Origin of the sequence: Gilvimarinus gilvus, from assembly GCF_030518155.1 — a bacterium.
GTDB lineage: Bacteria > Pseudomonadota > Gammaproteobacteria > Pseudomonadales > Cellvibrionaceae > Gilvimarinus > Gilvimarinus gilvus.
In genome coordinates this window covers 1-53,733 of the sequence record NZ_JAULRU010000172.1, presented here as the reverse complement: position 1 = coordinate 53,733, position 53,733 = coordinate 1, and the positions used below count along the sequence as shown (strand labels likewise).

At 49.5% G+C, this 53,733-nt stretch carries 39 protein-coding genes; 29 read left to right on the top strand and 10 right to left on the bottom strand.

Annotated elements, in window-relative coordinates; genetic code table 11:
• Positions 1 to 657: 657 nt before the first annotated feature.
• The 3 genes from QWI17_RS01500 to QWI17_RS01490 all read right to left on the bottom strand — a co-directional run bounded on the left by QWI17_RS01500 (position 658) and on the right by QWI17_RS01490 (position 7,682).
• Positions 658 to 3,708 (bottom strand): TonB-dependent receptor, encoded by a 3,051-nt coding sequence (locus tag QWI17_RS01500; RefSeq protein WP_302720721.1) that lies wholly within the window; start codon positions 3,706 to 3,708, stop codon positions 658 to 660.
• Positions 3,709 to 4,158: 450 nt separating this feature from the next.
• Positions 4,159 to 5,598 (bottom strand): polysaccharide lyase family 7 protein, encoded by a 1,440-nt coding sequence (locus tag QWI17_RS01495; protein ID WP_302720720.1) that lies wholly within the window; start codon positions 5,596 to 5,598, stop codon positions 4,159 to 4,161.
• 878 nt (positions 5,599 to 6,476) lie between these two features.
• Positions 6,477 to 7,682, bottom strand: coding sequence for a helix-turn-helix domain-containing protein (locus QWI17_RS01490; protein ID WP_302720719.1), 1,206 nt, complete (start codon positions 7,680 to 7,682; stop codon positions 6,477 to 6,479).
• A 451-nt stretch (positions 7,683 to 8,133) separates the two neighbouring features.
• Here QWI17_RS01490 and QWI17_RS01485 point away from each other — a divergent pair, with 451 nt between their 5' ends.
• From QWI17_RS01485 to QWI17_RS01475, 3 genes are all read left to right on the top strand, one after another.
• On the top strand, positions 8,134 to 10,539 hold the full coding sequence (locus QWI17_RS01485; RefSeq protein ID WP_302720718.1) for a TonB-dependent receptor: 2,406 nt from the start codon (positions 8,134 to 8,136) through the stop codon (positions 10,537 to 10,539).
• An 85-nt stretch (positions 10,540 to 10,624) separates the two neighbouring features.
• Complete coding sequence (locus QWI17_RS01480; RefSeq protein ID WP_302720717.1) at positions 10,625 to 13,192, top strand: carbohydrate-binding protein; 2,568 nt, start codon at positions 10,625 to 10,627, stop codon at positions 13,190 to 13,192.
• Positions 13,193 to 13,475: 283 nt separating this feature from the next.
• Complete coding sequence (locus QWI17_RS01475; RefSeq protein ID WP_302720716.1) at positions 13,476 to 15,932, top strand: carbohydrate-binding protein; 2,457 nt, start codon at positions 13,476 to 13,478, stop codon at positions 15,930 to 15,932.
• A gap of 447 nt (positions 15,933 to 16,379) precedes the next feature.
• On the opposite strand, the gene bglX is transcribed toward QWI17_RS01475, so the two are convergent.
• A complete protein-coding gene (gene bglX, locus QWI17_RS01470; protein WP_302720715.1) occupies positions 16,380 to 18,635 on the bottom strand; it encodes a beta-glucosidase BglX in 2,256 nt (751 codons plus the stop codon).
• Positions 18,636 to 18,941: 306 nt separating this feature from the next.
• Here bglX and QWI17_RS01465 point away from each other — a divergent pair, with 306 nt between their 5' ends.
• Entirely contained in the window at positions 18,942 to 20,651 is a 1,710-nt protein-coding gene (locus tag QWI17_RS01465; protein ID WP_302720714.1) for a CRTAC1 family protein, read from the top strand.
• A gap of 9 nt (positions 20,652 to 20,660) precedes the next feature.
• On the top strand, positions 20,661 to 22,652 hold the full coding sequence (locus QWI17_RS01460; RefSeq protein ID WP_302720713.1) for a vanadium-dependent haloperoxidase: 1,992 nt from the start codon (positions 20,661 to 20,663) through the stop codon (positions 22,650 to 22,652).
• A 47-nt stretch (positions 22,653 to 22,699) separates the two neighbouring features.
• On the opposite strand, the gene QWI17_RS01455 is transcribed toward QWI17_RS01460, so the two are convergent.
• A complete protein-coding gene (locus QWI17_RS01455) occupies positions 22,700 to 24,649 on the bottom strand; it encodes a S9 family peptidase (RefSeq protein WP_302720712.1) in 1,950 nt (649 codons plus the stop codon).
• Between the two features lie 129 nt (positions 24,650 to 24,778).
• Here QWI17_RS01455 and tilS point away from each other — a divergent pair, with 129 nt between their 5' ends.
• From tilS to QWI17_RS01415, 8 genes are all read left to right on the top strand, one after another.
• Positions 24,779 to 26,179, top strand: coding sequence for a tRNA lysidine(34) synthetase TilS (tilS, locus tag QWI17_RS01450; protein WP_302720711.1), 1,401 nt, complete (start codon positions 24,779 to 24,781; stop codon positions 26,177 to 26,179).
• A gap of 213 nt (positions 26,180 to 26,392) precedes the next feature.
• Complete coding sequence (gene pyrG, locus QWI17_RS01445) at positions 26,393 to 28,015, top strand: CTP synthase (protein ID WP_302720710.1); 1,623 nt, start codon at positions 26,393 to 26,395, stop codon at positions 28,013 to 28,015.
• A 55-nt stretch (positions 28,016 to 28,070) separates the two neighbouring features.
• On the top strand, positions 28,071 to 28,922 hold the full coding sequence (gene kdsA, locus QWI17_RS01440; RefSeq protein WP_302720709.1) for a 3-deoxy-8-phosphooctulonate synthase: 852 nt from the start codon (positions 28,071 to 28,073) through the stop codon (positions 28,920 to 28,922).
• A 67-nt stretch (positions 28,923 to 28,989) separates the two neighbouring features.
• Positions 28,990 to 30,279, top strand: a complete 1,290-nt coding sequence (gene eno, locus QWI17_RS01435; protein ID WP_302720708.1) for a phosphopyruvate hydratase — start codon at positions 28,990 to 28,992, stop codon at positions 30,277 to 30,279.
• Positions 30,280 to 30,764: 485 nt separating this feature from the next.
• Complete coding sequence (locus QWI17_RS01430) at positions 30,765 to 31,247, top strand: hypothetical protein (RefSeq protein WP_302720707.1); 483 nt, start codon at positions 30,765 to 30,767, stop codon at positions 31,245 to 31,247.
• A 589-nt stretch (positions 31,248 to 31,836) separates the two neighbouring features.
• On the top strand, positions 31,837 to 32,214 hold the full coding sequence (locus tag QWI17_RS01425) for a nuclear transport factor 2 family protein (RefSeq protein WP_302720706.1): 378 nt from the start codon (positions 31,837 to 31,839) through the stop codon (positions 32,212 to 32,214).
• A 159-nt stretch (positions 32,215 to 32,373) separates the two neighbouring features.
• On the top strand, positions 32,374 to 32,802 hold the full coding sequence (locus QWI17_RS01420; RefSeq protein WP_302720705.1) for a DUF3010 family protein: 429 nt from the start codon (positions 32,374 to 32,376) through the stop codon (positions 32,800 to 32,802).
• A gap of 17 nt (positions 32,803 to 32,819) precedes the next feature.
• A complete protein-coding gene (locus tag QWI17_RS01415; protein WP_302720704.1) occupies positions 32,820 to 33,041 on the top strand; it encodes a VF530 family protein in 222 nt (73 codons plus the stop codon).
• A gap of 145 nt (positions 33,042 to 33,186) precedes the next feature.
• Here the strand turns inward: QWI17_RS01415 and QWI17_RS01410 are convergent, their stop codons facing one another.
• Positions 33,187 to 33,804: a peroxiredoxin family protein gene (locus QWI17_RS01410; RefSeq protein ID WP_302720703.1), complete on the bottom strand. Its 618-nt coding sequence runs from the start codon at positions 33,802 to 33,804 to the stop codon at positions 33,187 to 33,189.
• 807 nt (positions 33,805 to 34,611) lie between these two features.
• Here QWI17_RS01410 and QWI17_RS01405 point away from each other — a divergent pair.
• The 5 genes from QWI17_RS01405 (at position 34,612) to QWI17_RS01385 (ending at position 39,151) form a co-directional block, all read left to right on the top strand.
• Positions 34,612 to 35,361 carry a phytanoyl-CoA dioxygenase family protein gene (locus QWI17_RS01405; RefSeq protein WP_302720702.1) on the top strand — a complete coding sequence of 250 codons (750 nt, stop codon included), beginning with the start codon at positions 34,612 to 34,614 and terminating at the stop codon, positions 35,359 to 35,361.
• A gap of 60 nt (positions 35,362 to 35,421) precedes the next feature.
• On the top strand, positions 35,422 to 35,886 hold the full coding sequence (locus QWI17_RS01400) for a hypothetical protein (protein ID WP_302720701.1): 465 nt from the start codon (positions 35,422 to 35,424) through the stop codon (positions 35,884 to 35,886).
• Positions 35,887 to 36,030: 144 nt separating this feature from the next.
• On the top strand, positions 36,031 to 36,789 hold the full coding sequence (locus QWI17_RS01395; RefSeq protein ID WP_302720700.1) for a hypothetical protein: 759 nt from the start codon (positions 36,031 to 36,033) through the stop codon (positions 36,787 to 36,789).
• Between the two features lie 284 nt (positions 36,790 to 37,073).
• A complete protein-coding gene (locus QWI17_RS01390) occupies positions 37,074 to 38,411 on the top strand; it encodes a DUF2130 domain-containing protein (RefSeq protein ID WP_302720699.1) in 1,338 nt (445 codons plus the stop codon).
• Positions 38,412 to 38,431: 20 nt separating this feature from the next.
• Positions 38,432 to 39,151 (top strand): pseudouridine synthase, encoded by a 720-nt coding sequence (locus QWI17_RS01385; RefSeq protein WP_302720698.1) that lies wholly within the window; start codon positions 38,432 to 38,434, stop codon positions 39,149 to 39,151.
• A gap of 59 nt (positions 39,152 to 39,210) precedes the next feature.
• On the opposite strand, the gene QWI17_RS01380 is transcribed toward QWI17_RS01385, so the two are convergent.
• Complete coding sequence (locus QWI17_RS01380) at positions 39,211 to 39,609, bottom strand: DUF3859 domain-containing protein (RefSeq protein ID WP_302720697.1); 399 nt, start codon at positions 39,607 to 39,609, stop codon at positions 39,211 to 39,213.
• A 90-nt stretch (positions 39,610 to 39,699) separates the two neighbouring features.
• Here QWI17_RS01380 and ftsB point away from each other — a divergent pair, with 90 nt between their 5' ends.
• The 8 genes from ftsB (at position 39,700) to rpoS (ending at position 45,973) form a co-directional block, all read left to right on the top strand.
• Positions 39,700 to 39,975, top strand: coding sequence for a cell division protein FtsB (ftsB, locus tag QWI17_RS01375; protein ID WP_302720696.1), 276 nt, complete (start codon positions 39,700 to 39,702; stop codon positions 39,973 to 39,975).
• A 7-nt stretch (positions 39,976 to 39,982) separates the two neighbouring features.
• Positions 39,983 to 40,681 carry a 2-C-methyl-D-erythritol 4-phosphate cytidylyltransferase gene (gene ispD, locus QWI17_RS01370; RefSeq protein ID WP_302720695.1) on the top strand — a complete coding sequence of 233 codons (699 nt, stop codon included), beginning with the start codon at positions 39,983 to 39,985 and terminating at the stop codon, positions 40,679 to 40,681.
• Between the two features lie 3 nt (positions 40,682 to 40,684).
• Complete coding sequence (gene ispF / locus QWI17_RS01365; protein WP_302720694.1) at positions 40,685 to 41,164, top strand: 2-C-methyl-D-erythritol 2,4-cyclodiphosphate synthase; 480 nt, start codon at positions 40,685 to 40,687, stop codon at positions 41,162 to 41,164.
• A 3-nt stretch (positions 41,165 to 41,167) separates the two neighbouring features.
• Positions 41,168 to 42,121, top strand: a complete 954-nt coding sequence (truD, locus tag QWI17_RS01360; protein WP_302720693.1) for a tRNA pseudouridine(13) synthase TruD — start codon at positions 41,168 to 41,170, stop codon at positions 42,119 to 42,121.
• A gap of 138 nt (positions 42,122 to 42,259) precedes the next feature.
• The gene (locus QWI17_RS01355; RefSeq protein ID WP_302720722.1) at positions 42,260 to 42,904 is read left to right on the top strand and encodes a protein-L-isoaspartate(D-aspartate) O-methyltransferase; all 645 of its coding nucleotides are present in this window, start codon (positions 42,260 to 42,262) and stop codon (positions 42,902 to 42,904) included.
• On the top strand, positions 42,904 to 43,851 hold the full coding sequence (locus QWI17_RS01350) for a DUF368 domain-containing protein (RefSeq protein ID WP_302720692.1): 948 nt from the start codon (positions 42,904 to 42,906) through the stop codon (positions 43,849 to 43,851). The genes QWI17_RS01355 and QWI17_RS01350 overlap by 1 nt, the downstream gene beginning before the upstream one ends.
• A 133-nt stretch (positions 43,852 to 43,984) precedes the next feature.
• Positions 43,985 to 44,824, top strand: coding sequence for a peptidoglycan DD-metalloendopeptidase family protein (locus QWI17_RS01345; protein ID WP_302720691.1), 840 nt, complete (start codon positions 43,985 to 43,987; stop codon positions 44,822 to 44,824).
• Positions 44,825 to 44,959: 135 nt separating this feature from the next.
• Positions 44,960 to 45,973 (top strand): RNA polymerase sigma factor RpoS, encoded by a 1,014-nt coding sequence (rpoS, locus tag QWI17_RS01340; RefSeq protein WP_302720690.1) that lies wholly within the window; start codon positions 44,960 to 44,962, stop codon positions 45,971 to 45,973.
• Between the two features lie 92 nt (positions 45,974 to 46,065).
• On the opposite strand, the gene fdxA is transcribed toward rpoS, so the two are convergent.
• Both fdxA and mutS read right to left on the bottom strand, forming a co-directional pair.
• Positions 46,066 to 46,389, bottom strand: a complete 324-nt coding sequence (gene fdxA, locus QWI17_RS01335; RefSeq protein WP_302720689.1) for a ferredoxin FdxA — start codon at positions 46,387 to 46,389, stop codon at positions 46,066 to 46,068.
• 216 nt (positions 46,390 to 46,605) lie between these two features.
• On the bottom strand, positions 46,606 to 49,188 hold the full coding sequence (gene mutS / locus QWI17_RS01330; RefSeq protein WP_302720688.1) for a DNA mismatch repair protein MutS: 2,583 nt from the start codon (positions 49,186 to 49,188) through the stop codon (positions 46,606 to 46,608).
• A gap of 563 nt (positions 49,189 to 49,751) precedes the next feature.
• Between mutS and QWI17_RS01325 the strand changes: the two genes are divergently transcribed.
• Both QWI17_RS01325 and QWI17_RS01320 read left to right on the top strand, forming a co-directional pair.
• Entirely contained in the window at positions 49,752 to 50,120 is a 369-nt protein-coding gene (locus tag QWI17_RS01325; protein ID WP_302720687.1) for a hypothetical protein, read from the top strand.
• Positions 50,121 to 50,286: 166 nt separating this feature from the next.
• Positions 50,287 to 50,964 (top strand): hypothetical protein, encoded by a 678-nt coding sequence (locus QWI17_RS01320; RefSeq protein ID WP_302720686.1) that lies wholly within the window; start codon positions 50,287 to 50,289, stop codon positions 50,962 to 50,964.
• Between the two features lie 52 nt (positions 50,965 to 51,016).
• On the opposite strand, the gene QWI17_RS01315 is transcribed toward QWI17_RS01320, so the two are convergent.
• Positions 51,017 to 52,291 carry a reverse transcriptase domain-containing protein gene (locus QWI17_RS01315; RefSeq protein WP_302720685.1) on the bottom strand — a complete coding sequence of 425 codons (1,275 nt, stop codon included), beginning with the start codon at positions 52,289 to 52,291 and terminating at the stop codon, positions 51,017 to 51,019.
• Positions 52,292 to 53,073: 782 nt separating this feature from the next.
• On the opposite strand from QWI17_RS01315, the gene QWI17_RS01310 reads away from it, so the two are divergent.
• Positions 53,074 to 53,586: an antirestriction protein ArdA gene (locus tag QWI17_RS01310; RefSeq protein ID WP_302720684.1), complete on the top strand. Its 513-nt coding sequence runs from the start codon at positions 53,074 to 53,076 to the stop codon at positions 53,584 to 53,586.
• Positions 53,587 to 53,733 lie beyond the last annotated feature (147 nt).

Below are 53,733 nucleotides of genomic sequence, written 5' to 3'. Positions count from 1 at the left end.
GTAATCGACCTAGGCGTATAGAGCCCCGAGCCGTCAAGAGAAGGCCAAAACCGTTCCCACTACTGTTAAAACCAAGAGATCAAGCACGCGAAGAAGTCAGAAAGAGTGGTCATCCGAAAAAGCTTAAGTAAGTGCCATTCTACTCAGAATAAAATATTCTACTTAAACGGTACGAGTTACAAACCCCATTATTTTGCGGGCTATAGACCTAATATTGGTTGTTCAATGATCTCGGGTAATGGTGTAACGGACGTTGATGTGAAGCGGCACAAAGCGACTTTTCTAGATCGCAATGTTTCTCTAGGAAATGTTGCCTGCTAACAATCAGTGTCACTTGCAGCGCTTTAGCGGAAGAGGAGTGCGAATGTGTTGTCTTAGGCGAAACCGTAACGGGGCGCTTATGAGGGGGCAGTGTGAACCGGCTATACGTTGCTCCGCATGTATTTAGTCAGTTCAAATGCGGCGTAGGACTACTGCTATGGTCCGCTTCGTTCGCCACAATTAACTGGAAACCTGGCTATTCCTGGTAAAGGAACGGAGTATTGACTCAGCAATAAGTACAGATAATGGAGAGTAAGACGGATGGGGATAAAAAGAGCCCGCGAGTATCGCGGGCCAAAAATATAGCCGCCCCTTAAGGACGGCGGGGAAGACGGCTTATAGAAACTTGGCTTTTACGCCAAAGAACACGCGAGGACCGTAGCTATTCACTTCACCCAAATTGTCACGGGTGTAGTGGTATTGACGCTTAGGTTCGTCGAATAAGTTAATACCTTCAAGACTCAAGCGAACATTGTCCGTAATGTAGTAGGACAGACGTGTTTCCCATACGCCGGTATCACCCACAAAGCGAAGACGAGTACCATTGCTGGTGTAAGGCTGGAAGTATTCACTGCGGTATTTGTAAATTAGGCTGGCATCAAACTCACCCACTGAGTAATAAAGTTGGCCCGAAAACACGTGATCTGAGAAGCCAGGAACGTTTCCTGGCTCTACAATGCCGTCAGTTTCATAAACGACATTTCCTTCGTCATCACGCACAGTTAGATCGCCGTAGTTACTGTCCTCAAATTCGAAGTCAGAGTCTGCATAGTTATAGCTGGCCTTGAAACCGAATCCACTTAAGAAGCCGGGTAAATAAGAAAAGTTGTGGGTTGCAGTCACTTCGAAGCCTGTCAGGCTACTGGCGTCTTCATTGGTTTTCGTTAGATCAAAATCCGCCGGCACCACCTGACCATCAATCAAGAACTCTTCGGTGGTTCGTGTCGTTTCAAAACCACCTTGGAATTCTTTATGGTAAAGACCGAAGGCGAGCATGGTGTCTTGGTTTGGATACCATTCAATTGCCGTATCAAAGCTCCAGGATGTGAGAGGCTGCAGGTTGGGATTGCCATCGCCGCTAACATTCTGAATAAGTTCGTCAAGCTCGGTAATGTCTTCTTCGCTGCTCACTGTAAAGCCACGCTGATAGCTCATGTCGGCAGGCTCGGGTCGGGATAGGCCGCGATATATCGCGCCGCGCAGCATGAGATCTTCGCGCAAGTCTACAATCAGATTAATGCTGGGGAGCACTTCGGTATAGTCGCCACCGGCTTCAACGCGCTCCAAATCTGCGCCTTCAACGGGCACGAGCGAGAGGATATCGTTGTCTGAGGTTGCAATTGTGTATGGCGTACGGTAGCCAATAGATGTCACATCTGTTTGAACAACTCGCAAGCCAAAGTTACCGCGAATAGTTTTGCTCATAAAGTCGCTATCGAAATCTGCCATTATATAGGCGGCATTCGTGGTTTCGGTAACGTCGGTGGTGCCGGCTTTCGACTCGGGCATTTCGGGGAAATCTGTGCTGTTATCGGTATGCTCTGCAAGCATAGATACGGCGCAGGCGGTATCAAAGGTGGCCCAACTATTAACTTCTTTAGCGATATTGCCTTGGTCATCAAGAATCGTGAAGAGGGCTCCGTCACGCTCGGTAGCCATAAAATCACTTTCGGGGAATTCGATGGCACAGGTTTGGTTTACTTGAGATAGAAACTCGTGCTCGCCAATCGTAACTTCAAACTCGTTTCGAACCGTAGGGCCCATGTCCAGGTATTCGAGCTCAGAGAAACGAACCCCGCCCTTGATTGCTGTGATAGCCCCATCCAGCCGCCAGTCGAAATCTGCACGGAAGGCTTCGATGGTGTTGGTGCGATCAACGTCGCTGTCGATACGGGCGCGATAGCGATCGGAGAATAGTGTGTGGTCGGTGATATCAAACCCTGTGATTTGATACTGGCGAATACCAGAGTCGCGATCCCACTGTACCAGTGGTCGGTACTGTGAAACTTCTTCCGCGAAAACATTTCGGTTATCTGACTGTGTGCGAAGTAGCATCTGGTTTTCAATGCGGGTTGTTTCAGAGAACGAGTAATCCGCCGAAATCGTCAGCTCGTCAGTCAGAGCATAGGCTACATTGACGCCATACCCGGTGTAGTCCTCGTCGCGACGATAAAGTTCGCTGTTGGATTCGATTGCCGTTTCACCTACCCAGTTGGTAATCGCGCCTGTGTCGCTAACCACTAGATTTTCCGGAGTGACGCCGGGCGTTGTGCGCTTTTGGTTGGCAAAGTTCAGATCGTGACGCTTTTCCGCCTGAATTCGCTCAGATGTCTGATAGTCAATGTTGATATCAGTCTTGTCATTGGGCTGAAACTGAACGGCGGCAAAGAAAGCTTCGCGCTCATCAGAAGTATCGTTCTGGCGGTAGCTATTAGAGCTCGGAGCAAACGCATAGTCTTTGCCTGCATCGTAAGCTTCGCCAGTGTCAGGGTTGATTTCCGTATTGTAATCGCCCGAATTTGAAGGCCCATCGGTTGGGTCTTCGCAGTCGCCAGCTGAGGGCTGGTAGTAGCCCCGGTTGGTAACAGTAGGGTCATTAATACATGCGAACAGGGAGCTGCCGCTCGGGCTTGAAGCACGCATTTCAGACTCTGGTTGCGCAATATCACTTTGTTCGTACCCCAAAGAAATACCCAAGGCCATACCGTTGTCAAATTCAAACTGATCAACGTAACTGGCGCTACCACGAAAGCCTACATCGCCAGACATTGAATCGGTGATGTTTTGCTGGTTCGGTTGGTATCCAGCCTTGGCCTCAACCTGCAGGCGAGGCTTGCCGAATTCCAGAGGTTTAACGGTTTCCAGTGCAATTAAGCCCGCTACGCCGCCTTCAATTAGGCTGGCGTCCTGAGTCTTATAAATCGCCAGTTTGTTGATAAGCTCTGACGGAAATTGAGAAAAGTTAACCGAGCGGTCTCCGCTGCCATTTGAGGCGTTGCGTCCATTAAATGTAGTTGCGCTCAGGTAAGGGCCAAGGCCTCGAATCGAAATTTCAGTGGCACCACCATTTTCGCGGTGTGAAGAGGCGCCCGTGATGGACTCGAGTGCTTCACCAATGGAAAGTGCCGGCATATCACCAATATCGTTGGCCGACATCCCATCGACGATGGTTGTTGAATTTCGCTTGATGTCGATAGTTGTTTGAATCGTTGCTCGGGCACCCTTTACGATGACTTCTTCGAGCATTTCAGAGTTAGCGCTGCCTGCGGACTCTTGTGCGTATGTTAAGTGAGCGCATGATACTGCAGCGAGAGTGGCGGCCAATGCCGTTTTTTTAAAACCATTCTGCCTGCTAGTTGAGTTGATTCGCTTATTTTTATACTGCATGAAGTTCCTCCGGGAATGCCTCTTATATTGATTATATTCGAGTTGGTGCTTTTTGCCGCCCAATTTAAATACATATGGCAGATAATATTGTCAACCAAAATGGCTACATTATGCAAGGGGTTTGGTAGAAAAGTTCGTCAATTTCTTCAGGGTATTGCGCGAAATACAAGATGGAGATGGTCAGAAGTAATGAAGCAATCCTCGCCAGACCCTAATTTATTGTTATAAAACAACGCGATAGTGGTTTTTTCGGGCTTTATGAGCAGAATCAATAACCAACACATAAGGATTGGTTAACCAATGTGGCTAGTGAGCATGAATAGGGCTGGGAATCGCTATTTTTTACGCCGATAGCTAAGCGGTTGAGGGGGGGCGGGCTTTGGGGCTATGCCGGGTAGCTGAGTTTGTCTTACCAGGCATTGCCCACTTGGCGAACAGGCTGTTTCGTGCTTATTGGTGTGAGTGTTCCAGGGCGTAGAACGTCACCTGAGTATAATCGTCTTCCTCGCCACTGTTGTTTTGGTTATAGGCCCCAGCTTTAAAGTACATATATTGGCCGCCTTCGTCGTAACCGCTACTGCTAATATCTATCGTTTTGCTAACGGTCTCTTTACCCACTCGGTAGATAAAAACGCTCAGCATATTGCCTTCAACATCAATTTCGTAGCTAAATTGTTCATTGAGAGCAACGCCGTCAGAAGGGTTTGGCGCACTATTTGACCGGCTTCCGATCAGTTCATGCCAGATATCGTCGCCACCATTTAACTCGTGAGCAAAGTAAAGCGAACCATTGGTGTTGCCGGGCAGTTTTCTGTAGTACAGGCGAATTGGCTCGTCATCGTTAGCGTGTATTTGGCCGACAATGACGCGCCCAATTTGATAGGCTTCACCCGTTGTCGAAACCCTATTAACAGCTAGGGTGGCCCGCATATTACCATCTACGCCTCCGGCAGCGGCGCGGTCGGAGGCTGGCGCACTGCCGAATACCCAATTGTTTCTATTCACTCCCTGAGTGCTGATGCTGGTGTTGCCTGCCCTTAACATTTCACGCAGCTCAACGCGCGTGTAGCTGGTATTGGTCGAAGTTTTAAACCCCGTGGGGCCGACGCGAAAAACCAATCCTCCGTCAGCACCGGTATAGAAAAAATCAGGTTGCTCGTAGCCGTCGTTCAGTTCATTTTCTTTAATATTGTCGGCGCGACCGTTGCCGTCCTCATCCGTGGGGATGCTGATATACCAGCGTGAAAGGTCGAAATTATCGGAAGGAGGGAGGCCGGGGTCGAGTGTGCTCGCGAGCGGTGCGCCACTCGGTTGGGCAGAAATTGGCTCGATGCCATTGCAGCCGTGTATTTCTACCTCAAGCAGGCTATTCCAGGTATTCTCAGAATTTCCCCTGCCTATAATTCTCACGTAGCGAGCTTCAACAGGGTCAAACGAATCCACAGCGAACAGCTCGGTGCTGTTAGATTGGCCGTTTGCTACAAGAGTGCTCCAGTTATCGTTGTCTGCAGAGCTTTCAACTTCATAGAATGCTGTGCGCGTATCTGCATCTAGCCATGAAGTCTTAACTTCGCTGATCGTGGCTTGCGTCCCCATATCCAAGTGCAATATTTTACCATCACCCAGTGAGGACCAGCGCGAGTCACGGTCAAAGCTGCTATCTACAGCATTCTCTGGTGCGTGCCCGTCGTGACTTCCATCGTCGCTCACCGCGCTTACGACAAGCCGGCCACTTGCCAAGCATGCGTTGCTCGATGCCGCTGAGGAGCTTGAAGAAGTGGGAGTCGATGAGCTACCAGAACCTGACGAATCAGAGCCCGAGCCCGAGCATGCAGTGCATAGCGTTACCGCCAGAATTAACGCGATGGTCTTTGAATTTGTTTTGGGCATAGGTCTACTCCGGGGTGTGTCGTCTATACGTCATTAATCAATAGCCGTGGGTGTCATCGCCAAAAATGGCGCTGGGCCATGTGGTGGCTATCAGAATCAATCGCTCCGTATCCGCAGCTCAGGCCTATATAGATGCTGAGCTGTTCCGCCTTTGGCGGATACTGGGGGCAGGGGCTGTTATTAAAAATAGGTAATTACCAGTGTTCAAGTCGGATTCTACAACACAAGAAGTCCAATATGTATACATTTTGGTAAACTTTTTGTGGGGCGCTATAGTTGGATATATCTTGATGTTTTAGTTATATGAGCAGGCTAAATTTCGGTGTGGAAGTATTAAGATGTGGCAGCTCGAAGCAGATGTTTGTTTCAACGCCGTCAACCAGCGGTGATGTTTGATGAAAATGGACCGAGTGCCCTTTGTTTGCGGATAAGATGGTAGTTGGTATAGCGCTCACTGCTATTGGAAATCCCTACAGTCAGTCCGATGACATCATTTTCGACGTGCTGGAGCAAAACCCTTCGGTATAGGTATGGCTCTACTGTCAAGACGCTCGCTTCTCTGGGGTATGCCTAGAAAGGGGGCCAAATAATCATTTGGATAACTCGATAAGTACGGTCTCGTTCAGTAGTTTTTCGCGGCTTATCGTAGTTGTAAATTTTTGTATCTGCTGTTGCATTGTAGTGGTCAAGGGCATCTAGATAGGTGGAGCGAGGACAGCTTTACTAAATTTGATAAAGTCATTAACTATTTAAAAAACAAGAGTGCATGTTTTGTGCCGCCCCTTGAGTATTACCACAGGCTCGCTAGGTGAGGGCAAGCCACTTTATAACTGTGAATTGTAATGATTGTTGCAAAATGAGAGGCAAGGGTTGATGGTTTAAGGTATGAAGTTGTTGTTATCTTCTTGAGCCGAAACCGGAACAGTATTCTTATTGCGATACTGGCTCGGTGTACAACCTTCTTTCCGTTTAAAAAAGGTGTTAAATACAGATTTACTATTAAATCCCACCTCGTAATATATTTCAGTGATTGTTTTGCTTGCGCCGGCAGGATCCCTTAACTGTTGTTTGGCATCTTCTACACGATAACTGTTAATAAATTCGTAAAAGTTAGCATGAAAATCTTGTTTTAGGATCTGAGATAGACGTTTCGTGGGAAGTTTTAACGTTGCCGCCAGCTGATCAATCGTAATATCCGGTTCAGTATAAATTTTAGTCTGCAGCATGGTTTGTTTAATGGATTCTACGTGCGTTTTGTCTTCTGTTGGCAAATTTTCATGCGCTGCCGGTGAGGGGGACGACTCGTTGATGGCCGCTACTGAAGTAAATAATGTGAACTTTAGTCCAATCAGGAGATTGAGCATAAAAAAAGTTAAATAGTAGCCGGATAGGCCAATAACATTGAGTAAGTCTAAGTTGAAGTTATCCGTAGCGTTCCCGTACAGCTTGAGGGTGAGTAAGACTGCCTCCCAGGCAAAGAGTCCTAAAAAGCTTACTAACATGACTTTTAGCCATGCAAGATCACGCTTATTCAGGTTGGCAAACACGTTTTTAAGTTGCTCGCCGTAAGTGAAGGCCAGCTTAAGGCATAGTATGGCGTAAATAACACGTATAAAGCGTCCAGCGGCATCAAAGTATAGATAAGGCGCGGAATAGGCAATATGTTGAGTTTCGACCAGCATTTCGCGGCGCTCGTAACTTTGCAGGTAAAACGATACCAACATATGAAAAAAATACAGGGCCACCGGTAGGGCGTGAAGTAGATGGATACGACGCAGCTTAAAGTCTTTGTACAGTAGTGATCTAACAAAAAGGTACAGTAATGGCCCGTCTACAAAATAGGCGTAGCTGCCCAAAAAGAACAGATTGGGTGATATATCCAGCAGCCATATTCTAAACTGCTTGCCCCAAAAGGTGAGCTCGTGCAGCGGAATAAAAATGTGACAGATTAAAAAACCGACAAAAAAAGCGGTGCTCAGAACCCTCTTTTGGTTGGTGGCACTCAGCAGAAGAGCAAATAACAAGCATTCGAATGCCGTTAGGATTAACACCAGGTCGTGGAAATTAAAAAGCACTGTATCCATGGGGTATTGGTTTCTGATTATTATGCCCACCAAGCGCCAATTTCTATGGGGTTGGTGCCGGATCGGGGCTGAATTACACGTTTAAATTACTGAATTTATGTCAGGATACGCTGATTTTTTGAGTTATTGAGAGCCCAACTTTAACTCACCAAAAGCAGTGGTGGCAAGGGGTTCGAATTAATTCGAACCCTGTATGAGCCGATATTAATACCTAGCATTGCGCCCAATTATTTATTCGAACTTATTGCTGATCCTACCCGAACGACGTCTTGCCCAGCTGAACATAACCTAGTACCAATCAGCCATTTGATGCAAATTGCTCAAACATAATAGCGGGTGGCTGATCGAAACAGAAGCAGCCCCTTCTCCGGTAGGTATTAAGTCCTTACACCAACCTGTCGGAAGGAACGGCAAACAAGAATAACGACTATAATCGAGAGGAATAAAAGCTATGCACCTTAAAAATCCTTTGGCGATGGCTGTGGGCATTATTGCCGCGGCGGGTCACATAACGCAAGTTCATGCTCAAGATAACCCCGGGCAATCTACCCAAGTGGGTATGTTAGAAGAGGTATTGGTAACGGCAGAGCGCCGTCCTGCCGATCTACAATCTACGCCCATAGCGGTTACTGCATTATCCCAAGCTGCTTTGACCGAAAATGACATTTTAGATGTAACGGATATGAGCGGCTTCGTCCCTAACCTGATGGTTACCGGGCAGGAAGAGCAATCGGACATCAAGATTTACATTCGCGGTGTTGGTACCAATAACCCCACTGAAACCGGTGATCAGGGCGTTGGCGTGTACGTTGATGGCGTATATGCCGCACGTGCTCAGGGCGCCCTGGCGTTGATGTACGATCTGGAAAATGTACAGGTGTTGCGTGGTCCCCAAGGCACTTTGTTCGGCCGCAACAACACCGGTGGCGCCTTGTTGCTGCAAACCGTTAAGCCAGGCCACGAGTTTGAAGGTAACTTCCAGACTACCTACGGCAGCTATAATCGCCAGCAAGTTTCAGGCGCTGTCACTTTACCGGTATTGGACAACTTATCATTCCGGGTAGCCGGTTACTCAGACCAAGACGATGGTTGGGTCAATGCGATTAGCGAAGACCCCCGCGGCAGCGAGCATAACTTCTCGGGTCTTTCCACGGGCCGTACCGCCAATGTGGGTTTAAAACTGAATAATACGGATGTGCGCTCAGCGCGTATTACCGGTTTATGGGATGCCACCGATAGTCTGTCCTGGACTGTGTCTTACGAGACTTTCACCGATAATGGCAACAATGGCATATTGCTTAACCCAGTATTGGTAGAACAAGACAATTTTGATTCGTTTATCGATTCTCCCGTTTCGCTAGAGCTACAGAGCGACGTTTGGCGCTCTACGGTGAACTTTGATATCAGCGACAATCTCAACCTTCAATATATTGCAGGTATTAGTGATTTACACCGCGAGCAGGTGGTGGATCAGGATGGTGGTATTACCTCTCGTTTTCAAGAGGGCCGTACGGAATACCAAGACTCCACCGCCGAAAGCCACGAAATCAAATTGCAGAATATTGAAGGCGAGGTCATTGATTGGGTAATAGGTGCCTATTACTTTGAAGAGGAAACCTCGATTCGGTTTGACTTTGATGGTCAAGGCAGCTGGTTGCAGGGGGGCAACACGTTTATTCAGCCCGCACGTGGCACCGAGTCGGGAGCCGCTTATGCGCAGGCAACCTGGCATCTGACGGATCAGTTTTCAATTACCGGGGGCGTTCGCTATACCGACGACCTTAAGTACGATCGCGGTGGCCGAAACATTCAAGATTGTGAGAACGAATTTATTCGCCCAACTCTGGGAGGAGAGAATCTATCCGTATTCGAAGACTTCCTTAATAACACCACAGGAGGAGAGGGCGCAGACGGTTTAGACGATTACACCGGTCGCGAGCGCACTCGAGGCCAGTGTGCGGCTACTCTACGCAACGACGTGGAAAGTGAGGATGATCAACTGACGTATCTGGCTCGGGCTAGTTACGATTGGGACGATTCTATGGTTTACGCTAGCGTTAGCACCGGCTATCGCGCGGGTGTGATTCAGGACGGCGGACAGGCGACTAACCCTGAAAGCAGCACCAGTTACGAGGTCGGTTACAAGTATCAAACGGGTTCTTTCCGGTTGAATACCGCGGCTTTCTTTATGGAGTATGACGATCTAATTCGTTCGGGCTTCGACGAAGATCTAAACCAGATCGTGAACTCGAACGTGGCGGGTGCTGAAATTTCCGGGGTTGAGGCCGAGCTTACCTGGATGATTGGCAGCGGTGGTCAGCTGGATATCAGTGGTGGTTACCTGAATGCCGAGTACACCGATTATGTCGTCGATGGTGCTGGCTACGGCACCAATTTAACACCCATTATTGGTCCTGATGGTGAACCTACAGGCTTCTACGATCTGGCAGGGAATAAGTTACCCCAGTCCCCTGAATTTAACCTCAATACGACTTTGCGTTGGGACTTTGAAACAGCTATTGGCCTAATTACACCTCGCGTCAATGTGCGCTATGTGGATGAGACGTTCTTCCGCGATCAAAATGAAAATGGCGCTCCTATCAATAATATTATTAATGATGAAGAGCAAACCGGCTTTTACTGGGGCAACCCCGCTGGACAAGATGCTTATACCAAAGTGAATCTTGGCCTTACGCTTGATCCGGGCGATAGCTGGTCGGTGGATGTGTTTGTCAATAACGCCACTGATGAGATGACCAAATCCAGCGCCTCTGTCGATAACAACACCGCTGCCGGTTTTCCCGGGCGCTATGCGCCGCCGCGCACCTACGGTGTAAGAGTCAACGCAAGCTTCTAGTAAATGAAATCGCCACTGGTGCTAAGCCTCTCGACTTGGCACCAGACTAATCGACAAAGATGTGAATTATAAAAGGTAACAGATAATGAAAACTTCAATGTTTGGCGCTCGTACAAAAAGACAATTCAACTCCAGTCACATGGCAGTTAGCACGCTAGTGCTTAGTGCCGTACTTGGGTTGAGTGCCTGTGGCGGAAGCGGCCCTGAAACTGTGACCCCTGTTCCGCCCGCGGTAGAGTCTCCCGTCGCTGGTACGGAAAGTTATACCGCTCTCAAAGCCGATGGCACCATGTGGGTGAATCAGAATGAACAAAAAGTATCCCTGCGCGGTATTAATATCGGTAACTGGCTGAGCATGGAGCTGTGGATGTTTGACAATGGGGATAACCCCTTGGGTGAGAACATCCCCGACCAGTGCTCGTTGGAAGAGACCTTGACAGAGCGTTTTGGCGAGGCTGAAAAAGATCGATTAATAAAACTACACCGCGACAGCTGGTTCACCGAAGCCGATTGGGATGTGATTGCCGAAGCTGGGTTTAACGTGGTGCGCGTTCCTTTTCCCTACAGTCTGATCGAGAATGATGATGCGCCCATGACGTTGAAAGACGATGCCTGGGAGTATTTAGATTGGGCCGTGGCCGAAGCTAAAAAGCGCGAAATCTATGTAGTGCTGGACTTGCACGGTGCTGTCGGAGGCCAAGGCGTCGAGCAACATACCGGTTGTGAAGGGCAAAACGAACTGTGGAGCAATGACTCGTATCAAGAGCGAACCAAATGGCTTTGGGGTGAGATTGCTAAGCATTATCAAGGTGAAGCTACCGTAGCTGGTTATGGGTTGCTAAACGAGCCCTGGGGAACAGATTCGGCAACTTTACGAGATTTCTCAGTTGAGCTATACGATGCAATACGAGCTCATGATGAAGAGCATGTCGTCATACTTGCGGGGCACAACGCCGACGGTATATCCGCTTATGGTGATCCTATGGATTACGGCATGGAAAACGTTGCTTTTGAACCGCACTTTTATCCGGGCTTATTTGGCTGGGGTGAAATTGGTTACAACGTACACCGCGATTGGCTGACCTGCGGTGAAAACGGTGACTCAGGCGTGTGCGATTGGGCCAACAGAGCTCGCAAAGTCTATACGCCTATGCTCGTTGGAGAAATGCAGCCCTGGAATGGGTTAGGTGAAATGGGTGGTGAAATCACCCGCGCCACCTTCGATACTTACAATGACCTCAACTGGGCGGGCACCGCTTGGTCGTATAAAGTCGCAACCGCGTCTGGTGGCTTGGGCAATGGTACCTGGGGCTATGTTACGAACAATGGCGATCAACTTATTACCAAGGCCCAAACCTGGGGCTGTGCAGGCTGGGAGTCTACCTTTGCCAATGCTTGTGATGTGCCGGCCAGTAGCACAACGCCTTACGAGGGGGAAGGTACAAAAACCATGTACCTAGTCATTAAAACCGGTGGTTTTAATGGTGTCGATGTCGTTTACGACAGTATCCAACTCAATAAAGACTCAGATGGAACCAACATTATCGTAAATGGTGAGTTTGGCTCTGGGGCCGAGTCCAGCTGGACCGAGGTATCACTGTGGGGCGATCCCCGAAATTATGAGTTCGGCTATTCAGCGGGTGAATTTGCTGGCAGTGATAGCGGTGAAGCCCTGCGTGTTACATCACCGGCAGGCAGCCATGCGCTGATTTATCAAGCGGTTGAAGTGGAAGGTGGCGAGTCTTACACCTTGTCGGGAAAATTTACGGATTTAGGCAGTAGTGATACTTGGGCCGAAATCTATTTGGTGCCTGATATGCCACAAGAGTGGGTCGATGTCACCGGTCGAGCCATTCCCAGTGTCAACGTTAATTCATCTTCTATTGAAGAAATTGAAGAGTACTTCAGCTTCTTTGCCATAGATGAAATGGACTATGTCGTTAACCACTGGGTTAAAAAGTCGCTGACGTCGGAAGAGCCTGCAACAATATTTACCAATATTCCGGGTAAAGCCAGCAACTTGGTGCTCGATGTCAGTGATTCCAATGTAGCGCTAAGTTGGGATAGTGCCGAAGGCGAAGTGGTAGGCTACAAAGTATACCGTTCGTTGGCGCCTCGCTCCGGTTTTGAGGAGATCGCAACCGTCGAGGCCAACCGTTACAACGACGATACCGTGAGCGCCGATACCACTTATTACTATTATGTCGCAGCCTTTAATGACACCGATGAAGGCTACGCCAGTGAAATCATGGCAAGTGGTGAAACCTTCTATACAGTGCCGACAAAAATTGAAGCCGAGAGTTACTCCGCGGCACATCCTGGTGTGCAAACTGAATCCGCTGGTGATGAAGGCGGCGGCTTTAATATCGGAAGCTTTGAGAGCGGCTACTGGGTCGATTATGACATTAATGTACCTTCCGCTGGCTCTTACGTAATGGATTTTCGTCTGGCCAGTCAGGTGGGTAGCGTACAGTTTGAAGTAATTGTCGCCGATCAAGTATTAACCACTGTTACGGTACCAAATACCGGTGGTTGGCAGTCTTATCAGACTCTTAGCTTCGATGTGGAGCTTCCTGAAGGGCGATCAACGCTGCGTTTACGCTCGGTCGATAACCAGTGGAACTTAAACTGGTTTGAGATCAAAAACCCTTAACCCAGAATGTCACGCCGCCCCGATCCAAGGGACGGCGTGCACTCTTTGTGCGACGGGTTTTGAGTTTGTGGCTGAAGCAGGCTAGGTTTGCTCAGGCTCATTAAGCTGCATGATCGACCTTTATCTGTTTCGTAGTATCAGTGACTTATGACGCTTCGCCAAACACATAATGAATAAAATGAGGCTAGAGATGAAGCATAAAGCGAATAATCGAAAATGCTTATTCAATCTATATATAAGTGCGAAAAAATGGGCCTTTTGGGCCCTACTTCTAAGTGGAGTTATGTTCAGTACGGTTAGCCAGGCCCAATATGTATCGACACAAGGCACCAAGATTGTCGATGAAAATGGTGACGAGCTTTTCTTAAGCGGTATCAATCTTGGTAACTGGCTGTTGTGGGAAGGCTACTTGATGATGGGGGATTTTAACTATCGAACCCACTCGCAATTTTTTGATTCCCTTTCTCAAGCGTTCGGCAGTACCTCTAAAGCTGAAGAGTTTGAGCATCAATGGCGATTAAATTATGTGGATAATAAGGCTATAGCCGATCTCAAAGCGCTGGGTTTTAATTCGGTTCGGGTGCCTTTTCACTACAATATGTTTTGGGAAAACGGCAGCTTAAGTAATAAAGGGTTTCAATATTTTGACCAAATAATTGAAGCTTGTCGTGATCAGGGAATTTACGTTCTGTTGGATATGCATGCCGCGCCGGGATACCAGAATCCGGGAGATCACGCCGATAACATTAACTCTAACGCCAGCCAGCCCCGCGATACTGTAACGTTCTGGGATGGTAATAATGTGAATATTGCCAGCTCGGTTTGGCGACATATTGCCGATCGCTATAAAAATGAATCGGTAATTTGGGGTTACGACTTAATAAATGAACCTGTTCCCCAGCCCGGCCGTGAATTTGAACTGTTGGGTTCACTAATCGCAATGCGCGATGCGATTCGCGAGGTGGACTCAAATCATGTCATTGTCGCTGAAGGTTCGTGGTGGGGATCGGATTTGACCAAAATCGACTGGAGCGATCCGCAGGTTCAGGCCGAGACAGGCGTTAGTGCCCAGTGGGATAATAATTTGGTCTATCAAATTCATCACTATGGTCCGGTTTCCACAACGCGTGGCCGTGAAGATATTACCAATAATTTGAATATCCCCCTCATTATTGGCGAGTATGGCGAAACCGACCCTGGCAATCTGGCCGCTATAACCGATTGGGCCAAACAAGAGTTGTCGGGTTATTTCCCCTGGTCTTTTAAGAAAATGTCACACGATAAAACCCTGTGGACAATACCGCCCAATAATGCTTATAACGACATTAAGGCTTTCATTAATAATGGTGGGACACCTCCGACTCATCTGTTCGATGAAATGATTGACTTTGCTCAGAACAACATTCGCAATGGTCACTCCAGTCATACCTGGCATCAGAGCTTTTACGATGCTGTAGCACCCTCTGCTCAAGTGGTCCAGCCGGACTGCGGCGCAGCACCGATAACTGAGTTGCCTGGAAGAGTAGAGGCGGAATCATTTTGCCAAAGCTCAAGCCTGCAAACTGAAACTACAGGTGATGTCGATGGTGGACAAAATGTGGGTTTTATTAGCCCCGGTGATTGGGGCGAATACAATATTAATGTACCGAGTACCGGTATTTATACTCTAAAGTTACGCACGGCAGGGCAAGCCACCTCCGGTCAAATAGATGTCAAAGTAGACGGTGCCTCAATCGCAAGTGTAAGCACGCCGGTAACCGGTGATTGGCAAAGCTATCAGACAGTGACTCGGGAAGTTACGCTGAGCGCGGGTGATCATCGCCTGCGCCTGGATTTCTTAACCGGTGGCTTCAATCTAAATTGGGTAGCGTTTGAAGCAGGTGCATCCGAGCCGAATCCTGTCGATCCGTGTGCTGGTACCACTCTGAGCTTGCCTGCCAAAATAGAGGCAGAAAACTATTGCGCTATGCAAGGTGTGCAGACAGAGGCGACAGCCGACAGCGGTGGAGGCGACAACATCGGCTGGATTGATAACGGCGACTGGACGCAATATCAACTGACTGTGAGTGAGAACACCGACTTTACCGTGAGCGCTCGGGTGGCGAGTCAAAATGGTGGTGGTCGCATGAATATAGAAGTTGATGGTAGCAATGTCGGTGGCATCGACATTCCCGCCACGGGTGGTTGGCAGAACTGGCAATCAATAGCGGTGCCAATAACTTTGAGTGCCGGCGACCACAGTGTTCGTTTTAACTTTGTGAGCGGCGGCTTTAATGTCAATTGGGTTGACTTTACCGCGCAAAGCACACCCGATAACGCTGATTTACAAGCTGGGACCTATGTTATTACCAACGACGCCAGCGGCAAGGTTCTGGATGTCTCTGGGGTATCTACTCAAAATGGTGCCAATGTTCATCAGTGGGATTATGCCGGCGGTCTCAATCAGCAGTGGCTGGTCGAACCTTTAAGCGATGGCAGCTATGAACTGGTCAGCCTTAATAGTGGCTCTTGTCTCGATGCCGATGCTGGCAGCGATAATGTGCATCAATGGTCCTGCCAGAGCAACAGTAATCAGCGCTGGTTTATTGAAAGTCAGCCGAATGGTTTTTATACAGTTTCTTCGGTTTTGGGCGACGCTCTGGAAGTAGCAGGTGGCGGTACAGCCAACGGCGCAAATATTCGCACGGGTACCGTCACACAGTCATCTCATCAAAAATGGCGGTTTGATTCTGTGCAGTAAACTGATAGAACTCCGTTTGGGGTAGTGTTTCGAATTACTATCTTTTTATATTGTCAGGCATTGGGCTTTTGTCTTCTGGGCAACGAGCCCCTTTTTCTTGACGGTTAAGAACCTTAAATATCCTTCTAAGTGATCTCCACCCTTTCCCTCCGCTCATGATAGCGCACCGTCGGTGCGGCCTTTATTACTACCCTATAAAATATTATCTGGCGCTTAATGGCTGCCCATAAATATAGTAGATCGTTGCGCATTCATTGCGAGTTGTGAACCAAGACTGCCGGAAGTCATGGTGAAGAGGGGAGAATAAGCTTTAATGACACAGTGGTATGGGGTGAGGATAACAGCCGGTCTCAACCATACTTGATATAAGTGTATCCCCGACATGCGGGTGGAACCGGCGTGTCGGGGGTTTGTTAAACAAAAAGTTAGGTTGGTGGCGTCGTCAGTTTACTCGTAAACAATAAAGCGACCTTTTAAGCCTGATGTTGCATCCTTGGCAATCCACAATTCGAACTCTCCAGCCTCAGTGACTTTTTCCATTTTTTGGTTGTGGAATGCGAGTGCATCAGTGGATATTTCAAATTCAACGACCCGAGATTCACCCGGTGTAAGTGTTACGCGTTCAAAGCCTTTTAACTCTCGAATGGGGCGAGTACGTGATGCAACCAAATCCCTAATATACAGCTGAACTACCTCTGTGGTTTTTACTTTGCCAGTATTTTTGATGGTGGCACTGGCTTTAAGCGTCTCTCCCAAGGCGATGCGCGATTTAGCAATAGCGAGATTGGAATACTCAAATTCACTGTAGGTCAAGCCAAAACCAAAGGGGAACTCGGGCTCATGACCATAGTCTAGGTGGTTCGATGAGTTACCGGGACCGTGTTGGAATACGCCTAGTTCAATTTCACCAATGAGAGTGTAATTGTCATCAGTGGCCGGGCGCCCAGTTGCCATTCGATTGTAATAAATGGGAATTTGTCCTTCGCCCTTGGGCCAGGTAATGGGTAAGCGGCCCACAGGGGAATACTCTCCGTAAAGTACATCAACTAAAGCGGGGCCTGCCATAGTGCCAGGGTGCCATGCCATCATGATGGCATCGGATTGGCTGCGTACTTTGCCCAGCTCGATAGGACGGCCTGCCATAATAACGGTCACCAGAGGTTTCCCCGTTTCGCTTAAGGCTTTTACCAGCTCTTGTTGCGCCCCAGGCAATGCAATATCACCGCGGCTGTGCCCCTCACCCGATAAAATAGATTCTTCACCACCCACATACACGATAACGTCGGCTTGTTGTGCTGCCTCTACGGCTTTACCAAACCCTTTTGTCGATGTGTCGCGGCTGTATTCCAGTCCCTGAACAAAGGTAAACGAATCGGTTCCGCCAAGATGTTGTTCAAGTGCCGGTACTAAGGGCACTGAGTCTTTCTTGTTACCATTGTAAATCCATGTGCCCAATTGTTCATGGGGTACATTGGCCAACGGGCCGATTAATGCAATCTTGGTTTTTGGGGCAAGTGGCAATATCGAATTGTCATTTTTCAATAAAACAAAGCTTTCCCGCGCAGCTTCACGTGCAGCTTGTCGATGGTCATCGCTAAGGATAACCGCCTCGCGGTTGCCCCTCGGGTAAGGGTTCTCCCACAGGCCCAGGCGCATCTTGACCCGAAGCATATGACGGACCGCCTGGTCTAACTTCGCCTCGGTAAATTTTCCCTCTTTAATAAGCTGGGGCAGATGCTGCTGATAAGTATCGGTGTACATTTCAAAGTCAATGCCCGCGTTGGCACTCAGCTCGGCGGCATGTTTGGCGTCTCGGGCAAAGCCGTGAGGTAACATTTCCATGACCGCATTCCAGTCGCTGACCACAAATCCGTCAAACCCCCATTCGTCTCGCAAGATAGTTTTCAGTGCGTACTGATTGGCGGTAGCTGGAATGTCGTTCAGGGTGTTGTAAGAGCTCATGATGGTCATTAGCCCCGCGTCTACCGCTGCTTTGAATGGCGGTAGGAAGGTGTCGCGCAATCTCGCTTCAGGTATATAGGCGGCATTGTAGTCGCGCCCGGCTTCTGCTGCGCCATAACCAATAAAGTGTTTTGCCGAGGCCGCCATGGCATCGGGGCGGCTAGGGTCATCTGTTTGAAAGCCTTCGGTCATAGCGACCCCCAATATGGAGGCCAAAAAAGGGTCTTCTCCCAGAGTTTCTGCAATTCGGCCCCAGCGCGGGTCGTGGGATATGTCAATCATTGGGGCAAATGTCCAGCGAATGCCATCAGTTGTTGCTTCTTCGGCGGCGATGCGTGCGCCTTTTTTAACCAGCGCTGGGTTCCAGCTGGCCGCCTGGCCTAACGGTATGGGAAAAATGGTTTCGTAACCGTGAATGACATCCTGGCCAAAAATCAGCGGTATGCCCTGAGGGCTTTCTTCCACGGCGATTTTTTGCAGCTCGGCAAAAGCGTTGTCGTTAACGGAGGAGAAATTAACGTTCAAAAAACCGCCAACCTCGCCCTGGCGAATCTGTTCTTTAAGGGCCGGTATTTGTTCTGCACTGTAAGTGCCAAAATCACGCAGAGCGAGTTGTCCTACTTTTTGCTCAATGGTCATAGTCTCAAGCAGGGTGTCGATACGTTCTTCCACTGCGTCGGCACTCGCGAGTGGGGCGCCGAGGCACATTACTGGCAGGCAGTAAGTCAATAGCTTTTTCATAGGTGACTCCATTATTTGGTCACTTCGTTATTCGTGAGCAGCATTACGCTGAGTGAATGGCCACAAAATGGTGGCCAATCACCACTATAAAATCACCTTGTCTGTGTGTCGTACGAGCAGGTTACTTTTAAGGTCGAACCTGCAAAAAACCGATAAAGTTCGCGCCCCAAGCGTTTATTCGAACCCGCTCTGGCGAATAAAACCGAAGTGCGAACGTTTTTTCGCAGTGAAAGCGCTAACGTGATCGGGCAGAAGGTGTGATTCGGGTAGTTTTACTCAAAAATAATAATGTTTGAGGCTGATGAAATGTTTGTACAGCGATTTTTTCTGTGTTGTATTCCAGTTTTTTTGGCGGCTTGTGGTGGCGGGTCGACGAGTGGTTCCTCTCTGGCGGGCTCTGATCATTCGTCTGCAGGCTCAACCTCTGCCCCGTCTAAGTTATTTGTCGATCGTACGAACGAAACTGGCATAGAGTTTCTCGCCGGTTATAAAACCTCGAAAGGTGTTAGCGATATTATGAAATATTGCGGCGGCGTCGCTTCGGGTGATGTGAATAACGACGGTCTGGTGGATTTGTTCTTTATCAAAGGGGATATAGATCAACCCAGCTTGTATTTAAATAATGGCGATAATCGTTATCGTGAGGCGACTGATAACTGGGGTATTGATATTGAGGATCATAAGGGTTGTGGCCCGGCCTTTGCGGATGTGAATGGTGATGATCGGCTGGATATATTTATTGGCGGTATCGATGGGGACCCAAGTTATTTATGGCTCCAGCAGCAGGATAACCAAGGCAAATGGCATTTTATAGATAAAACCCAAGAGTACGGATTGGCGGATATGGTTTCTCCCAACACCATTTCGGCCTCTTTTGGTGATTACGATGGTGATGGCTGGCTTGACCTATTTTTAGGACACTGGGGAACCCCTGAGTCGGCCCCCAAAGAGCATTTATGGCGCAATCTGGGGGGCGAGCGTTTTGAAAATACCACTGTAGAGGCTGGGCTGGCGGAACATATGGTATTACAGCCCAATAATACGGCGGTATTGGGCGCCGGGGTGGATTACAGTTTTTCCGGAGCGTTTAGTGATATTAACAATGACCGCTGCCCGGATTTACTGGTAATCGGTGACTTTACAACCTCGCAAGTGTTTCTCAATCGCTGCGATGGTGTCTATCAAAAGTATGCCTCTGATGAAATCGACATCAATAATGGCATGGGCGGTACGACGGGGGATCTGGATAACGATGGTGATCTGGATTGGTTTGTCAGTGGTATAGCCACCGCGTCGGGGCAAGGCAATCGCTTGTATCTAAACAATCATCTCTCCTCCCAAGGTGCAGAGCAAATGTTTACCGATGTTAGCCAGAAAAAAGGGGTGGTAGACGGTGGCTGGGGTTGGGGAGCCTGCTTTGCCGATTTTGATAATAACGGCTTGCTGGATATTTTTCATGTTAACGGTTGGCAGGCGGGGCTGTTTGGGGCCAGTTATGCCGACGATCGATCGCGGTTGTATATGGCCGAGGTTAACGCCGGTGACAATACCCTTTACTACCGTGAACAGGCCTTAGTTGCCGGCATTACCGATCGTACCCAAGGCCGAGGTGTGGTGTGTTTTGATTCGGACAATGACGGCGATGTGGATATTATTACCGCCAACGGTATTTTTGATGAGGGCTTAACACCGTTCAAGTTTTATCAAAATACACACGCAGACGACCATTCAAACGCTTCGACTCAGTTGCGTATTCAACTGCTGGGTTCCCACCCGAACACTGCCGCCATCGGCAGCAAGATCAAAATCGTATCATCGCAAGCGACACAAATGCGAGAAGTCACGGCAAACAGTAATTTCGTCTCCAATAATCCGGCGATTCAATACGTGGGGTTTGCTCCGGGCGATACGATCGAGTCTATTGAGGTGCGCTGGCAGGATGGCCGCATTAGCCTGCACCAAGGCCCTTTTTCCAAAGCGCACCTAACGATTAGTCACCCGGACCGAAATTTTTGAGGTTAAACCATGAGAATAACAACAGTCCCACTATTATTGGTCGCCATCGTCTGTGTCTTTGTATCGTCGTGTGGCGGCGGGCAAGGGGAGCCGGACTCGGTGTCTCCGCCGGCTATGGGCCCCGATAAAAGTAAGCCCTTGGCCGATGTTCAGTCGCCTTCAGTGGCCCGGAGGTGGAATGAGGTTCTGCTGGAGGCTATACGCAACGATTATGCGCGCCCGACCTCCCATTCGCGCAACCTATTTCATTTATCCGCGGCCATGTATGATGCCTGGGCCGCCTACTCAACTCAAGAAAGTGCATATTTGCTGGGGCAAACCTTAAATGGTTTTTCCTGTCCTTTCGCCCGCGATGCGTTTCAACAATACAGTGTAGAAGCGCGCGAAGCGACGATAAGTTATGCAGCTTATCGACTGATTACCCACCGGTTCTCCAATTCACCCAGTGTGGCTTATACCTTGCTGCAATCAAATGAGCTGATGGAAGCTCTGGGGCTGAACCCAGCGCTGGTCGCCTCCAGTGCCGAGGGCAATGCGGCCGAGCTGGGTAATTATATTGCCGACTGTTATATTCGCTACGGCCTGCAAGACGGCTCCAATGAAGCAAACAGTTATCAAAGCCGCTACTACCAACCGGTTAATCCTCCCATCGCTCCCGCTGAGCCCGGCAACCCAGAGATAAAAGACCTGGGCCGATGGCAGGCCATTGAGCTGGAAACCTCTATTGATCAAGCGGGCAATCAGGTATCTGCAGTGCCCGAATTTATTGGAGCGGAGTGGGGCGATGTGTTGCCTTTTGCGCTTACCGAAGCGGACCGGGAGCACCACCAGCGCGATGGCAATCAGTTTACCGTTTATCTCGATCCGGGCGAGCCGCCCTATCCCAATAGTCACTACCGGGATATTTATCAGCGCACTTTTGCTTTGGTTGCTATTTGGGGCTCTCACCTGGATCCGCAACAAACGCCCATTATCGATATTTCTCCCGCGGCTTTGGGCAACTTGGATATCGCCGACTTCCCCCGTGAGTTTAGCGAATATGATCAGTTTTACGCACTGTTTGATGGCGGCGACCCGGGTAGGGGGCACGCTATAAACCCTTTCACGGGAGAGCCCTACGAGCCTCAGAGTGTGTCGCTGGGCGACTATACGCGGGTGTTGGCGGAGTTCTGGGCCGATGGCCCCGAATCTGAAACGCCACCGGGGCACTGGTTTGTCATTCTGAATCATGTGGTGGACCACCCCGAGTTCGAGCGCCAACTGTGGGGCTCAGAACAGGTGGGACCGCTCGAGTGGGATATTAAGGCTTATTTTAGTTTGGGGGGCGCTATGCATGATTCGGCGGTAGCGGCCTGGAGCAACAAAGGTTGGTACGATTTCGTTCGACCCGTATCGGCCATACGGGCCATGGCGGATTTGGGGCAATCCACTGATCCGGATGCGGCATCCTACCACCCCGATGGCCTGCCTTTGTACGAGGGTTATATCGAATTGGTGCAAGCGGGCGACCCACTTGCTGACGGCAAGCCTGAGAATATCGGGAAAATAAAACTCTACTCTTGGCGCGGGCCAGAAACTATTGAATCGCCACAAACCGATGTGGCAGGTGTCGGATGGATTTTGGCTGAAAACTGGTGGCCCTATCAACGCCCGACTTTTGTCACCCCGCCCTTTGCCGGATATGTATCGGGCCACTCTACCTTTTCACGTGCCGCGGCTGATGTGTTAACAGCGATTACCGGCAGTGAGTACTTCCCCGGCGGTATGGGCGAATTTTTGGCACCTAAAGATGAATTTTTGGTGTTTGAGCAAGGGCCTAGCACCGATGTTATTTTGCAGTGGGCGACCTATCGAGACGCTTCGGACCAATGTAGCCTATCGCGAATTTGGGGTGGCATTCATCCGCCGGTGGATGATTTGAGGGGGCGAATAATCGGGGCAAGGGTAGCACGGCAGGCTTTGTATCGGGTTCAGCAACTATTTCATGGCAACCAGCCTTGATGATCAATTGAGAAAGATTTCACCAATCTGGTCGCCACCGTCCCAGGTTATGAGTGCTCGTTTAGATTGAGTTGCGTGACATAGAAATTCAGTTCACGCTCAAACGCAGTCTCAATAGCGTCGGCGCTGCGAAAGCCGTGACCTTCATCGGCGAAGGTGACGTATTCGGTGGCGATGCCTTTTTGCTTTAACGCCTCCACCATTTTTTCAGCTTGTGCTGGAGGTACAACTTTGTCTTTCAAGCCCTGTAAAAATATCACCGGGCAGGTTAGTTTCTCAATATTATGAATGGGCGAACGCTCATCATAAGTATTTTTTTGTTCGGGGTAGGGGCCCACCAGTGAATCTAAATAGCGCGATTCAAATTTGTGCGTATCCTCGGCCAGAGCCGATAAATCTCCGATGCCGTACAAGCTGGCACCTACGCAGAAGGTATCGGTAAAGGTCAGCGCGGCCAGTACTGTGTAGCCGCCGGCGCTGGAGCCACGAATAATCAATTTGTTATGGTCGACTAAACCTTGTTGCACTAAATGTTGAGCGCCGCTGGCCACATCAATCACATCGGTCACGCCCCACTGACTTTTTAAGCGGTCTCGATAGGGGCGGCCGTAGCCGGTACTGCCGCGGTAATTCACATCGAGTACCGCAAAGCCTCGCGACGTCCAGTATTGAACTTTGTAACTCAGCGCAGCGCTGGTTGCACCCGTTGGCCCGCCGTGGCAAATAACCAACAGCGGTGGTTTGCTGCTTTGTGGGCCACAATACTCGGCACTGACGGGTGGGTAGTAAAAGCCGTGGCAATGTTCGCCATCTGTGGTGGGAAACTCAATGGCCTCGGCATCGCTAAAGTAACTGGCGTCGACTAGATCCGCCTGTGACCGGCGCAGCATCTGCATAGGGGGCGCCGCTTTATGGCCTATAGACTGACTTAGCAAGTGGTAAAGGGTGCTGGTACGCGTGCTGCTGGCACCCAGAAAAACCACATGATCGGCGTTAGCGGCAATGCCGCTGATGTCGGTTAATGGTGTTGCCAGCGCGCTGAATTTAAAGCCGCGATTGGTCTTGTTACGGGTGACATAGCCCAAAGACCACTGGCCGTTTTGGCTAAAGCAACAAATGATTTTGTCGTCGTCGATAAAACTGTAGGTCGACATACCAAACACCCACTGCGGCGTGGCAAACTCCGCCTCCATGGCGACAATGCAGCGGCCTTTATGGCCGTCGTAGCGGTATAGGTTCCACCAATCGCTGACATCACTGATATAAAAGATATCGCCTTGTGGGCTCCATTGCGGCTGAAAAATGGATTCGCCGTTACCGCCGGCAATCAGGCTGGGCGTGTCGATATTTCCGTCATTGTCAAAATTGGCGCACAGCAACTGTGTACTGTCCCAAGGCATATTGGGGTGTGCCCACGACAGCCATAGCAGCGACTGCCCGTTGGGGCTAATGCGAGGGTTACTGTAAAAATCAGCGCCGCCGACCAAAACGCTTGGCTCGTGCTCACCGGTTATGTCGATGGCAACAATTTCTGCTCGCTCTTCATCACTGCCACTGTGGTCTTCGCGTACGGCAATAAGTTTTTGTCGGCTTTTATCAAGGCAAAAATCTGCGTAGCGGTAGGGGTCTTCGCTGGTCAGGGCGATGGGGGTCAACGAGTGGCCTTGGCGCAATGGGATTTTGTAAACACAGCCGTCGCTATCGAAAACGGCGAATACCGCGTCTTCGGTCGCAAAAAAAGCGCCGCCGCCGTATTCGTGAGCGCGTGTGCGAACACTGATACTGGCGTCGAGCAGTTCGCGCGCATCACTGCCCAGTCGTTGTTGCATCAATACGCTGCGCCCACCTTCATCCGCGCGTGACTCTAACCAGTAAACCATTTCGCCGCACACTTGAGGGTCAGATAAACGCAGAGCGTTATTGGTAAGTGTGTTGGCGGTAATAGGCGAGGGCCAGGTGCCGAACGGGGCTGTCTGCAGGCTGTTGTTTTTACTCATAAATCCCAAATGCGTAGTTACGTAAAGGCCCCAAACACTACCCATTGTCTGGCCTTGGCGCAAGAGCGGGGCCGATGTTTTACTTAGCTCCCCTTGCCGGGCCAATTGTCGCTGGGGTTTAATGCAAGCATGACCCAACAAACCGTGAATCACATTCAGCAACTACTTATTGAGGCTTTGCCCGCGAACAGCGCCGGCCGCTGGCTGGTGGGCCTTAGTGGCGGGCTGGATTCCACGGTGTTGCTGCACGCCTTAACAGAGGTGGCCGGCTCAGTGCCCATTGTTGCTGTGCACATTAATCATGGCCTTTCGGTGAATGCCGATGAATGGCAGCGCCATTGCGAGTCCGTGTGCCGGGAGCTTGGGGTTGAGTTGCTTGTGGAGCGGGTCAATATCGCAGGCGAGGGCGCTATTGAAGAGCGCGCCCGTAAGGCGAGACTTAAGGTTTTTCAAGGAGTTATGAGCGAGGGTGACATCTTACTGCTTGCGCACCACCGCCAAGATCAAGCCGAAACGGTGCTGTTCCGCTTGTTGCGCGGGGCTGGTGTTACCGGTTTAGGCGGCATTCGCGCGCAGCGCTCTTTTGCGGGTGGTTCTATTGTTCGGCCGCTCCTGGCGGCAGGGCGCCCGGATCTTGAAGCCTATGCCCGCGCGCAAAAGCTTGCCTGGGTAGAGGATGAATCCAACACCGACACCGCCTTTGACCGCAACTTCTTGCGGCGCGATATATTGCCGAAGTTGCGCACTCGTTGGCCCGAGGCCGATGACAATGTGGCGCGGGCGGCGCGTCACTGCAGCGAGGCCGATGCATTATTGCAAGAACTCGCCGAGCTAGATTTAGCCACTATGGCCGAGCGCGCGGAGCCGATGGGTTTCTCTCTGGATTTAGTCGCGCTTAGTCAGTTGAGTGTCGCCAGGCAGCGCAACTTACTGCGCTATTGGTTACAACAGAGATTCGCCGAAACCGCCGGTTATCAGTTGTTGGCCGATATTGAAACGCAATTAATAGTAGGAAATAGCCCCGAATCTCAGGTGCAGGGCAAGCGCACATTGTTGCGTCAGTTTCAGGGGCGTTTGTACGGTTTGAGTTTGGCCGTGCACTGGGCGCCTGGGCCCGGTGAGTTGAGCCTGCAATGGTCTGAGCCCGCCGGTTCACTGGCGCTGCCGGGTGACGACTGGCTCTGCTGGCAGAATTATACGGTTGGTGAGCCGCTCGAAGTGTCGAGTTCTGTAGGTTGGGGGCGGGCACTTGCACGTCAACACCTGGAGCGAGCGGTTATGGTTAATTGGCGCAGCGGTTCCGAGCGTTGTCAGCCCGCCGGTCGGCGACACTCGCAAACCTTAAAAAGGCTGCTGCAGGAGTACCAGTTACCACCTTGGCTGCGGGCAAGGTTGCCGTTGGTCTATATCGACAACGAATTGGCGGCGGTGGCGAACTTATGGGTGTGCGAAGCCTTTGCCGCTAACCCGGGTGACGAGGCTGTAATATTACAGTGGCAATTCCCCCAAAGCGGTGCGGCGAGTGGCTAATACGCGCATTTGTGATTGAGCCTTGGCCGGCTTTCTGGTATTCTGGCGCCCCATCTACGGACCTATAACGCAGGTCCTAACAGCACCTTCAATTTTGCCTGTGAGCTGCCTTCCTTTGAGGCGCCTAATGCAACGGATGTGCTTTGAGTGTGTTGGCTACGGCCGCCGCTCTCCCTACGATTTCTCTAACGCTTAAGCTCTACAAGGCTATACATGACGCGATATATTTTCGTTACCGGTGGTGTGGTTTCGTCGCTGGGTAAAGGCATTGCCTCGGCCTCGCTGGCCGCTATCCTGGAATCCCGTGGCGTAGCCGTCACGATCATGAAACTCGATCCTTACATTAATGTGGATCCGGGCACCATGAGCCCATTTCAACACGGTGAGGTTTACGTCACCCAAGATGGTGCAGAAACCGACCTCGACCTCGGTCATTACGAGCGCTTTATTCGCAACAAAATGACGCGCCGCAACAACTTCACCACGGGCCGCGTTTACGAGACGGTATTGCGCAAAGAGCGCCGCGGTGACTATTTGGGTGGCACCGTTCAGGTGATTCCACACATCACCGACGAAATTAAGCGCCGTATTCTTGAAGGTGGCCGCGACGTCGATGTAGCGCTGGTAGAAATTGGCGGTACGGTGGGTGACATCGAGTCCCAGCCCTTCCTGGAGGCGGTGCGCCAGCTTAAAGTTGAGCTAGGCCCACAACACGCCATGTTGGTTCACCTAACCCTGGTGCCTTACATTGCCACCGCCGGTGAAACCAAAACCAAGCCAACGCAGCACTCGGTAAAAGAGTTGCGCTCTATCGGCCTACAGCCTGAAGTGCTGCTGTGCCGCTCGGAAGTTTCAATCGACGACGATTCACGCCGCAAAATCGCACTGTTCACCAACGTGCCTGAAAAAGCCGTCGTGCCCGTGCCGGATGCCAACACCATTTATGCCATTCCACGTTTACTACACGAGTTCGGTCTGGACCAAATTGTGGTGGATTATCTCAACCTTGAGTGTGGCCCCGCCGATTTGTCCGAGTGGGACGCGGTGGTTGACGGCAAGCTAAACCCCGAGCACGAAATTACCGTGGCGATGGTTGGCAAGTACATGGAGCTTCTGGATGCCTATAAGTCTCTCAATGAAGCGCTAAGCCACGCTGGTATTCACACCCGTACCCGGGTGAAAATTGACTACATTGATGCCGAGCGCATTGAGCAAGAAGGCGTGGATATCTTAAAAACCGCCGATGCTATTCTAGTACCCGGTGGTTTTGGCAATCGCGGCGTAGAAGGTAAGCTGGCTGCCGTGCGTTATGCCCGCGAAAATAAAGTCCCTTATCTGGGTATTTGTCTGGGAATGCAGTCGGTGGTTATTGAGTTTGCGCGCAATGTGGTAGGCCTGAAAGACGCCAACAGCACCGAATTTGACCGCCAGTGCAAAGACCCTGTCATCGGCCTGATTACCGAGTGGACCGACGAAAGTGGTCGGGTAGAAAAACGCGATGAGCAGTCCGATTTGGGGGGCACCATGCGCCTGGGCGCACAGGAGTGCCGCCTGGTAAAAGAATCCAAAGCCCGGGAAATATATGGTCAGGATGTGATTGTTGAACGTCACCGTCACCGCTACGAAGTGAACAACAACTACGTTGATCAGCTCCAGCAAGCCGGTTTAAAAATTGGCGGATGGTCATCCGATGACACCTTGGTGGAAGTGGTTGAGATTGTCGATCACCCCTGGTTCGTGGCGTGTCAGTTCCACCCCGAGTTTACCTCGACCCCGCGCGATGGCCACCCGTTGTTTACCAGCTTTGTAGCGGCAACGTTAAAAACCAAAGGCTAATGACTTTCACCCGGCACGCTTCGCGCGTGGCCGGGTTTTATTTTAAGGAATCTATGTGACTGATAAAACTGTTCGTGTTGGTGAAATTAATATCGCCAACAACCTACCGTTTGTATTGTTTGGCGGCATGAACGTGCTGGAATCTCGCGATTTGGCACTGCGCACGGCTGAAGCCTATGCCGAAGTGACGCAAAAGCTGGGCATTCCCTACGTTTTTAAAGCCTCATTTGATAAAGCCAACCGCTCTTCTATCCACTCTTTTCGTGGCCCGGGCATGGAAGAAGGCTTAAAAATTTTCCAGGAAATTAAAAGCACTTTTAAAGTACCGGTCATCACCGATGTTCACGAGATTTTTCAGTGTGCACCGGTCGCTGAAGTGGCGGACATCATTCAACTGCCGGCCTTTCTCGCTCGCCAAACAGACTTAGTGCAGGCTATGGCCAAAACCGGCGCTGTGATCAATATTAAAAAGCCGCAATTTCTCAGCCCGGGGCAAATGAAAAATATTTGTGAAAAATTCCGCGAGTGCGGCAATGACAACCTTATTTTGTGTGACCGTGGCAGCAACTTTGGTTACGACAACCTCGTGGTCGATATGCTGGGCTTCTCGACCATGAAAGATGTCAGTGGCGGCGCACCGGTGATTTTCGATGTGACCCACTCATTACAGTGTCGCGACCCAATGGGCGCGGCGTCTGGTGGTCGTCGTCATCAGGTGGCAGAGCTGGGCCGTGCCGGCATGGCTGTGGGTTTGGCAGGGCTGTTTCTCGAGGCTCACCCAGACCCGGACAATGCCAAGTGCGATGGGCCCAGCGCCTTGCCGCTCGATAAATTAGAACCATTTTTAGCTCAAATGAAAGCAATTGATGACACAGTAAAGGCATTGCCGGTACTGGACATTGACTGATTTTTAGCAATACCGATTTTTAACACCTGACCTTATATTTGAAACGACAATTGGAGCACTTATCCCAATGAGCAAGATAGCTGATATCAAAGCCTTTGAAGTACTGGACAGCCGCGGTAACCCTACCGTAAGCGCCGAAGTGATTCTCGAATCCGGTGCCGTAGGTTCTGCCTGCGCGCCTTCCGGTGCCTCTACTGGTTCTCGTGAAGCCCTCGAGTTGCGTGACGGCGATAAGTCTCGCTACCTGGGTAAAGGCGTTTTGAAAGCCGTTGCCAACATCAACGACACCATTAAGCCAATTTTGGTGGGTATGGATGCGACCGATCAGCGCGCGCTGGACAACGCCATGCTCGAAGCTGATGGCACTGAGAACAAATCAAAGTTGGGTGCTAACGCAATTTTGGCTGTGTCTCTGGCCGCTGCTAAAGCTGCTGCCATCGCCAAAGGCGTGCCGCTATACGCACACATCGCCGATATTAACGGCACTCCAGGCAAGTACTCTATGCCAGTACCAATGATGAACATCATCAACGGTGGTGAGCACGCCGACAACAACGTCGACATTCAAGAGTTTATGGTTCAGCCTGTAGGCGCCAAAACTTTTGCCGAAGCGCTGCAAACCGGTGCAGAAATTTTCCACGCTCTGAAAAAAGTTCTGACCGAAAAAGGCCTGAACACCGCCGTTGGTGATGAAGGTGGTTTTGCACCTAACCTGCCGTCTAACGAAGAAGCACTGGCGGTTATCGGTACTGCCGTTGCTAACGCCGGCTACAAGTTGGGCGAAGACGTGACTCTGGCTCTGGATTGTGCGGCGTCTGAATTTTACAAAGATGGCGAGTACAACCTATCTGGCGAAGGTAAAACCTTTAACGCCGAAGGCTTCAGCGACTACCTGGCTGAGCTGACCAACAAGTACCCAATCATTTCTATCGAAGATGGCCTGGACGAAAGCGACTGGGAAGGCTGGGCGTACCAAACCAAAATCTTGGGCGACAAAATTCAGCTGGTGGGCGACGACTTGTTCGTAACCAACACCAAGATTTTGAAAGAAGGCATCGACAAAAGCATCGCCAACTCGATTTTGATTAAATTCAACCAAATCGGTTCGCTGTCTGAAACTCTGGACGCAATTAAAATGGCGCAAGACGCCGGTTACACCGCCGTTATCTCGCACCGTTCAGGTGAAACCGAAGACACCACCATTGCTGATTTGGCTGTTGCAACGGCTGCCGGTCAAATCAAAACCGGTTCACTGTGTCGCTCAGACCGCGTATCTAAGTACAACCGTCTGCTGCGCATCGAAGCCGAGCTGAATGGCACCGCGCCTTATAAAGGTCGTGCTGAATTTAAAGCGTAAGTCGTTTTAAATTATAGGTAAACGTTTTTGGCGTATGCCTACTGAGAGAGCCCCGTTTCTGATTTTTCAGGGCGGGGTTTTTTTGCTTTTGATGTTTTGGGTTGGGTGCCGCGAAGGAGGGCTTTGGTTTATATGCCCGTGTCGCCGGGCATGGCGAGTTACTTTTCGTGGCACGGCGAAAAGTAACCCGTCGCTCCTGCGCGCAGCCCAGGCTGGCCTCTCTGTTGCTCCGCAACATTCACCTTCTCCATGCGCGATTAACCCACAAAATCGCTTTACATTAGGCTGGATGAGATGGGGGAGGGGGCTTCGTAGTGAAGAATAGATTTTTCGTCAGACTTCCGACATTAAGCGTTATTTCCATTGGTCGATAAAAGCTCGATTTTGCGCTATTATTCTGACGGAGTCGCATATTTATCAGACAGGAAGTCGTTACCAAATGACCACTTCTTCATTCTTTGTTGAGAATCGTTGGGAGAAAATAATTGTACGAAAAATGGAATGCTGTTCGCTGGAGTACTCAGCTGTCTGACATCAGAAGTCTCCAGATGGTTACATTAGTTGATGACGGTCAACTAACAATAACTGTTGAAGACCTAAGGAGTCCAGCAAGAAAACGCTGGAGTATAATATTTGAAAAAGCTCCTATCTATCAGAATATTTTAGAGGAGTTTAGATTTGAGCTATGGCATAAGTTAAATATCATTGAAAATGATTTAGGCTTTACTTTAAAGTACCCTGATTCAGTATGGCATAAAATGATAGGAGAGAAAGAGCCGTTATTGGACGACTATTACCCCAATATGCAGCATTTTCAAATCGTAACAGAAGATGATGTCATTGATGTTTTATCAGAAAAAGAGCCCGCTATAGTGGAAATTGAACCGGCGGCTTCTGGTGAACCAGCCCCTGGTAAATCAATTATCCACTACAGAGAAAAGAATCGCGAAGAAGATATAAAAGACTGATAGTGAAAAAGAGGCGGTTGGGTGAGGCAAATGGCTCCGTGTGACCTAATAGTTGGTGCTGCACGCTATGGTTACTACTAGTAAGAGAGGTTCGTTGGTGAATTGGCGTCTACATGTTTGGTTCTTTATAAACGCTATGGTTTTGTTGGGTGTATATTTATACCCGAGTTTGGCTAGGTATCCGCTGGTTGTAGTGTTTGTGCTGTCTGGATTTATTCTAAAAACAAAAAAAGAGATTAGGGAGGAGTATACCGCAAGAATACCTTGGTATGGAGTGGTGTTGTTTCTATCGATTCCTCTAATGCTTGTTGTTTTTGCGTTTTCTGGGTACATCAAATATTCAAGTTCCTTGACTACTGATGAGAACACTAAAGTTGGGGTTTTGATGTTGCTTGGCTTTTTTCTTCTCGCATATATATATTTGAACTTTCGCGGTCGTGAAAACAAGAAATAATGAAAGGCTGGGCTATTCCGCCACACTTTTTGGGTTGGGAGGCTTATGCTTCGCTTCTTTTGGGTTTTGGTTCAAATTAATATTAGAAAATGAACAGTCCATGCAGGTTAAACTGCTGTATGTATTGAGGTGTATGTGAATATTGAAGCAACGATCATTGAACTAGAAAAGTCTTTGCTTACCTTTGAGGTGCGGCGCTCTGAAGTTGAATTGCGTAAACGTATAGCTCCAGAATTTAAAGAAATAGGTGCTTCTGGTGCCCATTTCAGTTTGGATGACTTATTGGAGCGCTTGCCAGCTGAGCAATCCTGGAGTGCGGTCGCTCAAGATTTTGAGTTTACTCAGCATAGTAAGGATATTTGCCAACTGGTGTTTCGGGCTTTTGTTAAAGACTGCGATTCAGAGAAAGGTACATACTCCTTGCGTAGTAGCTTCTGGCAAAAGCTTGATGATGGTTGGAAGATGATTTTCCATCAGGGCACTAAGGTTGAGCCATTTGAGCTAGCATCTTAGTATAATGTAGAGTCCAGTCCGTTCTGAGCCGTCGATACATAAGGTTAAGTTCAACGCTGCACAACGCCGTTTTTGAATCGGCATTGGTCATCAGTCGTTGTTTAATAAAATGTATGGATTTTTTACGTGTAAACAACCCCGATTAATAAAGGTGCAGTAATGAGAATTTGTGGTGTTGAGTTAACGGGCAATGATGCCGTGGTGTGTTTGCTTGAGCTGATTGCCGGGCAGTTTACTTTGCCCGAGTGTCGGGTTCGCAAGATTAGTTTGCCCAAAGAGCACAGCCGGGAAGACTTGCAGAAGTTTCAGGCGGCCTTTACCAAGTTAATGCAGGATTACAAGGTGACTAACGTTGTGATTCGCGAGCGTATGACCAAGGGTAAATTTGCCGGCGGTGCGGTGAGTTTTAAGATGGAAGCGGCGATCCAGTTAATTGATGAAATCGGTGTTGATGTCATGTCGCCTGCGGCCATCAAGCAGTCTTTAGCGGAGAACCCTTTGCCAATTCCGTTTGCTGATACCGGGCTTAAAGTATTCCAGGAGCAGGCTTTTACGGTTGCCTATGCGGCGCATATGTCGCCACAGTAGCCCACACGAGAAGCATTATGAGTAAAGAACAGCCCAATAACCCGCTTCATGGTATTACCCTGGAGGCCGTGTTGACCCAGTTAGTTGAGCACTATGACTGGGACGGACTGGCCGCGAGAATCAACATTAACTGTTTTAAAAGTGACCCGTCTATAAAGTCATCCCTCAAGTTTTTGCGCAAAACCCCCTGGGCACGCGACAAGGTCGAGCAACTGTATGTTTCGACCTTTGTTTCCTAGCGGGCTACGCTGAGCATGCATGGGGTTTTTCAACAGCTGCTAGTATGCAGCCCTTCCGGGCTTTGCCGAACCCTGCTCGTTACCGCGCCTCTGGCAAGCTTATACCCTGATTCTATACAGAGTATAAGCTTAACGTGAGCAAACCTTATGTCGGTGCGCCTGGCATACCGAAGGTGCTGGCTGCGTAAGGGCTGTTGTGAGCACGTCGTATTTTAGGGGCGCGGGCTCGACCTTCATCGATAAATTCGTTCACCGTATCGAGCGGTATATGATCACTGGTATCACGGCCGTACCAAATGTGCTCAATGTAGCCTTCTTCGTTTACCAGAAAGTCGGCCGGTACAATGCGCACATGGGGGTTGTTGCTGGGTCGCCCACCTTTGGCGATGCCTTTAATGATGCGCGGCAGCTTAAACATTAGCGCCTTGAGCAGTGCAAGGGCGGAGTGCTCTACACCATAGTGGTTATATAGCTTGAGCTTGGGATCGGCCATCATGGTAAAGGGGCGGGGGTGTTGGGCCACAAAGCGCCTAACCTGTTCGGCGGTATCGCTGAATACCACCACGACTTCCAGGTTGTGATCTTTCCAGCGCTGGTAATTATTGCTCAATTCGTACACCCGGTAGTTACAGAACGGGCAGCCGGCGTCGCGAAAAAACGAGAGCATAACCCGCTTTCCCAAGTGGTCAGTGAGCCGGAACGGTTTGCCAAATACATCCTTGCCGCGGAAGTCGACAGCTTTACACGGTGCCTTTAGGCGCATAATGCCTCCTTATATAGCCATTTTTTGGCTAAATGATTGATTAACACTTCGGTTACGGGGCAAAAAGCCTATTGGATGCAGGTATTTGACAATTATCAGGTACACAATGGCTCTGGCGTGCCATCAAGCGTAAAGCGCGCTCCGTTCACAGCCCTCCGCATCCCGCTTTTCAACGGCAAGCTCTCGAGCTGCACCCTGGTAACAGTTTAATCCATTATTTTCTATAATTATCAGATGGTTACGCCATTCTTGCCCCGCGGCCTTAAAACCCTTACATTGTGGGTTAAGCAGCTGCAGGCGAACTTTCCCTAGGCACGGAGCAGTCAAAAATAACCAACTCGCGACAAATTACAGGGACTATTGGAGTAGCTCTTAATCGATATATGCTTGAACTAGGGGCATCTTCGAATATGGCACAGTCATGCTCAAAGGTTATTATGTGTAATGAGAGGTAAATGGACACAGGGAGAATTAATCCCGCCTAAAAATTGGACTGAAACTTACTCTAGCGAACCGCAAAAAGCGATATCCTTTGGGGTTTGTGCATTTACATTGTTTGCTTTGGTCTATGCGGGCGTCACTGGCATCGCATTACTCTTTGCAACATTCATGTTTATTCTTACGGGAATAAACATGTTTTTAAGCCCAGAAGCTAATAAAAGGAAAATACCATCCTTAATAGCACTATTCGGTTACGTTGCTTCCATATCCCAAATTATTTATATCAACATATAGCAAGGGTAGTTTGCCGGAAGCATCGCTCGCTTCTATTGCTTTTTTCGCAGCTACAGGCACATTGGTAGGAATATGAAAAAAGAATACGAAGAAAACGGCTATCTTGTTCTTAAGCACTTCGTAAGCGCGGGCGAGCTTCAGAAGCTACGAGCAGTGGCTAGCCAGTTCCATCAATCGTGGAAACAGGAAAATGCGCAGTTCTATGCCGACAAGGCGGTAAACTCTGCCTATCTGACAGCCCCCAAGCATCTGACGAATATTGAAAGGGATGTATTGTTCAAGTTCTTAGGTTCAAATAAGTTGGTGAATGTTGCTACTTCAATCATGGGTAGCTGTCCAGCTTTTATGAATACCCAGCTGTTTTTTGACCCTGTGAACAAAGAGCAAAAAAACTACTGGCACCGAGATACCCAGTACCATATGTCTGTTGAGGAGCAGCAGCAGGCCCTACTTGGCCCAAACGTTGTACACTTTCGCATTCCCATGGTCGATGAGCCAGGTGTGGAGTTAATCCCGGGGACTCATAAGCGTTGGGATACAGAAAATGAACTTGATGTGCGCTTGCAGCTGAATGGCCGCGAAAATCATGAAGATCTCTCAACCGGAGTAACCGTTAAATTAGAAGCCGGTGATCTTCTGGTCTTTAGTGCAAATATGATTCATCGGGGAATATACGGAATGAATCGCATGTCGCTAGATATATTGTTCTGCGATCCGGTTCCCGAACTCGTGAAATTCGTTGATAATAATTGTCTGCCCGATTCCGACATAATGGATAAACTCGAAAACTCCGATGTATTTATGGTGTTGTCGAGGGAGTAATCAATAACAAAGACCTTCATGTGAGTTGCATATGAAAGCGTCGATATTAAAAGTAATTATATGATTTTATGTTCTGGTAAGACTAAGGTTAAAGCGCCAATAGATCATGTTTTTTCATGCATGACGGATATAGAGATTTTCAAGAAAATGTCCTTCGAGGAAAATCGTGCAACAATAAAGTCAATTGAATATAACAAGAAGAATCCGTTCGGAAAAGGAGAAAGAATAGTAGTAATTTGTGAAAAAGTAAAAACTATTTTAATTGTTGAAGAAAATAAAAGTCCGAATTATTTGAAAATTAGGGTGATTCCTTATCAGAAGCTAAATGAAACTTTTGGCGGTGGGTACATAGAGACAGTTCTAGAGCAGCGTGAATTATTTACATTCTATAACTACAATTTCGTCAGCGATCGTACGCCGTCTGGATTTTGGAAGGTCTTTGTGAAATTTATAGGTTTTATGTACAAATTATCCTGTAGGCGAGCTCATAATAAGTTTAACGGTTTTGTTCTTGAAAAGAAATGACATAGGCCCATGAGCCGATATTATTACGCTAGTGCTCGCTGCGCTAATGGTAGGTTTTTGTGTGGCAGCGTACGCACTCTTAGTTCGTCCTCAATGCTGGATTCACAATATAGTTAATATAGAAATATTAGGGAGAAGGAACTAATGGAATATGCAATTATTGTAATGGTTCTAACAATATTATCCATTATGGTATGGCGAAAATTCGGTATTTCTAATGCCTTGTTCTATGTATTTGGGGCAGTCAGCATAACCGCGGTCGTATTTGCTTTAATTGCTTATGATCGTTACGTTATAGGTAAAGAAAACGAGGAGCGTCAACAAAATAATAATTTGTCTTCAGAGGAAAGTCGGGTCAATGAGAGTGACTACTTTATCTTTATTGGTGAGCCAATCTCAATTGAGGAGACGTACAACGAGAATAATGAGTCCGCTATTATCTACAATGATCGTTTTGATGTTGTCTATAAAGTACTGCAACCAGTTTGGGGAAACTACGATAATAAAAAGATTGCATTTTCAGTGTATGACCACTATGGGTGGCCCGTATTTTTAGCAAGAAAGTATAGTCTTATTTTTGTAAGGAAAAATGAGGATGGCTGGATTCACGAAAAATATCAGTTCTATCCAGTTAATCCGACAAGTGATGGGAAATGGGCCTATTGTGGTGATCCGACGCCAAGCAATTGGCAAGGGACGCCAGTGGTTATGTCAGATATAAAATTTTCTCCTCCCGTTGTTGAGTCGATATCCCAATTCACTGAGTCATACATTTCTCGTAACTATTCGCCATCTATCTGGGGCAGAGAAGGTGACTTTGTAAACTGCAAGTCAGGCGTGTATCCAGAGGAGCTTATTCGCCTGAAAATGGAAGGGGTTTTGAAAGCGCGAGGGCTGTTTTAAGTGATTCCATTATGGTGGTAGGGGTTTGAAAAGCACTTATTGTATGCAAATAGAACGACAAAACTATGTGGAACTAGCTTACTATGCACATTTTTCCGCTTACCACAGGTAAAAATATATGCCTTGTTTCCTCATAATGCTCGCCAGCATTATGAAGAGGGAGCCTGTGCCGTTTGCCAATGGCTTTCTTTGCGTCATATTCGGTATGATAGCCTCACATATTTCTCTTTTGTTTAGCCCTGATTCTGGCACCTAAGTAAGACATTCACCAAGGATAAACCACCATGCACGAAATCAACTGCCCCCACTGTAAGAAAGCGTTCAAAGTCGATGAGGCAGGTTATGCGGATATTCTCAAGCAGGTGCGCGACCACGAGTTTGAAAAGCAGCTGCGCGAGCGACTAGCGTTGGCCGAGCAGGAAAAGCAGAACGCGGTCGAGCTGGCCACCAGTAAAGTGACGCAGGAGTTGGACAAGGCGGCCGCCGCCAAAGACGCGGAAATCAAGGAGCTGCAGGCCAAGCTAGCCGCGGGCCAGGATGCGCAGAAACTCGCGGTGATGGAAGCGCTGACGGCCCTGGAGAAAGAGCGCGACACCCTGGCGAATAACCTTAAGCAGGCCGTGCAAGATAAAAAAGCGGCCGCCGAACTTGCCGAGGCGAAGCGACTCAATGAGTTACAGCAGGCGACCGCCGCCAAAGACACCCAGCTTCAGTCGCTAAAGAGCGAGCTTGAGCGGGCTCAATGGGAAAAGCAGCTAGAGGCTAATTCTCTGAAGGAGCGCTATGAAGCGCAAATTAAAGATCGCGAGGGTGAAATTGAGCGCCTGCGCGATATGAAAGCGCGCTTATCCACCAAGATGGTCGGCGAGACCTTGGAGCAGCACTGCGAGACGGAGTTTAACCGTATTCGCGCCACGGCCTTTCCCCATGCTTATTTTGAAAAAGACAACGACGCGCGCACCGGCAGTAAAGGCGATTATATCTTTCGTGACTACGGCGACAGTGACACGGACAATGCCGCGAGTGATACCGAAACCGTCTCGATTATGTTTGAGATGAAAAACGAGAGCGACGAAACCGCCACTAAAAAGAAGAATGAAGACTTTCTAAAAGAGCTGGATAAAGACCGCAATGAAAAAGGCTGTGAGTACGCGGTGTTGGTGTCTCTGCTGGAGCCCGACAGCGAACTGTACAATTCGGGTATTGTGGATGTGTCGCACCGCTACCCCAAAATGTACGTGATTCGGCCGCAGTTTTTTATTCCCATTATTACGCTGTTGCGCAATGCCGCGCAAAATTCGCTCAAGTACAAGGCGGAGCTGGCGCTGGTGAAATCGCAAAACATCGACATTACCAATTTCGAGAGCGATCTGGACGCCTTTAAAACAGGCTTTGCCCGCAATTACGAGCTGGCGTCTAAGAAGTTTAAAACCGCCATTGATGAAATTGATAAGACGATTACCCACCTGCAAAAAACCAAGGATGCGCTATTGGGTTCGGAAAACAATCTGCGCCTAGCCAACAACAAGGCCGACGATTTAACCGTAAAGAAACTCACCAAGCGTAACCCAACTATGGCCGCTATGTTTGAGCAGCTCGATCAAGACAATGCACTTGAGTGATGGATATTGATTGCTAGCGCATGAAATCCACCGCTTACCGACTGGATCGGTTTATCAGCAAGTATACCGAGCACTCGCTGTCAGATGTTCGTTTGCTGGTTGCGCAAAAGCGGATTTTAGTGGATGGGGTCGCTGCCGACTCCATTCGCCAGCGCATTACCAAATTTACCCACGTGGTGCTCGACGAGGTTTGCCTAAACCATAATAAGCCCGTCTATTTAATGCTCAATAAACCGAAGGGTACTGTTAGCGCTACGAAAGACAACAAGCACACAACGGTACTGGATTTAATTGATCACCCGCAAAAAGCGGGTTTGCATATTGTCGGGCGATTGGACTTTAACACCACGGGTTTAGTGTTATTAACCAACGATGGGGCTTGGTCGCGTCAAGTGAGCTTACCTGCCACTAAGTTGGCCAAGACTTATCTGGTAACGCTGGCACAACCGCTCAGCGATGAGTACGTGTCGGTATTTGCGCAGGGTATTTACTTCGCTTACGAAAATATAACAACGCAGCCTGCCGGCTTAGAAATTCTCGATACCTACACGGCCCGATTGTCGCTGGTGGAAGGCAAGTATCATCAGGTAAAGCGCATGTTTGGGTTTTTCGACAACGAGGTACTGACGCTGAACCGCACCCATGTGGGGACTATTGCATTGGGCGACCTGGCACTTGGGGCAAGTCGGGAACTTACCGCCGATGAGGTGAAAACCCTAGCAGGCTGTAGCATCCAGTAGCTCGTTAGCTGTTGCTCACACCAAACCGGTCAAGAGAGCGGGCTTGGTATGAGTGCGGCCTACGGTGATGTGGGTAGGGTAAGTTGAAAGGTTTTGTCTGCAATCACTTCGCCGTCTATGGCCAGGGTAATCCGCCAGGGGCCCACCTTGTTTTCAACCGGCTCCCAAATGGTATCGCCAATAAAGAAGTTCCAGTCATTTTGACGAATAAACTCCTCCCCGGCAAAAGGCGCCATGGGCTCCCCAGACTCATCCGGTATTTGCGGGTGGTAGATGCAGTATTGCAGCTTTTTGTTTTTTGCCTTTTTGATGTTGGAAATATAGCCGAACTCAATACCGACTTCACAGGGAATATCGTGGGTGGATTTGATCAGCTCGGGTAGGGCTTTTGAGTCGTGATCCCAGGGTGTGTAAATGCCCCAGTTGTTAATGCGTACTTCGGGTTTCTTCTTGGCCATAGTGCTCATTCATTTGGTTTGGCCTCTATTTTAGCAATCCCAGCGGCCTGCTTGTAGCCTCGTTTTAGCAGCTGCGCTAAACTGCCGCCTATGAAATGGTTGCTGGCAATACTTCTGGCCGTATTTTTGGGCCTGCAATACCGACTTTGGGTGGGCGAGGGAAGTTACGCCCATCGCGCTCGCCTGCAACAGGATATTACCCGCCAGCAAGCCGAGAACGATCGTCTGCGCGAGCGCAACCGCGCTCTCGCCGTTGAGGTGGCCGACCTAAAAAATGGTCACAAGGTTATAGAAGAGCGGGCCCGTCAGGACATGGGTATGATTAAAGAAGGGGAGACCTTCTTTATGACCCAGGAAGAGCAATAACACCATCATGAGTAGAGCACCAAAGTACTGGGCTGTGGTTCCGGCCGCGGGCATAGGCCGGCGCATGGGCGGCTCGCACCCCAAGCAGTACCAATCAATGTGTGGTAAGTCCATCCTCGAGCACACGCTCGACAAGCTTTTATCGGTGTGCGCAATCGAAAAGGTAGTGGTGGCACTCAGCCCCGGCGACGCCTATTGGCCGGCGCTTGCATGTCGCCATCACCCTAAAATTGTCTCGGTAGCGGGCGGTGACGAGCGAGCCGACTCCGTGCTAAACGCACTGCAGTACCTATTGGCTGAGGCGGCTGAAGATGATTGGGTGTTGGTGCACGACGCCGCCAGGCCCTGCGTGCGTGTTCACGATATTGAAACACTGATTCAACGCGCGGGCGCTGCCGGCGCAATATTAGCGACACCGCTCAGCGACACGGTAAAGCAAGTGTCGGATCAGGCGATTACTGCAACGCTCGACCGCTCACAACTGTGGGCGGCGCAAACACCGCAAATGTTCCCCTTGCGGGCACTGCACGACGCATTGCAAAGTGCGCTCGATAAACAATTACAGGTTACCGATGAAGCCAGCGCCATGGAGCTGGCTGGGTGGCGGCCGGCGGTAGTACCGGCAGGGCGCGACAACATTAAAGTGACTCACCCGCAAGACTTAGTATTGGCTGAGCTGATTTTAACGCAGCAACTGGAGGGTTAAACCATGCGCATAGGACAGGGTTTTGATGTTCATAAATTCGGGCCCGGCGATAAAATAGTGATCGGTGGTGTGGTAATCCCGCACGATCAAACCTTACTCGCCCACTCCGACGGCGATGTCTTGTTGCACGCATTGTGCGATGCCTTGCTGGGCGCCTGCGGTTTGGGCGACATTGGCCAGCACTTCCCCGACACCGACCCACAGTACCGCGGTGCCAATAGCCGGGAATTGTTGCGCTTAGTGGTGAGCAAAGTGCGGGCCAGCGGTTGGCAGGTGGGCAACGCCGATATGACCGTTATCGCCCAGGCGCCGCGAATGGCACCTTATATTGCCGCCATGAGCGAGGCTATCGCCCAGGATCTTGCCTGCTCCACCTCACAAATTAACGTTAAGGCCACCACCACCGAAAAGCTTGGCTTTACCGGCCGCGGTGAAGGTATTGCCGCGCAAGCTGTGGTTTTATTAGCCCCCATACAGTTGTAATTTATGACCAACTTCTCTCTGGATTTTCCCTACGCGTTTGGCGGCCCGGTCGCCGAAGCGGATTTTCGCCGAGTAAACAGTGATTTTATTGTCTTTGAAGACCTAGGCTTTGAGTTGAGCGGCGAAGGGGAGCACATTTATCTGCACCTGCAAAAAGATGGCGACAATACCGAATGGCTCGCGCGGCAAATAGCGAAACTGGCCGGTGTTGAGGCTCGGGATGTGGGCTACTGTGGCTTAAAAGACCGGCACGCCGTGACACGCCAGTGGTTTAGCGTGTACTTCCCCAAAGGGGAGGAGCCCGACTGGTCAGCGCTTCAATCCGAGACGGTCGATCTGCTTGAGACCTCGCGCCACCGGCAAAAGCTGCGGCGCGGGCAGCACCGGGCCAATCAATTTGTTATTTGGCTGCGCGATGTGGCAGGCGATAGAGCGGCCCTTGAGCAAAAATTAGAGCAGGTATCCACTCACGGCGTACCCAACTACTTTGGTGAGCAACGCTTCGGTATCGATGCCGGTAATCTGCATTCCGCTGAGCGTATGCTGGTGACCGGCAGCAAGATCAAAAATCGCAGTAAAAAGTCCATAGTGTTGTCGGCCGCCCGCTCCTGGTTGTTTAACCAAGTGTTAGCGGCCCGTGTAGAGGCGGACAACTGGTGCCAGGTTTTGGACGGCGATATAGCAGCCACCGGCCTGCCAACCGGCCCCTTGTGGGGGCGAGGCCGCCTAGCCAGTAGTGGTGTGACAAAGCAGTTGGAAGAAGAGGTATTAGGCCTGTGGCAGCATTGGTGCGAGCCGCTTGAATTTACCGGCCTGGATCAAGACCGCCGGACCTTAGTCAGCCAAGTGGCTAAACTTGACTGGGCCTGGCAAGAGGGCGATTTACGCCTGCAATTTGAACTGGCGGTAGGCGCCTATGCGACGGCAGTCACGCGTGAGCTGATTACCGTGCGCTGAGCCGGCCGGTGGTTTGGCGGGTTGCAGACGGGGCATTTATGCTATAGTGGGCGGCCAAAATACTGTAAAAATGAAGCAGTTAGCGAGAATAATACAGAGGATATGGGGTTGAACAATCTGAACTTAGAGGGCGTTGGCATGACTTCCCAGCGCACTCGGGAACGACTGATACAACGGCTGGTAGATCAAGGAGTCGCCGATCTGCGTGTGCTGGATGTTATTCGCAACACCCCCCGTCACTGGTTTCTCGATGAGGCGCTGTCCCACCGCGCCTATGAAGACTCTGCCCTGCCTATTGGCTATGGCCAAACCCTTTCCCAGCCTTATATTGTCGCCCGCATGACGGAAATTCTGCTTGGCGCCTGCGGCAAGAAACCCGAGCGGGTGTTAGAGGTCGGTACCGGTTCCGGTTACCAAACCGCGGTATTGGCTCAGTTGGTGGAGCAGGTTTACTCGGTCGAACGCATTAAGCCCCTACAAGATAAAGCCCGCACGCGCCTGCGCGAGTTGGGTTTGCACAACGTTGTTTTTTCCCATGCCGATGGCGGCTTGGGCTGGCCACAAAAAGGCCCGTTCGATGCTATTTTAAGTGCGGCGGCACCACGGGTTATTCCCGAAGACCTCAAACAGCAATTGGCACCCGGTGGTGTCATGGTCATCCCCGCCGGCGGCGAGCAGCAAAGTTTGTACTTAGTGGTTCGCGACGGTGACTCCGATACATTTATCACGCAAGAGCTCGAGCCCGTTCGTTTTGTTCCTCTGCTGTCTGGTACCACTCGCTAATGAGTTTTAAATCTTTGCGACCGCATCTTTCAACTGTGTTGAAAGGTATGGCAATGGGTGCCGCGGATATTGTACCGGGTGTTTCTGGTGGCACTATCGCCTTCATTACCGGCATTTACGAACGCCTGCTAAAAGCGCTCAAGTCTTGCACCCCTATGGCTTTATTGCTGTTGAAAACACAAGGCGTTGCAGCGTTTTGGCGTCATATTGATGGTACCTTTTTGTTGTCTTTGTTTGGTGGTGTCATTACCAGCATCGCGTTGTTCTCGCATCTTATATCGGCAGCGCTCGAGCAGTACCCGCTGCAGGTGTGGGGTTTTTTCTTCGGGCTTATTATCACCTCAGCTGTTTATCTGGCTAAAACCATCGATTTAATTCACTGGCGACCTTTATTGCTAATTGTTTTGGGCGCAGCGGCGGCTGTTGTGTTTGCATCCATTAAACCGGTGGATGTGCCTGTCAACGTTGTCACTGTGTTTTTGTCTGGCGCCATTGCCATTTGCGCAATGATTTTACCCGGTGTGTCTGGTAGTTTTTTATTGCTGGTTATGGGCATGTACTCGGTAATGATTAATGCCGTAACCGAAGGTAACTTTGTTCTGTTGGGTGTTTTTTTTGCTGGGTGCGTGTTTGGCTTGCTCGCCTTCTCGCATTTATTACATTGGCTTTTGCAGCGATTTCATCAAAGCACAATTGCGGTACTTACCGGTTTTCTATTTGGGGCCGCGGTGGTTGTGTGGCCGTGGAAGCACGTTTTGCAAACGCAATTAAATCGTCATGGTGAAGAAGTGGTGGCGGTACAGGAAAATGTTTGGCCCTGGGTATACGAAAGTTTGAACGGTCAAAACCCGCAGCTTTTATCTGTAATGTTATTGGCGTTAGTCGGTGCTCTGCTAATGTTATTTGTGGAGTGGGTGGCTAAAATTGGACGGAATCGACCGTTATAGTTTAGAAGACTATTTGATGTGAGTCGTGTTTTTTGGGGTGCTATTAAGATAATTTTCTAATAAACCGACGTTACTAATTGCCAATTCAAATAAGCTACTGAGAAAGATTACCATTCAGAGGGAGCCGCGATTTATGCTACTGGCCGTTGTTCAGAAATGGCACCTGATTAAGCTGTTCACTATATTGAACATGCTGATTCTGGCGGCGTGCTCCTCGGCTCCTCCTGCGCAAGTGGCTGATAGAGATCAGCCTCCTACACGAAAAATTCTTATTCACACTGTGGCGCCCAATGAAACTCTGTTCAGTATTGCGTGGCGCTATGGGCTGGATTATCGCCAACTGGCGAGGCACAACGGGATTGGCGCGCCTTATACCATATACGCTTCGCAGCAGTTGAGGCTGGATATAAGTGATGCCTCCAAGCGCAAGCCACCGCCCAGTATTGCCAAGCGAAGTGCTGCGCCAAAGCCCCCTCCAGAGACCAAAACCACCAGCACTGCGGCAACCCGTAATGCGAATCGTGCTCAGTCCTCCGCTGGGCGTTCTGAAAATAGAACAACTTCAGCACAAACCAGTGCGCCCCCGTCGACTATTCGCGGGCCGATTTCCTGGCAGTGGCCCAGCCGAGGAAATGTGATTGCCGGCTACAGCTCATCGGGGGGGTTAAATAAAGGTATTGATATTGGGGGAAAATTGGGAGAGCCTGTAGTTGCAGCCGCTGGCGGGCACGTTGTTTATGCCGGCTCTGGGTTGCGAGGGTACGGTAAGTTGGTGATCGTAAAACATAATGATACTTACTTAAGCGCTTATGCTCATAACAGGGCGCTAAACGTCAAAGAAGGTCAAAGTGTTAAAGCTGGTCAGCAAATTGCCGAACTAGGTTCTAGCGGTACCGATAAAGAGAAATTGCATTTCGAGATTCGACGTGACGGTAAACCGGTAAATCCTCTCAAGTATCTGCCCGGACGCTGAGTAGGAAGAAGGCTTACCCGCTAAAATCGACCAAATGCTTCTACAGGACGTAGTAATAGAGTGCCGCTTCAGTTTACGGCCATATGGCAAGGCAAAGGTTTTTTTGCCGCAGAGGATCCAAAAAGGGGGCCTGACATGCCAGTAAGAAACAGGGAAACAACCGTTGCTGTCGATCAACAAGATCAGATAGTTGCCCAATCCATTGATGCAAGCGTGGAAGCTGCAGATATACAAATTGCAGAGCCACCGGTATCGACCAGCAAAGCTCGACGACCACGAAAGACCAGCTCCACCCGCATGGCGGCAGACAGCTCAGCTCTCGACGCCACCCAGCTTTACCTCAATGAAATTGGCTTTTCGCCACTGCTAACAGCCGAAGAAGAAGTGTACTTTTCTCGCCGTTCACTCAAGGGCTGTGAAGCGTCACGCAAGCGCATGATCGAAAGCAACTTGCGCCTTGTGGTAAAAATTTCCCGCCGCTACGTTAATCGTGGGCTCGCACTGCTCGATTTAATTGAAGAGGGCAACCTCGGTTTAATTCGCGCTGTCGAAAAGTTCGACCCCGAACGTGGCTTCCGTTTTTCAACCTACGCCACTTGGTGGATTCGCCAGACCATTGAGCGGGCGATCATGAACCAAACCCGCACCATTCGTTTGCCGATCCACGTAGTTAAAGAACTCAATGTGTATCTTCGTGCGGCCCGTGAGCTAACGCAAAAGCTTGACCATGAGCCGACGGCCGACGAAATCGCCACTATGCTTGATAAGCCCGTGGGTGATGTTGAGCGAATGCTGGGGCTTAACGAGCGCGTTACCTCGGTAGATACTCCCATAGGCAATTCATCTGATCGCGCCATTGTAGATACCATTGCGGACACTCAAGAGTCTGACCCCGCCGCCTTGATGCAAGACGATGATATTAACAACAGCCTTGATCATTGGCTTGATGACCTCAGTGAAAAGCAGCGTGAAGTTTTGGCGCGTCGCTTTGGCCTGCGCGGTCACGAAGTGAGTACCTTGGAAGAAGTGGGCAGGGCCATTGGCTTAACCCGCGAGCGAGTGCGTCAAATTCAGGTAGAAGCTTTACGCCGTCTGCGTGATATTTTGGAAAAGCAGGGCTTGAACAGCGAGTGCTTGTTTAACGCCTAAGCTGTGTTTTGTTGTTGTGTAAGTTTTGCAGGTAGAAGTGCAATAAAAAAGCCGCGCAGTGCGCGGCTTTTTTATGTCTGTGCCGTGAGGTGTTAACGCTCCAAGTGCTGCAGCTTACCCTCGACACCATCCCACTCTTCGGCATCGGCAGGTGCGTCTTTTTTCTCGGTAATGTTTGGCCAAACCTCTGCCAGCTCTGAGTTCAGCTCAATGAACACTTCCTGATCTTCTGGCAGTTCATCTTCCGAGAAGATTGCGTCAACCGGGCACTCAGGCTCACACAGGGCACAGTCAATACACTCGTCTGGATGAATTACCAAAAAATTGGGGCCTTCATAAAAGCAGTCGACCGGACATACTTCTACACAGTCGGTGTGTTTACATTTAATGCAGTTTTCCCCAACTACGAACGTCATTGTGTGGACTCCACGGTTACCGTTGCGATTTAAAGGGGGGCATTTTACCAGCATTTCCAGTTTTTGGTAGGGCCAGAGGCCATGCGGCCTCCGAGAAATACGGCTTATTTTTGTAAGTGACAATCGTTCCTATTTGCCCGCGCCTCAATAGCGTTTGTGTTGCTTTGAAAAACGCCGTGTTGCTAAGGCCTAAAATCCCACTACCTTAGCAGTGAGCTAGAGCGACTTTAGCTTGTATAGGGCCTCAAGTGCCTGTCGCGGTGTAAGCTCGTCTGGGTCAATGTCCTCGAGCGCGGTAATCGCCGGGTGCTCCGGGGCATCAAACAGGCTTGCCTGCAGCGGCGAGGCTTGCGCGGGGGGGGCGCTGGGTACATCAGTGCAAAGGGCGTGGGCATCGCCACTTTCCAGGCTTTGCAGCTGGATTTCGGCGCTTTGCAACACCGGCGTTGGTATACCGGCCAGGCGCGCCACCTGAATACCGTAACTTTTGCTGGCGGGCCCTTCCTGCACCTTGTGCAAAAAGACGATGCTGTCTTTGTGCTCGGTGGCATTGAGGTGAACATTGACAATGCCCGGATTGGAATCGGGCAGCTGGGTCAGTTCAAAGTAATGGGTGGCAAACAGGGTAAAGGCGCGCAGGTTTTCCGCCAAATGGCGGGCGCAGGCCCAAGCCAGCGCTAGACCGTCGAAGGTGCTGGTACCGCGGCCAATTTCATCCATCAGCACCAAACTGCGCTCTGTGGCGTTGTGCAAAATATTGGCGGTTTCGGTCATCTCCACCATAAAGGTCGAGCGGCCACCGGCCAGATCATCGGACGAACCAATACGGGTAAAAATACGATCGACAGTGCCAATCGTGGCGGATGCGGCCGGTACAAAACTACCCACATGGGCCAGTAATGTAATGAGTGCTGCCTGTCGCATGTAGGTCGATTTACCGCCCATGTTAGGGCCGGTGACAATCAACATGTGGCGGTCGCGATCAAAGTTCAGATCATTGGGTACGAAGGGGCCGTCCAGCACTTGTTCTACTACAAGGTGGCGCCCGCCGCTGATGGCAATGCCGGGCTCGGCGCGCAAGGTGGGCGCGGTTAAATCCAGACTTACCGCACGCTCGGCGAAGTTGCACAGTACATCTAACTCGGAGACACCAGCGGCGGAATCCTGCAGGGCAACTAGCTGTTGGTTGAGTGTTTCTATCAGCTCTTCGTACAGCGCTTTTTCGCGCGCGAGGGCCCGGCTTTTGGCCGACAGTGCCTTGTCTTCAAACTCTTTTAATTCCGGCGTTATAAAGCGCTCGGCATTTTTCAGGGTTTGGCGGCGAATATAGTCGGCCGGGGCCTGCTCTGATTGCGCGCGGCTCAATTCAATAAAGTAACCGTGCACCCGGTTGTAACCCACTTTAAGTGTGTTAATGCCGGTGCGCTCGCGCTCGCGAGTTTCCAAGTCCACTAAATATTGTCCGGCGTTTTCGCTAATGCTGCGCAGTTCATCCAGCTCGGCATCAAAACCTTCGGCAATCACACCGCCATCGCGAATCACGACGGGTGGATTTTCCACAATAGCGCGGTCCAGCAGTTCAACTAAATCGGGGAAGGTGCTGATAAATTCCGACAGTGCTTTTAAACGCGGGCTGTCGCACTGCGCCAGGTCGGCTTGCAGCTCGGGGTAACTGGCCAGCGATAAATACAGACGCGATAAGTCGCGCGGGCGGGTGGAGCGCAGCGCTAACCGGCCCAGAATACGCTCCATATCACCAATGCGTTTTAGCTTGTCTCGCAGCGGCTCAAAGCGGTAGTTATCCACCAGTATGCCAATGGCGTCCTGGCGCTCTTGCAGTGTGTGCAAATCGCGCAGCGGGCGATTCAGCCAGCGGCGCAGTAAGCGCGAACCCATCGCGGTGGAGGATTTATTCAACACCGAAAACAGTGTGTTGTCATCGCCGCCGGTTAGGTTGAGGTCGATTTCTAAATTGCGGCGGGTGGCCGAATCCATTGCCACTGCTTCATCGCGGTTTTCGTGCGCCAAGGTGCGCACATGGGGCAGAGCGGTGCGTTGGGTTTCGCGTGCGTAACTTAACAGGCAGCCGGCGGCGGCAATGGCGGTGTGCAAATGATCGCAACCAAAGCCGGATAAATCCTGCGTGCCAAATTGCTGGGTTAGCAGTCGCTCGGCGGTTTCCAGCTCAAACTCCCAGGGGCCACGGCGGCGCACGCCCTTACGGTTTTCGGTAATTTCGGGCAGTACCAAATCATCGCTTATTAACAACTCGGCCGGGTTCAGGCGCTGCAACTCGCCGCTGGCGGCGTCCAGCCCATCCACCTGCAACACCAAAAAGCGGCCACTGGCCATATCCAGCGAGGCAATACCGTAGGTGTCCTCATTGCGATGCACCGCAACCAGCAAGTTATCGCGCCGCTCATCCAACAGGGCCTCATCGCTCACGGTACCGGGCGTGACAACCCGCATCACCTTGCGCTCAACCGGGCCTTTACTGGTGGCCGGATCGCCAATTTGCTCGCAAATCGCCACCGACACACCGGCGCGCACCAGCCGCGCCAAATACCCCTCCGCCGCATGGTAGGGCACGCCGGCCATGGGAATGGGCTCCCCGCCCGACTTACCGCGCGCCGTTAGGGTGACGTCTAACAGCTCTGAAGCTTTTTTGGCGTCATCGAAGAAAAGCTCATAAAAATCGCCCATCCGGTAAAACACCAACTCATTGGGATGCTCCGCCTTGATCTTCAAGTACTGCTGCATCATAGGGGTGTGCTGGCTGGAATCGGTTTTAGCTGGCATATAGACGTCTTATATTAGCGATCATGGGTGTGAAAACAGGGCATTTTACGTTATTTGCGGGTGGGGCTAAAGGTGGAGGTGATAGATTTGGTGTTAGCTTGGCGTATAGGCTCGACAGGGTGCCTGCTTGCGGGCAGTTCGCCTGAGTGTTACTTTTTAGGTAGGATATAAACGATAACAATGAAGGAAGCCGGATTGTATGCAGGGACGTACCAGTTTTCGATTAGATACACGCAATACGCCCACAGCGGCAATCCCAATTCACTGTATTGCAGTGTCCCGCATCCCCTTTGTTGCCCTTGCTGATATTGGAGCGACAAGCCCATTGATATTGTCTTCCTCTGGCAGGCTAATGTACTGCATAAAATACAGCTTGTGTCTTTTTAAGTCTGTGCTGTATCGGGGGAATGTTTTTGATCTTTCTTGTGCAGCCTGTGCTGAGGTCGAATGGTAGTGAAATATCTATGTAAAAGTAAAAGGAGACCGATATATTTCCCCTATTCGAAGTGTCCTGGTTACGTTTTACTGTTTTTAAATATGGGGTTAGTAAGGCTAGGTAGCATATGAAACAACTGGTCATCAAGAAAACAATTGGCATTTTTTTGAGTGTCATCACCTCTGTTACGTACTATGTTGCAATGTTTACGATATTCTTTTTCCAGGGTAGGGCTGCGCTTACCGTTTCTTTCCTGTTTGTTCTGATGCCGTTTTTGGTTGTTTATCTTTGTGTGAGGTATTTTCGGTTTCTTTGGTGGCAGCCGGCAATGATGACGGTTGTTTCATCTTTTGTTCTTATGGCTTGTTGGTCGACTTTAGGTGGTAAAAATTTGAACGTTATTCTAGTCGTATTTTTTCCGTTCGTTTTATTTCAGGCTGCTTCAGGGTACATTTTTTCAAGAGTAAAAAATAACACGATAGAACAAATTGAATAAAAGTGGGAAAATATTCTTGCCCCAATACGTGGCCGGAAATAGTGAGGCTTAATATGAGAGCCATAAAAGGTTTAATGTATAAATGGAATGCAGGGGCGGGGCTCAGCCGCTGGTGGCTGAAAAATAAATCTGTCCCTTTTTTTACTGTAACTTTGTGAGCGAGGGGTTGAAGAAGAATTTTGATGCTCCGCCTAAGGATCTTAAGTTTATTAATGACCTAAGGGATTCCTCACTTGATATCTGTCCGATGTGCGGAGCTCCACGAACATCAAGCTTGGACCATTACTTGTCCAAGGAGTACTATCCAGAATATACTGTATTCTCAAAGAATCTTGTTCCGGCATGTAAATGTAATTCCAGTAAAGGTAAAAAAGTTACAGGCTCAATAGTTGCCTTAGAGCGAATACTCCATCCATATTATGACGACTGCTTAAATGATAGATTGTTATCATGTTTAATTGAGCAGGCTCCAGCTCTTCCAGTTGTAAGTATTACTATTCAGACGTTGCCAACTGATCAGCCAATAGATGAATCCATTAAATTCCATGTTGAAAATATTGTTAAACCATCTGGACTTGTTAAATGGTTAGATACTCTTTGGACAAGAGTATGGAATAGTCCTTCTTCAGTAATTAATACTATGCCTAAGGGTGATGTTGTTACAGAAGCTGAATTGAGAGATGCTGTTATTGACCAGCTTGATAGGGTTGGTAGGCGCTATGGATCGGCGAACAATTGGGAGTCTGTCTTTTTACATGGCGTTATTAATTCTCCAGGCTGCATAGAGTGGATTAGCAGTAGGCACAACTACCTTGTAAACAACCCGTTAGCTAACGATCTTTAGCTTTAAGCTGGCATGTTATTCCTAGTCTAGGGTTATATGTGAATAACGAATACTAAAATGTGGATTGTTTTTTTGTAGGTACGATTGGGTCCTTCTTGCTGTCAACTAGAGCATGAACACCTAGTAGCCTGCGGCGAGCTAATGAATCGGTACTTTCGAGCTTTCTAGCTTGGTCAGCATAAAAAGAAATGTATTCTTTTATTTCTTGGCTTATCTTTTCATCCAGTTGTGCCATAACTTGTTCGTTGTTGCAAAATTGATATTGGTTTCCCCAGGCTTTTACAATATGACTTACGTTTTCGAGGCTTTCTACAAAGCTTTGCTCTCCGAGCGGGCCCTTTATTGGGCTTGCGCGTAGTGAAATTTTAGATCGGTTTAGGCGATTTTTCACTTTTTCTAGAAGCCTTGTTCGTGAGGCCTTCATGGGTGTGATTGAATTTGGCCTAATGTCACAGCCTAGGAAGATTATTCCCCTGTTTGATTCCCCGTGAGCTGCCTTATCCGTATTGTGCTGAGGATCATACGCTTCAAGTCCTAGCTCTTTAAGGATTCTGTTCCCCTTTTTGAGTTTGGCTGTAACGGCTTTTCTGGATGGTCCGAGCAGTAAAAAGTCGTCTATATACCTTAAGCAGAGGACGTCTTCTGAATTTAATACTTTATCGAACTCATGCAATAGAATATTTCCAAGGAGCGGTGATAAGCAAGAGCCCTGAGCAACACCGATATCCGTAGTTGGAAATAGTTTTAAGTCTCTGCCAAGCTCGTTTGTATTCGAAAGTATTACTTCTATCGAATTTCGGACTAGTTCGTTAAAGTCGTCATCAGGCGAGTGTTTTTTTATTTCACTTAAGACGATATCTTTGGGGATCTTGGTGAAAAAGCCTTGAATATCGGAGCGAATAAAATACGTGCCGTCTTCAAGGACTTTGTCATGAGCCATATTTACTGCATATCTAACGCTTCTTTCTTGTATTCCGCCGCAACTAGTAGGGGTTTCTATGAGCGATTTGAGAGAGGAAATGTTTTGCAGGGTTTGAAGTATGGCTCGTTGTACAATCCTGTCTTCTATGCAGGCAATAACGATTGGTCTTTTTTTTCCTGGCTTATCTTCTTTCGCAATGCCAATAGCTGGTTTGAATTTGTATTTTTTCGTTCTAAGTTGAGTTTGTATTCTAGATAGATGCTTGTCTATTTCTTTGTCAAACTCGAGGGCTTGCTGCTTAATTGAATTTGATTGTGAAGATGTGGCATTGAGGCGAACGCGACCCCAGGCCTTGCGCAGATTTTTTATATCTCTTACTTGGCTGTAAAGATTTAATTTTCTCATAAAATTGGTAGGGGCCCTACCAGCAAACTAGACCCAATCGCCACTGAGGTTAGACATTCTCTGGGAGGACGATCGTCAGTCCTAACCCACCCGAAATCACTGATGTGATGTTCGTAGCTTGCACAGGATGTAACAGCACCGATAGAAATCGGCCCGCACAGCTGGCAAGCAAGAGCCCAGCAAAACACTAGTGCTAGTAAGCACCTCCCAGGCCGAAACCTGGCATGTTTTTGCATGATTTAGCTTTCATGGTCTTGTTCTCCATATTTCTGGCATTTATAACGTTTTTACGGCAATGCGCAACTGGAACTCGACCACATCCACCCCGACGCACAAAAATAATCCTACAACCGTCTGGTAAGAGCCACCTGCGGACCTAGTTCCGGTTATGTATAGGACGACTGAGTCGGTTAGACATTCTCTGGGAGGACGATCGTCAGTCCTAACCCACCCGAAATCACTGATGTGATGTTCGTAGCTTGCACAGGATGTAACAGCACCGATAGAAATCGGCCCGCACTGCTGGCAAGCAAGAATCCTTGTTTTTTTATACAGTGTTTGTGATTTCTTGTCAATGCCCAAGTAAATGGATGTAGGGGCCTGCCACCCCTCAAAAATCAAGAAAAATGACGGTTTCCATCTGGCGCTGTGCTGGACGGACCCTCCGCAATTTTGCTTGATTTTTTCACCCCCGCCGAGTCGGCCTCTGTCGCCAGAGGTTCATGAGCGGCGCGCTAAGCGCTTCTCAGAAACCTCAACAGCGAATTTTAAGGGGCAAGACCATGAGCGAAGATATCAAGATTTACGTATCCGACCTGGCCGCATATAACAGCGGCATTCATCACGGCGCCTGGATTGATGCCACACAAGATCTGGATGATATTCAAAGCCAAGTGAGCGAATTGCTTGCCTGCAGTCCGGTGGCTGATGCGGAGGAGTATGCCATTCACGACTATGAAGGCTACCGCAGTTACCAGATTTCTCAGTACACGGGCTTAAAAGAAGCGCAAGAAGTTGCTGTTTTTATTGGGGAGCATGGCGAAGTAGTCGCGGAAGTGCTGAACATATACACGGATATTGAGGAGGCACATACGGTAATTGAGGAGAATTATGCTGGCTGCTACTCCAGTGTGGCCGACTTTGCCGCCGAGCTGACCGAAGAAAGTGGTGACACCCCAGAGCGCCTGGCGCCCTTTATAGACTACGCCCGTATGACCTACGATTTAGAAGTCGGAGGTGACATCTTCACCATAGAAACCGGCTTTGAAGAGGTGCATATCTTCTGGAATCGTTAACAATAATGTAGTGGTCAAGTAAATTTGGCCACAGTTTAGGAGGCGGCCCAGTACAACAGCTCGGCTGCATTTGGGCTCACTCCATTGTTGTTTCTGTGTGGTCTTACCTGGCTGTAGTAGCCAGTGATGTATTCAGTGATCGAGCGC

What these genes read in the sequence shown, in the direction of transcription:
- QWI17_RS01460 (WP_302720713.1), top strand. Translation starts at nt 20,661, where the DNA reads ATGAGAATAACAACAGTCCCACTATTATTGGTCGCCATCGTCTGTGTC.
- QWI17_RS01455 (WP_302720712.1), bottom strand. Translation starts at nt 24,649, where the DNA reads ATGAGTAAAAACAACAGCCTGCAGACAGCCCCGTTCGGCACCTGGCCC.
- truD (WP_302720693.1), top strand. Translation starts at nt 41,168, where the DNA reads ATGACCAACTTCTCTCTGGATTTTCCCTACGCGTTTGGCGGCCCGGTC.
- QWI17_RS01315 (WP_302720685.1), bottom strand. Translation starts at nt 52,291, where the DNA reads ATGAGAAAATTAAATCTTTACAGCCAAGTAAGAGATATAAAAAATCTG.
- QWI17_RS01390 (WP_302720699.1), top strand. Translation starts at nt 37,074, where the DNA reads ATGCACGAAATCAACTGCCCCCACTGTAAGAAAGCGTTCAAAGTCGAT.
- fdxA (WP_302720689.1), bottom strand. Translation starts at nt 46,389, where the DNA reads ATGACGTTCGTAGTTGGGGAAAACTGCATTAAATGTAAACACACCGAC.
- mutS (WP_302720688.1), bottom strand. Translation starts at nt 49,188, where the DNA reads ATGCCAGCTAAAACCGATTCCAGCCAGCACACCCCTATGATGCAGCAG.
- QWI17_RS01325 (WP_302720687.1), top strand. Translation starts at nt 49,752, where the DNA reads ATGAAACAACTGGTCATCAAGAAAACAATTGGCATTTTTTTGAGTGTC.
- QWI17_RS01410 (WP_302720703.1), bottom strand. Translation starts at nt 33,804, where the DNA reads ATGCGCCTAAAGGCACCGTGTAAAGCTGTCGACTTCCGCGGCAAGGAT.
- eno (WP_302720708.1), top strand. Translation starts at nt 28,990, where the DNA reads ATGAGCAAGATAGCTGATATCAAAGCCTTTGAAGTACTGGACAGCCGC.
- QWI17_RS01385 (WP_302720698.1), top strand. Translation starts at nt 38,432, where the DNA reads ATGAAATCCACCGCTTACCGACTGGATCGGTTTATCAGCAAGTATACC.
- QWI17_RS01345 (WP_302720691.1), top strand. Translation starts at nt 43,985, where the DNA reads ATGCTACTGGCCGTTGTTCAGAAATGGCACCTGATTAAGCTGTTCACT.
- QWI17_RS01500 (WP_302720721.1), bottom strand. Translation starts at nt 3,708, where the DNA reads ATGCAGTATAAAAATAAGCGAATCAACTCAACTAGCAGGCAGAATGGT.
- rpoS (WP_302720690.1), top strand. Translation starts at nt 44,960, where the DNA reads ATGCCAGTAAGAAACAGGGAAACAACCGTTGCTGTCGATCAACAAGAT.
- QWI17_RS01465 (WP_302720714.1), top strand. Translation starts at nt 18,942, where the DNA reads ATGTTTGTACAGCGATTTTTTCTGTGTTGTATTCCAGTTTTTTTGGCG.
- QWI17_RS01490 (WP_302720719.1), bottom strand. Translation starts at nt 7,682, where the DNA reads ATGGATACAGTGCTTTTTAATTTCCACGACCTGGTGTTAATCCTAACG.
- QWI17_RS01380 (WP_302720697.1), bottom strand. Translation starts at nt 39,609, where the DNA reads ATGGCCAAGAAGAAACCCGAAGTACGCATTAACAACTGGGGCATTTAC.
- QWI17_RS01310 (WP_302720684.1), top strand. Translation starts at nt 53,074, where the DNA reads ATGAGCGAAGATATCAAGATTTACGTATCCGACCTGGCCGCATATAAC.
- ftsB (WP_302720696.1), top strand. Translation starts at nt 39,700, where the DNA reads ATGAAATGGTTGCTGGCAATACTTCTGGCCGTATTTTTGGGCCTGCAA.
- QWI17_RS01395 (WP_302720700.1), top strand. Translation starts at nt 36,031, where the DNA reads ATGGAATATGCAATTATTGTAATGGTTCTAACAATATTATCCATTATG.
- ispF (WP_302720694.1), top strand. Translation starts at nt 40,685, where the DNA reads ATGCGCATAGGACAGGGTTTTGATGTTCATAAATTCGGGCCCGGCGAT.
- pyrG (WP_302720710.1), top strand. Translation starts at nt 26,393, where the DNA reads ATGACGCGATATATTTTCGTTACCGGTGGTGTGGTTTCGTCGCTGGGT.
- QWI17_RS01350 (WP_302720692.1), top strand. Translation starts at nt 42,904, where the DNA reads ATGAGTTTTAAATCTTTGCGACCGCATCTTTCAACTGTGTTGAAAGGT.
- QWI17_RS01400 (WP_302720701.1), top strand. Translation starts at nt 35,422, where the DNA reads ATGATTTTATGTTCTGGTAAGACTAAGGTTAAAGCGCCAATAGATCAT.
- QWI17_RS01475 (WP_302720716.1), top strand. Translation starts at nt 13,476, where the DNA reads ATGTTCAGTACGGTTAGCCAGGCCCAATATGTATCGACACAAGGCACC.
- QWI17_RS01355 (WP_302720722.1), top strand. Translation starts at nt 42,260, where the DNA reads ATGACTTCCCAGCGCACTCGGGAACGACTGATACAACGGCTGGTAGAT.
- QWI17_RS01485 (WP_302720718.1), top strand. Translation starts at nt 8,134, where the DNA reads ATGCACCTTAAAAATCCTTTGGCGATGGCTGTGGGCATTATTGCCGCG.
- QWI17_RS01480 (WP_302720717.1), top strand. Translation starts at nt 10,625, where the DNA reads ATGAAAACTTCAATGTTTGGCGCTCGTACAAAAAGACAATTCAACTCC.
- ispD (WP_302720695.1), top strand. Translation starts at nt 39,983, where the DNA reads ATGAGTAGAGCACCAAAGTACTGGGCTGTGGTTCCGGCCGCGGGCATA.
- QWI17_RS01495 (WP_302720720.1), bottom strand. Translation starts at nt 5,598, where the DNA reads ATGCCCAAAACAAATTCAAAGACCATCGCGTTAATTCTGGCGGTAACG.
- tilS (WP_302720711.1), top strand. Translation starts at nt 24,779, where the DNA reads ATGACCCAACAAACCGTGAATCACATTCAGCAACTACTTATTGAGGCT.
- QWI17_RS01415 (WP_302720704.1), top strand. Translation starts at nt 32,820, where the DNA reads ATGAGTAAAGAACAGCCCAATAACCCGCTTCATGGTATTACCCTGGAG.
- QWI17_RS01405 (WP_302720702.1), top strand. Translation starts at nt 34,612, where the DNA reads ATGAAAAAAGAATACGAAGAAAACGGCTATCTTGTTCTTAAGCACTTC.
- QWI17_RS01420 (WP_302720705.1), top strand. Translation starts at nt 32,374, where the DNA reads ATGAGAATTTGTGGTGTTGAGTTAACGGGCAATGATGCCGTGGTGTGT.
- bglX (WP_302720715.1), bottom strand. Translation starts at nt 18,635, where the DNA reads ATGAAAAAGCTATTGACTTACTGCCTGCCAGTAATGTGCCTCGGCGCC.